Annotated in this window: 42 protein-coding genes and 4 tRNA genes (1 of these 46 running past the window's edge); 31 read left to right on the forward strand and 15 right to left on the reverse strand. The window is 45.3% G+C overall.

The window, feature by feature from the left end:
• From argC to argH, 4 genes are all read left to right on the forward strand, one after another.
• On the forward strand, positions 1 to 272 hold the 3' portion of the coding sequence (argC, locus tag GVO60_RS17190) for an N-acetyl-gamma-glutamyl-phosphate reductase (protein ID WP_159656213.1). The gene continues 733 nt to the left of window position 1, outside the view; only the last 272 of its 1,005 coding nucleotides appear in the window; its start codon lies off the left edge, out of view; it ends in the stop codon at positions 270 to 272.
• A gap of 36 nt (positions 273 to 308) precedes the next feature.
• Entirely contained in the window at positions 309 to 1,103 is a 795-nt protein-coding gene (argB, locus tag GVO60_RS17195; RefSeq protein ID WP_159656215.1) for an acetylglutamate kinase, read from the forward strand.
• A gap of 105 nt (positions 1,104 to 1,208) precedes the next feature.
• Positions 1,209 to 2,423: an argininosuccinate synthase gene (locus GVO60_RS17200; RefSeq protein WP_159656217.1), complete on the forward strand. Its 1,215-nt coding sequence runs from the start codon at positions 1,209 to 1,211 to the stop codon at positions 2,421 to 2,423.
• A 246-nt stretch (positions 2,424 to 2,669) separates the two neighbouring features.
• Positions 2,670 to 4,544, forward strand: a complete 1,875-nt coding sequence (argH, locus tag GVO60_RS17205; RefSeq protein ID WP_159656219.1) for an argininosuccinate lyase — start codon at positions 2,670 to 2,672, stop codon at positions 4,542 to 4,544.
• 197 nt (positions 4,545 to 4,741) lie between these two features.
• Here the strand turns inward: argH and GVO60_RS17210 are convergent, their stop codons facing one another.
• Positions 4,742 to 4,999 (reverse strand): DUF3624 domain-containing protein, encoded by a 258-nt coding sequence (locus tag GVO60_RS17210; RefSeq protein WP_159656221.1) that lies wholly within the window; start codon positions 4,997 to 4,999, stop codon positions 4,742 to 4,744.
• Between the two features lie 65 nt (positions 5,000 to 5,064).
• Here GVO60_RS17210 and GVO60_RS17215 point away from each other — a divergent pair, with 65 nt between their 5' ends.
• Positions 5,065 to 5,427: a RidA family protein gene (locus GVO60_RS17215; protein WP_159656223.1), complete on the forward strand. Its 363-nt coding sequence runs from the start codon at positions 5,065 to 5,067 to the stop codon at positions 5,425 to 5,427.
• A 104-nt stretch (positions 5,428 to 5,531) separates the two neighbouring features.
• Here the strand turns inward: GVO60_RS17215 and GVO60_RS17220 are convergent, their stop codons facing one another.
• Positions 5,532 to 7,004: a dihydrolipoyl dehydrogenase gene (locus GVO60_RS17220; RefSeq protein WP_159656225.1), complete on the reverse strand. Its 1,473-nt coding sequence runs from the start codon at positions 7,002 to 7,004 to the stop codon at positions 5,532 to 5,534.
• Between the two features lie 188 nt (positions 7,005 to 7,192).
• Positions 7,193 to 7,921: a redoxin family protein gene (locus GVO60_RS17225; protein WP_159656227.1), complete on the reverse strand. Its 729-nt coding sequence runs from the start codon at positions 7,919 to 7,921 to the stop codon at positions 7,193 to 7,195.
• Positions 7,922 to 8,091: 170 nt separating this feature from the next.
• Between GVO60_RS17225 and oxyR the strand changes: the two genes are divergently transcribed.
• Positions 8,092 to 8,976 (forward strand): DNA-binding transcriptional regulator OxyR, encoded by an 885-nt coding sequence (gene oxyR, locus GVO60_RS17230; protein WP_159656229.1) that lies wholly within the window; start codon positions 8,092 to 8,094, stop codon positions 8,974 to 8,976.
• Positions 8,977 to 9,046: 70 nt separating this feature from the next.
• Here the strand turns inward: oxyR and GVO60_RS17235 are convergent, their stop codons facing one another.
• Entirely contained in the window at positions 9,047 to 11,578 is a 2,532-nt protein-coding gene (locus GVO60_RS17235; protein WP_159656231.1) for a penicillin-binding protein 1A, read from the reverse strand.
• A gap of 136 nt (positions 11,579 to 11,714) precedes the next feature.
• Between GVO60_RS17235 and pilM the strand changes: the two genes are divergently transcribed.
• From pilM to trpS, 12 genes are all read left to right on the forward strand, one after another.
• Positions 11,715 to 12,710 carry a type IV pilus assembly protein PilM gene (gene pilM, locus GVO60_RS17240; RefSeq protein WP_159656233.1) on the forward strand — a complete coding sequence of 332 codons (996 nt, stop codon included), beginning with the start codon at positions 11,715 to 11,717 and terminating at the stop codon, positions 12,708 to 12,710.
• The gene (locus GVO60_RS17245; RefSeq protein WP_159656235.1) at positions 12,700 to 13,287 is read left to right on the forward strand and encodes a PilN domain-containing protein; all 588 of its coding nucleotides are present in this window, start codon (positions 12,700 to 12,702) and stop codon (positions 13,285 to 13,287) included. The genes pilM and GVO60_RS17245 overlap by 11 nt, the downstream gene beginning before the upstream one ends.
• Complete coding sequence (locus GVO60_RS17250) at positions 13,280 to 13,870, forward strand: type IV pilus inner membrane component PilO (protein WP_159656237.1); 591 nt, start codon at positions 13,280 to 13,282, stop codon at positions 13,868 to 13,870. Before GVO60_RS17245 ends, GVO60_RS17250 begins: the two co-directional genes overlap by 8 nt.
• Entirely contained in the window at positions 13,860 to 14,372 is a 513-nt protein-coding gene (locus tag GVO60_RS17255) for a pilus assembly protein PilP (protein WP_159656239.1), read from the forward strand. The genes GVO60_RS17250 and GVO60_RS17255 overlap by 11 nt, the downstream gene beginning before the upstream one ends.
• A gap of 13 nt (positions 14,373 to 14,385) precedes the next feature.
• The gene (locus GVO60_RS17260; RefSeq protein WP_159656241.1) at positions 14,386 to 16,098 is read left to right on the forward strand and encodes a type IV pilus secretin PilQ; all 1,713 of its coding nucleotides are present in this window, start codon (positions 14,386 to 14,388) and stop codon (positions 16,096 to 16,098) included.
• Between the two features lie 176 nt (positions 16,099 to 16,274).
• Complete coding sequence (gene aroK / locus GVO60_RS17265; RefSeq protein WP_159656243.1) at positions 16,275 to 16,793, forward strand: shikimate kinase AroK; 519 nt, start codon at positions 16,275 to 16,277, stop codon at positions 16,791 to 16,793.
• Positions 16,794 to 16,818: 25 nt separating this feature from the next.
• Positions 16,819 to 17,907: a 3-dehydroquinate synthase gene (aroB, locus tag GVO60_RS17270; RefSeq protein ID WP_159656245.1), complete on the forward strand. Its 1,089-nt coding sequence runs from the start codon at positions 16,819 to 16,821 to the stop codon at positions 17,905 to 17,907.
• A 97-nt stretch (positions 17,908 to 18,004) separates the two neighbouring features.
• Positions 18,005 to 19,495 (forward strand): SPOR domain-containing protein, encoded by a 1,491-nt coding sequence (locus tag GVO60_RS17275; protein WP_159656309.1) that lies wholly within the window; start codon positions 18,005 to 18,007, stop codon positions 19,493 to 19,495.
• A 68-nt stretch (positions 19,496 to 19,563) separates the two neighbouring features.
• Positions 19,564 to 20,391, forward strand: coding sequence for a Dam family site-specific DNA-(adenine-N6)-methyltransferase (locus GVO60_RS17280; RefSeq protein ID WP_159656247.1), 828 nt, complete (start codon positions 19,564 to 19,566; stop codon positions 20,389 to 20,391).
• A gap of 105 nt (positions 20,392 to 20,496) precedes the next feature.
• Positions 20,497 to 21,168 carry a ribulose-phosphate 3-epimerase gene (rpe, locus tag GVO60_RS17285; protein WP_159656249.1) on the forward strand — a complete coding sequence of 224 codons (672 nt, stop codon included), beginning with the start codon at positions 20,497 to 20,499 and terminating at the stop codon, positions 21,166 to 21,168.
• A 4-nt stretch (positions 21,169 to 21,172) separates the two neighbouring features.
• Positions 21,173 to 21,853, forward strand: coding sequence for a phosphoglycolate phosphatase (locus GVO60_RS17290; protein WP_159656251.1), 681 nt, complete (start codon positions 21,173 to 21,175; stop codon positions 21,851 to 21,853).
• Positions 21,854 to 21,982: 129 nt separating this feature from the next.
• Complete coding sequence (gene trpS, locus GVO60_RS17295; RefSeq protein WP_159656253.1) at positions 21,983 to 23,020, forward strand: tryptophan--tRNA ligase; 1,038 nt, start codon at positions 21,983 to 21,985, stop codon at positions 23,018 to 23,020.
• A 59-nt stretch (positions 23,021 to 23,079) separates the two neighbouring features.
• Here the strand turns inward: trpS and trmL are convergent, their stop codons facing one another.
• From trmL to GVO60_RS17315, 4 genes are all read right to left on the reverse strand, one after another.
• Positions 23,080 to 23,556: a tRNA (uridine(34)/cytosine(34)/5-carboxymethylaminomethyluridine(34)-2'-O)-methyltransferase TrmL gene (gene trmL, locus GVO60_RS17300; RefSeq protein ID WP_159656255.1), complete on the reverse strand. Its 477-nt coding sequence runs from the start codon at positions 23,554 to 23,556 to the stop codon at positions 23,080 to 23,082.
• A gap of 105 nt (positions 23,557 to 23,661) precedes the next feature.
• Positions 23,662 to 24,279 (reverse strand): superoxide dismutase, encoded by a 618-nt coding sequence (locus GVO60_RS17305; RefSeq protein WP_159656257.1) that lies wholly within the window; start codon positions 24,277 to 24,279, stop codon positions 23,662 to 23,664.
• A gap of 73 nt (positions 24,280 to 24,352) precedes the next feature.
• Entirely contained in the window at positions 24,353 to 25,738 is a 1,386-nt protein-coding gene (gene cpxA, locus GVO60_RS17310; protein ID WP_159656259.1) for an envelope stress sensor histidine kinase CpxA, read from the reverse strand.
• Complete coding sequence (locus GVO60_RS17315; RefSeq protein WP_159656261.1) at positions 25,738 to 26,433, reverse strand: response regulator; 696 nt, start codon at positions 26,431 to 26,433, stop codon at positions 25,738 to 25,740. Before GVO60_RS17315 ends, cpxA begins: the two co-directional genes overlap by 1 nt.
• A 182-nt stretch (positions 26,434 to 26,615) precedes the next feature.
• Between GVO60_RS17315 and GVO60_RS17320 the strand changes: the two genes are divergently transcribed.
• From GVO60_RS17320 to pfkA, 3 genes are all read left to right on the forward strand, one after another.
• The gene (locus GVO60_RS17320; RefSeq protein WP_159656263.1) at positions 26,616 to 27,116 is read left to right on the forward strand and encodes a CpxP family protein; all 501 of its coding nucleotides are present in this window, start codon (positions 26,616 to 26,618) and stop codon (positions 27,114 to 27,116) included.
• A gap of 108 nt (positions 27,117 to 27,224) precedes the next feature.
• Positions 27,225 to 28,133, forward strand: coding sequence for a CDF family cation-efflux transporter FieF (gene fieF, locus GVO60_RS17325; protein WP_159656265.1), 909 nt, complete (start codon positions 27,225 to 27,227; stop codon positions 28,131 to 28,133).
• 271 nt (positions 28,134 to 28,404) lie between these two features.
• Positions 28,405 to 29,367, forward strand: a complete 963-nt coding sequence (pfkA, locus tag GVO60_RS17330) for a 6-phosphofructokinase (protein WP_159656267.1) — start codon at positions 28,405 to 28,407, stop codon at positions 29,365 to 29,367.
• 78 nt (positions 29,368 to 29,445) lie between these two features.
• Here pfkA and GVO60_RS17335 read toward each other — a convergent pair whose 3' ends face one another.
• From GVO60_RS17335 to epmB, 4 genes are all read right to left on the reverse strand, one after another.
• The gene (locus GVO60_RS17335; protein ID WP_159656269.1) at positions 29,446 to 30,768 is read right to left on the reverse strand and encodes an anaerobic C4-dicarboxylate transporter; all 1,323 of its coding nucleotides are present in this window, start codon (positions 30,766 to 30,768) and stop codon (positions 29,446 to 29,448) included.
• 176 nt (positions 30,769 to 30,944) lie between these two features.
• Positions 30,945 to 31,451 carry an MgtC/SapB family protein gene (locus GVO60_RS17340; protein WP_371862487.1) on the reverse strand — a complete coding sequence of 169 codons (507 nt, stop codon included), beginning with the start codon at positions 31,449 to 31,451 and terminating at the stop codon, positions 30,945 to 30,947.
• A gap of 81 nt (positions 31,452 to 31,532) precedes the next feature.
• Complete coding sequence (locus GVO60_RS17345; protein ID WP_159656271.1) at positions 31,533 to 32,021, reverse strand: prepilin-type N-terminal cleavage/methylation domain-containing protein; 489 nt, start codon at positions 32,019 to 32,021, stop codon at positions 31,533 to 31,535.
• 2 nt (positions 32,022 to 32,023) lie between these two features.
• Positions 32,024 to 33,046 (reverse strand): EF-P beta-lysylation protein EpmB, encoded by a 1,023-nt coding sequence (gene epmB / locus GVO60_RS17350; protein WP_159656273.1) that lies wholly within the window; start codon positions 33,044 to 33,046, stop codon positions 32,024 to 32,026.
• Between the two features lie 32 nt (positions 33,047 to 33,078).
• On the opposite strand from epmB, the gene efp reads away from it, so the two are divergent.
• From efp to rraA, 3 genes are all read left to right on the forward strand, one after another.
• The gene (efp, locus tag GVO60_RS17355) at positions 33,079 to 33,645 is read left to right on the forward strand and encodes an elongation factor P (protein ID WP_004415903.1); all 567 of its coding nucleotides are present in this window, start codon (positions 33,079 to 33,081) and stop codon (positions 33,643 to 33,645) included.
• Positions 33,646 to 33,760: 115 nt separating this feature from the next.
• Entirely contained in the window at positions 33,761 to 34,678 is a 918-nt protein-coding gene (locus GVO60_RS17360) for a 1,4-dihydroxy-2-naphthoate polyprenyltransferase (protein ID WP_159656275.1), read from the forward strand.
• A 76-nt stretch (positions 34,679 to 34,754) separates the two neighbouring features.
• Positions 34,755 to 35,279, forward strand: coding sequence for a ribonuclease E activity regulator RraA (rraA, locus tag GVO60_RS17365; protein ID WP_159656277.1), 525 nt, complete (start codon positions 34,755 to 34,757; stop codon positions 35,277 to 35,279).
• A 56-nt stretch (positions 35,280 to 35,335) separates the two neighbouring features.
• Here the strand turns inward: rraA and GVO60_RS17370 are convergent, their stop codons facing one another.
• Together GVO60_RS17370 and tpiA are read right to left on the reverse strand one after the other, a co-directional pair.
• On the reverse strand, positions 35,336 to 36,685 hold the full coding sequence (locus GVO60_RS17370; RefSeq protein ID WP_159656279.1) for an MATE family efflux transporter: 1,350 nt from the start codon (positions 36,683 to 36,685) through the stop codon (positions 35,336 to 35,338).
• A 113-nt stretch (positions 36,686 to 36,798) separates the two neighbouring features.
• Positions 36,799 to 37,569, reverse strand: coding sequence for a triose-phosphate isomerase (gene tpiA / locus GVO60_RS17375; RefSeq protein ID WP_159656281.1), 771 nt, complete (start codon positions 37,567 to 37,569; stop codon positions 36,799 to 36,801).
• 272 nt (positions 37,570 to 37,841) lie between these two features.
• Here tpiA and GVO60_RS17380 point away from each other — a divergent pair, with 272 nt between their 5' ends.
• Positions 37,842 to 38,189 (forward strand): 5-carboxymethyl-2-hydroxymuconate Delta-isomerase, encoded by a 348-nt coding sequence (locus GVO60_RS17380; protein WP_159656283.1) that lies wholly within the window; start codon positions 37,842 to 37,844, stop codon positions 38,187 to 38,189.
• A gap of 34 nt (positions 38,190 to 38,223) precedes the next feature.
• Complete coding sequence (locus GVO60_RS17385) at positions 38,224 to 38,649, forward strand: DUF805 domain-containing protein (RefSeq protein ID WP_159656285.1); 426 nt, start codon at positions 38,224 to 38,226, stop codon at positions 38,647 to 38,649.
• A gap of 114 nt (positions 38,650 to 38,763) precedes the next feature.
• Here GVO60_RS17385 and coaA read toward each other — a convergent pair whose 3' ends face one another.
• Entirely contained in the window at positions 38,764 to 39,687 is a 924-nt protein-coding gene (coaA, locus tag GVO60_RS17390) for a type I pantothenate kinase (RefSeq protein ID WP_159656287.1), read from the reverse strand.
• A 207-nt stretch (positions 39,688 to 39,894) separates the two neighbouring features.
• On the opposite strand from coaA, the gene GVO60_RS17395 reads away from it, so the two are divergent.
• The 5 genes from GVO60_RS17395 to GVO60_RS17415 form a co-directional block, all read left to right on the forward strand.
• Positions 39,895 to 39,970 (forward strand) — tRNA-Thr (locus tag GVO60_RS17395).
• Between the two features lie 34 nt (positions 39,971 to 40,004).
• Positions 40,005 to 40,089: transfer RNA gene (locus tag GVO60_RS17400), tRNA-Tyr, on the forward strand.
• 35 nt (positions 40,090 to 40,124) lie between these two features.
• Positions 40,125 to 40,199: transfer RNA gene (locus GVO60_RS17405), tRNA-Gly, on the forward strand.
• A gap of 12 nt (positions 40,200 to 40,211) precedes the next feature.
• Positions 40,212 to 40,287 (forward strand) — tRNA-Thr (locus GVO60_RS17410).
• Between the two features lie 136 nt (positions 40,288 to 40,423).
• A partial coding sequence (locus tag GVO60_RS17415) for a GTP-binding protein (protein ID WP_159656289.1) occupies positions 40,424 to 40,884 on the forward strand: 461 nt, incomplete at its 3' end.

The raw sequence follows: 40,884 nt of genomic DNA on the forward strand, positions 1-40,884 counted from the left end.
TGAAGCTAGCCTCAGGTGTAACAGAACAACAAGTCTCAGCGGCTTTTGAATCGGTTTATCAAGATAAGCCTGCTGTGCGCCTATTAGAGTCGGTCTTGCCATCGATTCAAAATGTAGAGAATACACCTTTCTGCGATATTGGCTGGAAGGTTCAAGGTGAGCACATCATCGTAGTGTCTGCGATTGATAACTTACTTAAAGGAGCATCAAGTCAAGCGATGCAATGTTTAAACATCCACTACGGATTTCCAGAGTTAACTGCCCTTGTTTAAACAAGCGTGTTTAAGTGAAGAGGTAAGGGAAAAGTAATGACAGATAACAAACAAACTCCATTAGTGATCAAATTAGGCGGTGCCGCACTGTCTTGTACTGAGACTCTTAGCCAGGTCTTTAGCGCAATTGCTAACTACCAAAAGCAAGCTCAGCGACGAATTGTGATCGTCCACGGAGGAGGTTATCTGGTGGACGATCTAATGGCTCAACTTCAACTGAAAACAGTGAAGAAGGATGGCCTACGTGTGACCCCTTACGAGCAGATCCCTGTGATTGCGGGGGCGTTAGCTGGAACGGCGAACAAAATGTTGCAAGGTCAAGCAATCAAAGATGGTTTGAATGCTGTCGGTCTTAGCTTAGCGGATGGCGGCTTATGCCAAGTTGAAGAACTAGACCCAGAGTTAGGCGCGGTGGGCAAAGCAACGCCAGGTAACTCTGAAGTTCTGCAAGCTATCTTAGCGGCTGACGCGCTGCCAATCATTAGCTCAATCGGTTTAACCGCGCAAGGGCAATTGATGAACGTCAATGCAGACCAAGCAGCAGTAGCGGTAGCGGGTGCTTTAGATGCGGAATTGGTGCTGTTATCAGACGTGAGTGGCGTGTTAGACGGCAAAGGACATCTGATTAAAAGCCTTAATGAGCAAGAAGCGAAAAGCCTGATCCAAGGCCACGTCATCACTGACGGAATGATTGTCAAGGTAAATGCGGCACTTGAAGCAGCCAATGACCTAGGTCGACCAATTGAAGTGGCGACATGGCGTTACCCAGACAAGCTGGTGGAGTTGTTCGCAGGTAAAAGCATTGGAACCCAGTTCCTACCAAAGCAGTAATAAAGAATTGATTGTGATGCACTGAGCATCACGATAGACGGAATAACTAGGATGTAACCCGTAGCACTGACCGCCAAGCGCAGCGCCGGGATTTGGAGAAAGAAAATGAGCAAAGTTCAAGTAAATAAAGTAGTTGTCGCATACTCTGGCGGTCTAGATACATCAGTAATCATTCCATGGTTAAAAGAAAACTATGATTGTGAAGTAGTGGCATTCGTTGCTGATGTTGGCCAAGGTGAAGAAGAACTAGAAGGTATTGAGGCAAAAGCGAAAGCGTCTGGTGCATCTGAATGTTACATCGCTGACCTTAAAGAAGAGATGGTGGCAGATTACATCTACCCAACGCTGAAAACAGGTGCTTACTACGAAGGCAAATACCTGCTAGGTACGTCAATGGCACGTCCTATCATTGCCAAAGCACAGGTTGAAGTAGCGCGTAAAGTGGGGGCTGATGCTCTTTGTCATGGTTGTACAGGTAAAGGTAATGACCAAGTACGTTTCGAAGGTGCTTTTGCGGCTCTAGCACCAGACCTACATGTGATTGCGCCATGGCGTGAGTGGGATCTAGTGAGTCGTGAAGAGTGTCTAGATTACCTTGCTGAGCGTAACATTCCATGTACCGCTTCACTAACTAAGATCTACTCGCGTGATGCAAACGCATGGCACATTTCAACGGAAGGTGGCGTGCTAGAAGATACTTGGAATGCACCTAATGAAGATTGCTGGGCTTGGACGGTTGATCCAGAACAAGCTCCAAATGAAGCGGAAACCGTCACTCTGCAAGTAGAGAAAGGTGAAGTGGTTGGTGTTGATGGTGAAGCAATGACACCATACAACGCGCTAGTGTACCTGAACGAGAAAGGCGCTAAGCACGGTATTGGCCGTATCGATATCGTAGAAAACCGTTTGGTTGGTATGAAGTCTCGTGGTTGTTACGAAACTCCGGGTGGTACCATCATGATGGAAGCACTACGTGCAGTAGAGCAACTAGTATTGGATAAAACAGCCTTTGAGTTCCGTGAAGAGCTTGGCGTAAAAGCATCTCACCTAGTTTATGATGGTCGTTGGTTTACGCCACTATGTAAATCTATCTTGGCGGCTTCAGAGGAGCTGGCTCAAGATGTGAATGGTGAAGTTGTGGTTAAGCTTTATAAGGGCCAAGCTACTGTGACGCAAAAACGCTCAGAAAACAGTTTGTACTGTGAACAGTTTGCGACCTTCGGTGAAGATGAAGTGTATGATCAAAGCCATGCAGAAGGCTTTATCCGTCTTTACTCACTATCAAGCCGTATCCGTGCATTAAACAGTCAGAAAAAGTAATCACTTTATTCTATGAATTCAAAAGCCCACTTGCTTGCAGGTGGGCTTTCTTGTTATTGGAGCAAAGAATCTTGATTGATAAAATCCCGCTGAATAAATATGTAAAAATAGTGAATTAATACTTTATTTTTGTTCTGTTTTGCCGTAAGTTTGAACCATCATAAAATACTGAATTCAATTCAGAGTCAATCAAAGCAATATAGCTACTAGCATGTTTAGTGAGCACAGGTAATCAGGAGATACGCAATGGCATTATGGGGCGGAAGATTTACCCAAGCGGCAGATACGAGATTCAAAGATTTTAACGACTCATTGCGCTTCGATTACCGATTGGCTGAACAAGATATTGTTGGCTCGATTGCTTGGTCAAAGGCTCTGTTGTCTGTTGATGTCCTCAATGAAGAAGAGCAGCAGAAACTTGAGTTGGCACTTAATGAACTCAAGCTCGAAGTAATGGAAGATCCACATCAGATCCTTCGTTCTGATGCCGAAGATATCCACTCATGGGTTGAACAGCAGTTGATCAGTAAGGTCGGCGACTTAGGCAAAAAGCTCCATACTGGCCGTTCTCGTAACGACCAAGTCGCAACCGACTTAAAGCTTTGGTGTCGTCAGCAAGGCCAACAACTATTGATGGCGTTAGATCGTCTGCAATCTCAAATGGTCTCTGTGGCTAAAGTTCACCAAAATACGGTGCTGCCGGGCTACACGCACTTACAACGTGCTCAGCCTGTGACTTTTGCTCACTGGTGTTTAGCTTATGTTGAGATGTTTGAGCGTGATTATTCTCGCCTTAGTGATGCGATTGAGCGTTTGGATACATGCCCATTGGGTTCGGGCGCATTAGCCGGTACCGCTTATCCAATCGATCGTGAAAATTTGGCGCACAATTTAGGTTTTCGTCGTGCGACGCGTAACTCACTTGATTCCGTATCGGATCGTGACCATGTGATGGAGCTGATGTCAGTCGCTTCAATCTCAATGTTGCACCTATCACGTCTTGCTGAAGATATGATCTTTTATAACTCTGGTGAGTCTAATTTTATTGAGTTAGCGGATACGGTTACTTCTGGCTCTTCATTGATGCCACAGAAAAAGAACCCAGATGCTCTAGAGCTTATCCGTGGTAAGACGGGTCGTGTATATGGTTCACTTGCCGGTATGATGATGACGGTAAAAGCGTTGCCGCTTGCGTACAACAAAGATATGCAAGAAGACAAAGAAGGCCTGTTCGACGCGCTAGATACTTGGAACGATTGCATGGAAATGGCTGCGCTTTGCTTTGATGGTATCAAAGTGAATGAAGAGCGTACGCTAGAAGCCGCGAAACAAGGTTACGCAAATGCGACAGAGCTTGCGGATTACTTAGTTGCTAAAGGCATTCCATTCCGTGAAGCGCACCATATCGTGGGTGTTGCGGTTGTCGGGGCGATTGCCAAAGGTTGTGCATTAGAAGAGCTATCTATTGAAGAACTGAAAGAGTTCTCTGAAGTGATTGAAGCGGATGTTTATGACATCTTGACTATTGAATCTTGTCTTGAGAAACGTAGCGCGCTGGGTGGTGTATCACCGAAGCAAGTGGCGCATGCCGTAGAGCAAGCCGAATCGCGTTTGACCATTCGTGATACCTCAGCGGTCAATGTGCGTCCGGCTCGTTTGACTGACATTGAAGCTCTAGAAGGAATGGTGACTTACTGGGCGAATATGGGCGAAAACTTACCTCGTTCGCGTAATGAACTTGTGCGTGATATTGGCTCTTTCGCGGTGGCGGAACATCATGGAGAAGTGACGGGCTGCGCCTCGCTGTACGTGTATGACTCAGGGTTGGCAGAAGTGCGTTCGTTAGGGGTTGAAGCTGGTTGGCAAGGACAGGGACAAGGTAGTGCGATAGTACAGTACTTAGTTGAAAAAGCGCGTCAGATGGCGATCAAAAAAGTGTTTGTACTAACCCGTACTCCAGAGTTCTTTATGAAGCAAAGTTTCTTACCGACTTCTAAATCACTCTTGCCTGAGAAAGTGTTAAAAGATTGCGAACAGTGTCCTCGACAGCACGCTTGTGATGAAGTCGCTCTAGAAGTAAATCTGGTTGAGAAATCAATTGCACGAGCGAATGTTGCATAAGTGATTGACTTGCAAGGTGTTCAAAAAAAGATCAAAAAAGATCGTTATAATTTGGGAACCTTTTAGAAAAAGCCCGGTCTATTAAAGTACCACTGCTTTTTCTTAGAAGAATCTAGGAGAGCCCCAGAACCGACATTGGTTCTGGGGCTTTTTTTCTTTCTGGCACAGCGTTATGTATTGGCTCGTCTAGTATCGAATTACTCTTCTTTACCATTACGTTTACGCCACGGCAAAACGACAAACTTCATCCATAGGTGGAGAAACAGCAAGCCGTTGAAGGCAAACCCAGCCATGATCAGTGCGATGGACTCAATACTCTGTGGGTTATCACGAAAGGCAAACCACCAAATGATCCAACACACCACCGAGAGCACGGTCAATTGATCCATACATCGTTGGCAGCGTCCTATTTTTTTCCAAAACCAATTCGATTTTTCACAGCTATTACATGTCATGTGGTGGCTTATTTTGTAACATACCCAGTACTAGAATATCTTAACCGACCCGGAAAGTGAGAAAAATGATAGAACGACAGCAAACAAAACAACGTATGAGCCGTATTGTTAAGCACAACGGAGTGATCTACTTATGTGGTCAGGTGTGTGCCGATGCAACTAAAGACATTACTGAGCAGACACAAACCATGCTAGATAAAGTGGAAGAACTTTTATTGGAAGCGGGCAGTGATAAAGAGCATATGTTGTCAGCGACTATCTATCTTAAAGATATGAAAGATTTCCAAGCGATGAATGCAGTGTGGGATGCTTGGGTGCCTGAAGGTCACGCGCCAGCAAGAGCATGTGTTACTGGTGACATGGCTCGTGAAGCGTTATTGGTTGAGATCTCGGTGATTGCCGCAGAGAAGAACAGCAGCTGTTGCTAAGTGTTCAAGTAACACCGGAGGTTCCAGATATCTCGCTCCAAAAGAAAAAGGAAAGCCCAGGGCTTTCCTTTTTAGTATTTAAACTTTGCTTTAGTGAACGGAAATTAACAACCTGGGCCGCAATCTAGGCAATGTTTCACCATTTCTGGGCCAAGGTGCAGCTTCGCATTTAGATCGCGTAGCGCAGTACGAACGCCTTCTTCAATGACAGGGTGGTAGAAAGGCATATCCAGCATTTCAGACACGGTCATTTTGTTCTGATGTGCCCAAGCCAATAAGTGGGCTAAATGCTCCGCGTTTGGCCCCATCATTTCTGCGCCTAAGAAGCGACCCGTACCTTGCTCACCGTAGACATGCAAAATACCTTTGTTACGCAGCATCACGCGAGAGCGTCCTTGGTTTTCAAATGAAACTTCTCCTGTTGCAAAACAGCCGCAGTTACCCAAACGTGTCGTTAACTGTTTGTAAGTTTCACCAACCATCGCGATTTGTGGATCAGAGAAAACGGCAGAAATAACCGAGCGACGAAGGCCTGCGCGAATATCTGGGAATCGACCTGCATTGTCACCTGCGATACGCGCTTGATCCGCTGCTTCATGCAGTAGTGGGATCTGGTTGCTTGCATCACCCGCGATAAAAATATTCTCAACCGACGTTTGCAGCGTGTAGTACTCGGCTGTTGGAACGCCGCGTTCATCCAACTCAAGCGTTGTATTCTCAAGACCCAGTTTATCGACATTAGGGCGACGGCCTGTTGCAGACAGCACATAATCCACAATAAACGTTTCTAATTCGCCATCATGGTTGATGAACTGAATCTCGACCTGATCGCTCTCACCTTCTTTCTGTGAAGGGATGCGTTTCATGCTCTCTACCTTGACGTCAGCATCTAGGTAGAACTCTTCTTTGAATGCTTTATCTGCGTAAGCCATGACTTCTGGGTCAGTCAGTGGACCGACTTGACCACCAAGACCAAACAGTTTCACTTTTACACCTAGGCGATGCAGCGCCTGACCAAGTTCTAAACCAATTACACCTGGGCCAAAAACGGCAACAGATTCTGGCAGGTCATCCCAGTCAAACACATCATCGTTGATGACTAGGCGATCGCCTAATTCATTCCAAACACCAGGATAAGCTGGGCGAGAACCTGTTGCGATAACAATGCGTTTAGCGCGGATTTGTGTGTGGTCATCGACTATCAAGGTGTTGTTATCGATGAATTTTGCGTAACCAGATACTTTGTCTTGAGCCGGTATTTCATCAACGCCTTCCAACACGAAGCCTACGAAACGGTCACGCTCGCGTTTAACTCGGTCCATTACTTCACGGCCATTAATGACAATCTCACCTTGAGGGTGAATACCGAAACCAGGTGCTTTTTCAATTTGATGTACGCTTTCTGCTGCAGCTATGAGTAGCTTTGACGGCATACAACCAACACGGGCACATGTTGTGCCATATGGACCACCTTCAATCATCACAACGTTGTCTGTGTGAGCTTTTGCTGCGCGATAAGCGCCTAGACCTGCAGTACCACCACCGATAATGGCAACATCGACATTTAACTGTTTCATAATGGGTTCTCGCTTATTTTCGCCAAGTAAGCAGAGGGTGCAAAGCTTGGATAAGTGAATTTAGTATCAATCTAGATAAGTGGTGAGACTGTTTAGAGATCACTACTTATCTAGACTCTAGTCAGAAGTGTTTAAAGTGCCCCCCGGGTCACGAAGACACCGGGAGACTGAGGGTTGGGTTTAGATATTTAGCCTAGGTAAGCTTCTAGCTCTTCGCTACCACCGATGTGCTTACCACCGATGAAGACTTGAGGAACCGTTGCTCGACCAGTTACCGCTCGTAGGCTGACGGTTGTCGCATCTTTACCTAAAATCACTTCTTCATATTGAAGACCGTGGTCAATCAGATTTTGTTTCGCCTTCATACAGAAAGGGCAACCTGGTTTAGTAAATACCGTGATTGATTCTTGTGTTTTGTAGTTAGGTGCTACGTGAGCAAGCATAGTGTCAGCGTCTGATACTTTGAACGGGTCGCCTGGTTCATTTGGTTCGATGAACATTTTTTCTACTACGCCGTCTTTCACTAGCATGCTGTAGCGCCATGAACGCTTACCAAAACCGATGTCATTTTTGTCGACTAGCATACCCATGCCATCAGTGAATTCACCGTTACCATCTGGAATGAACGTGATGTTTTCTGCTTCTTGGTCTGCTTTCCATGCGTTCATTACAAATGTGTCGTTAACCGATACACATAGAATTTCATCTACACCGTGCTCTTTAAAGACAGGGAATAGCTCGTTGTAACGAGGTAGGTGGCTTGACGAACACGTTGGTGTAAACGCACCAGGTAAGCTGAATACAAGAACGGTTTTGCCTTTAAAAATCTCATCTGTAGTGATATTCACCCACGCATCACCTTGGCGAGTTGGGAAAGTAACCTGTGGAACGCTTTGACCTTCTTTCGATACGAACATATTAGTTTCCTATTTGATTTTGCTAAATTTTGTGTTGAGTCTTATCAGTACTCTGACTGTGCTCTGTTTCGATGAAGCTATTATTAAAGAAATCCTTTGATAGCTCTAATCGTTTGATGCTATGGTTTTGATAGATTATTTCTATCTACATGGTGGGGAGATAACCAGCAATGAATATTCGAGACTTTGAGTACTTAGTCGCTTTGGCTGAACACAATCATTTCCGTAAAGCGGCGGAAGCGTGCTTTGTGAGTCAGCCGACACTCAGTGGTCAAATCCGTAAACTTGAAGATGAGCTTGGTACAGCGCTTTTAGAGCGTAGTAGCCGCCGAGTCCTTTTTACAGATGCCGGCTTACAATTGGTCGACCAAGCAAAACGTATTTTGACGGAAGTGAAGACGTTTAAAGATATGGCAAGTGGTCAAGCAGGGGAGATGGTTGGTCCGATGCATATTGGATTTATCCCCACAGTGGGTCCTTACCTACTGCCGAAAATTGTACCTATGCTTAAAGAGCAGTTTCCTGAGCTAGAGTTGTACCTGCATGAAGCGCAGACTCACCAACTGGTAAGACAGTTAGAAGATGGCAAGCTGGATTGCTTGGTGCTGGCTTCTGTGGCTGAAACTGCGCCTTTCAAAGAGATTGAAGTGTACAACGAAGCGTTGAGTGTTGCGGTGCCGTGCGATCACGAATGGGCAGCTCTGGATGAAATAGATATGCTGGAGCTAAATGGTCGTACCGTGCTGGCATTAGGGGATGGCCATTGTTTACGTGATCAAGCGTTAGGTTTCTGTTTTGCTGCGGGCGCGAAAGATGATGAACGCTTTAAGGCGACGAGTTTAGAGACATTACGCAATATGGTCGCCGCTGGAGCAGGGATTACCTTGTTACCAGAACTATCGCTGCCAAAAGAAAAACAGAAAGATGGCGTTTGTTATCTACGCGCCTGTAACCCTGTACCTTCACGCAGTATTGTATTGGCGTATCGTCCTGGGTCTCCTTTGCGTTCTCGCTTTGAGCATCTTGCCGCTGCCATTCAACAACGTTTGCAGTAAAGCCATTAAATTGAAGTAGATAAAGAAAGGGGCCGATGTTTTCACATCGGCCCCTTTTTGATTTTATCCGTTAGAATAAATCTTCACTACCATCTTCCGAGGTGTAGATGCTATCAATGCTTTCGTTGCTCACGTATTCCGTTGGCTCTGTGCCTTCCTCAAAGTATTCAAACATAGAGGTTGAATCAAACTTATTGGTTAGTAGGCCAGTATCGCGGTCAATACGAACTCGAACGATACCTGGTGGAATCACTTTGGCCTGCGGCATGGTATCTTTAAGTGCGTCATGCATGAAGTCTACCCACGCTGGCTGAGCCGTTTTAGCTCCGGCTTCTGCCCCTGAGGTTTGACCGTTACCTAAGTTGCTGTTTGGTGTTGTGCGGCCTAGCTTACGGTTGTGGTCATCAAAACCTACCCAAGCAACCGCGACCATACCAGGTGCGTAACCGTTATACCATGCGTCTTTGGAGTCGTTGGTTGTACCGGTTTTACCACCGATGTCACGACGCTCAAGCTTCTGCGCGCGCCAACCTGTGCCGTTCCAACCTGTTCCATCTCGCCAGTTACCACCACCCCAAATGTTGCTGTACATCATTTCACGAACTAGGAAAGCAGTCTGCTCAGAGATTACTTGAGGCGCATATTGAGGCTGATCGCTTGTTTCCGCCACTTCCACATCTTGCTCTTGGAACTCATTTTCTTCTGCGTTCACGACTGGCGTATCACAGCCTTTGCGACAGATGGTCTTTGGCGTTGCTTCAAACTCAACGTCACCAAATGGGCCCTCTACTTTGCTGATGTAGAAAGGTTCAACATAGTAACCGCCGTTAGCAAACACAGAGTAGCCTTGAGCCATTTTTATCGGCGTTAAGCTACCTGCACCCAGCGCGATGGTTTCTGAGCGTGGTAGTTGATCAATATTGAAACCAAAGCGAGTGAGGTACTCACGCGTCTCATCTAAGCCGACTTCACGTAGTACTCGAACAGCCATCACGTTTTTCGACTGAGCTAAGCCGATACGTAGGCGAGTTGGGCCGACATATGTAGGTGGCGAGTTCTTAGGACGCCATGCAGTGCCTTGGCTCTTGTCCCATTGATTGACTGGTGCGTCGTTGATAAGCGTTGCAAGTGTCAATCCTTTATCAATAGCGGCGGAGTAGATAAAAGGTTTGATACTTGAACCAACTTGACGAACGGATTGAGTGGCACGGTTAAACTTGTTGTGCACGAAGTTGAAGCCACCTACTAATGCTAATACCGCGCCGTTTTCAGGGTTCATAGCGGTGAATGCTGTATTGGCATTAGGCACTTGGCTTAGGTGCCATGCAAAGGTTGATTCCTCTTTTTCAATTGGAGTCTCAATTTGGCGTACCCAAACTTGCTCACCAACCGCAAGTACATCAGAGGCTTTTTTCGGTACTGCGCCTTGGCGATCGTCATTGCGGAACTTACGAGCCCACTTAATGCCATCCCAATTTAGTGTTTGTGTACCATTGCTTTTCACAACCACGGTTGCTTGCTTGCCTTCAACTTGGGTAACAACCGCAGGAATCAACTCGCCGTAAGTGGGTACTTTGCGTAGTGTTTTTTCAATCTGTTCTTGGTCAAAGGCCGGTTGGTCTTTTTTCCAAAGCACTTTCTCTGCGCCTCGGTAACCGTGACGTTCATCGTAAGCAATCAGATTGTTAATTGCAGATTTGTTCGCCGCTTCTTGCAGTTTTGAATCTACCGTTGTGTAGATGTTCATACCTGATGTGTAAGCGGCTTCTTGGCCATAGCGAGAGACCATCCATGCGCGAGCAAGCTCTGCCACATATGGCGCGTTTAATTCGATTTCTGCACCATGGTAGCGAGAGACAATTTCTTCATCGCGAGCTTGTTGATACTCTTCTTCAGTGATGTATTTCTCATCCAGCATACGCTTAAGAACCACATTACGACGGTGAGTGGCGCGCTCTAAAGAGTAGATTGGGTTCATAGTGGACGGTGCTTTTGGCATACCGGCCAGAGTTGCTTGTTCACTTAAGGTCAGATCTTGTAGGTCTTTACCAAAGTAAACGCGGGCAGCAGCGCCGAAACCATATGAACGGTAACCCAAGAAGATCTTGTTGACGTACAACTCCATGATCTCTTGTTTAGTCAGCAACTGCTCAATGTGAATCGCAATGAAGATCTCTTTGATTTTACGCATGATCTTCTTCTCATTAGAAAGGAAGAAGTTACGTGCTAGCTGCTGAGTAATAGTACTCGCGCCCTGTTTTGCCGAACCCGACATCGCTACTACGATAGCGGCGCGGGTAATACCAATCGGGTCAATACCAGGGTGATCGTAAAAGCGGCTATCTTCGGTTGCGATCAGCGCTTCAATCAAATGTTGCGGGATCTCATCGTAGCTAACAGGTATACGACGTTTTTCACCAAACTGAGAGATCAGTTTGCCGTCTTGGCTAAACACCTGCATTGGTGTTTGCAGCTCTACGTCTTTTAAAGTCGCTACATCTGGTAGCTCAGGTTTGACATATAAATAGAAGCCGAAAATTGTACCGACTCCAAGAATCATGCAAACCAGTGTGAAAATGAACAATCGCTTTATGAACTTCACCGGATAATTCCTGATTAATTAGGTTCACCATATGCAAACCCTTGTACTTTAAGCTAAAACCTTAGCTCGTTTGGTTAATGTGCGAACAAAATTGTTATTTACGCATACAGAGCAAAGCAACAGCATGGAGCAAAGCATGGGTAAATCTCTCGTTATTGGCGTTGATATCGGCCACCACAGTATTAAAGCGGTCGCCCTCAAGCCCTCAAAAGGCACATTGACGCTGGTTAGTTATCAAGAGTTGACTATCGAATCCGACATTTTCACTGATAACCACATGTTAAATTATCAGAAAATTGTAAAGAAACTCAAAGAACTAAGAAAGGGCTTACCGCTATTTAGTCGCAAAGTTGCGTTAGCGATACCAGACAACGCCGTAATAAGTAAGGTATTACAAATAGATAGCGAGTTAGATCAGCAAGAAAGAGAATTCGCTATCTTTCAGGCTTTCGCTCATCAATCTCCGTTTCCTATTGAAGAACTCAATCTTGATTTCGTTGAATTGGCTCAACCTAGCTCGAATCATACGATGGCAAGCTATCAAGTCTATGCCACTAAACGAGAAGTGGTGGATAGCCGAATTCAAGCTGTCACTAAGGCCGGCTATCAACCTATTTTGATGGATATGCAGGCACACAGCTTAGTGCAGATCTGGCAAATGGCATCAAGAGCCTACAATCGGTTTGATTGGTTGTTGGTGGATGTTGGGCTCAGCCAGTCATCAATTTGTATCGATCTGCAAGATAAGTCTCCTTTTTGTAAAGAGATTGCGCTTGGCACTCAGTTGATCGATACCGATGCGCAGTTCGAACATCTGATTCACGGTAGCGTTGAGCGCTATATTTTTGCTTTGGTTGAAAAGCTGCAGCGCAATCTGCAACTACTCGCTTCCGTTCATGGGGTCACTGCTGAAGGGATATGGCTATCGGGTGGCGGTGCTGCCACCCCTATGTTGGCTGAAGAGATCGCAAGACGGTTGAATCTCAAATGTGAACTGCTGAATCCTCTCACTCTTTTTGAAACTTCTAGTACCAAGAGTCGTGCTGACTTTTCAACTGGACACGCTTATACCACAGCTGCGGGGTTAGCTTTACGCGGTCTGGATTGGTTGGAGAATCATCATGCTGCATAGAATTAACCTACTGCCATGGCGTGAAGAGCTTCAAGCGCGGCATAAGCGTCGTTTTGTTTCTATTCTGGCTTTGGGAGCGGTGCTTGCGGTGGGAGCGCAGTGGATTGCGGCCAGTTACCTTCAACATCAAACCGATACTCAGCAAGCTAGAGCTCGTTATTTAGAAAGCTACATTGGCCAATTAGATAAGCGTATCAATGAGTTGAAACAAGTAGAGCAAGAACATCAGGCACTGCTGACTCGTCTTTCGGTGGTAGAGAACTTACAAACTGAGCGCAACAAAACCACTGACTTCATGAATGTGCTGCCAACTTTGGTTCCTGAAGGGGTCTATGTCGATAAAATAAAAATGAATGGACTGCATATTCAAATGTCAGGGATAAGTGATACCACATCTCGACTCGCCACCATGTTAGATAACCTTGAAAGCTCAGCCGATATTCGCCAAGTGGAGATGCACTCCATAGTTCATGATAAGCCTCGTTTTGGTAAGAAATTTCAAACTTTTAACGTGTCATTTTCTTTTGTTTCGACACGGCCTGAAGTGAGCAAGCAAGGAGGCAACCATCATGGCTAGCTATTCCGATTTGGATCTTGAAGATATTGCTGAATGGCCATTGATTCCTCAATTGGTGGTGACGGTTTTATTTATTGTGGTTATTCAAGCTGCGGGGTATTGGTTTTACCTCAAGCCGAAAGTGGAAAATCTCGAAAGACTCAAACAGCAAGAATCCGTGCTGAAGTCGACGGTCAGAATTAAAGCTAACAAGGTGGCAACCTTACCTAAATTACAGGCTCAGCTCGACGAACTATCCGAGCGATATGATTACTTGTCTCGCCAACTTCCCGTTCAAAAAGAGCTGGCGAGTATGTTGGCGTCGGTGAATGAAGAAGGGCTCAAAAACAGTTTGACATTTACCCGAATTGATTGGGGGCAAAAGCAGAATCAAGAGTTTCTCTATCGTTTGCCGCTCAACATAGAGCTGACAGGGGATTATCACAACATTGGTGATTTTAGCCAGGCCATTGCAGAGCTCCCTCGTATCATCAACTTCGATGATGTGGACTGGCAGCGAGTCAGTCAAGAGAGCAGTACTCTGCATTTTCGCGTCAGAGCTTATACCTACCAATTCAAACCAGAGGTGAAAGATGAAAACTAACCGATTGTTGGCTTTGGTTTCGTTTGTGCTAATGGGGTGTCAGGCCAACCAAGAGTCGTTGGATGAATTTGTTGCTCAAGTTGAGCGTAAAGCACGCCAGGATGTGGTTGACCTTGCGCCTGTGATTGACTTTCGTATCGCTAAGTATCAAGGGCATGAGCAGAGGGCGCCCTTTGTGTTACCTCAAGCCGCACTGGCTTTGAATCAACCATTGGCGAGCAAAGAGTGCTGGCAGCCAACCCCGCGAGCGCAGGGAGGGCAGTTAGAGAAGTACCCACTCAGTAAATTACGTTTGAAAGGGATGATGAGTCGCAGTGGCAAGGTATCTGGCTTGGTGCAAACTCCAAATGGCAAAGTAGTAAAAGTCAACGTTGGTCACTATATCGGCCAGCACAATGGCAAAGTGACAGAGGTCACCGCGAATTATTTAAAAATTAATGAAACCCTTCCTGATGGGCTGGGTTGTTGGAACAAACGCAACGTTAAGTTAGCGCTAAAGTAGGTGTCATAAAGAAATGAAAGGATTATCACACACGTTTTTCTCTATGTTTGCTGCTGCGCTCGTTGCGTTGAGTGGGCTCTATTCAGTAAACAGCACTGCACAAGAGGTAGATCAGCCAAACCAGTTAGAGAATGTTGATTTTCGAGTTGATGCGGCTCATAACGGCAAAATCGTCATTGAGTTCACGCAAGCGCAGATCATGGTGGACATTCAAAAGAGTGAAAAGGGGCTGAATATTGAGTTGCTAGATACGGATGTATCAGACGATAAGCTCTATTTGCTTGATGTTAAAGATTTCGCAACCAACATCTCAACCATTGAAGTGTTTCGTAAAGGTGAAAATGTGCAACTTCTGGCGACAGTTGAAGGCGAGTATCACTATGATTATCAACTGATGGGGAATTATCTCGAAGTGGTGATTGAAAAACCTTACCAAGAAGTCAGTGAGCCAGAAAGCACAATACTAGAGAAACAAGGCAAGAAGCTCTCGATCAACTTTCAAGATATTCCGGTGCGAAATGTTCTGCAGTTGATCGCCGATTACAACGATTTCAACCTCGTGGTTTCAGATTCGGTACAAGGTAACCTGACGCTAAGACTGGACGATGTGCCGTGGCAGCAAGTGCTCGATATTATTCTGCAAGTAAAGGGCTTGGATAAACGCATTGAAGGTAATGTCGTTCTGATTGCACCTAAAGCTGAACTTGATATGCGAGAGCAGCAAATATTGGAGAAATCCCGCTTGGAAGAGGAGTTGGGCGATCTGACTTCTGAGATCATTAAAGTCAAGTTTGCCAAAGCCTCAGAGATTGCCGATATGATTGGTGGTGATAGTTCGGTCAGTATGCTCTCTGAGCGGGGCTCTTTGACCATCGATGAACGCACCAATTCGCTACTTATCCGCGATTTGAAGAGTAATATTGATGTGATTCGAGAGATAATCGACACCTTAGACATTCCGGTAAAACAGGTTCAGATAGAGGCGCGAATTGTCAGTGTCAATGAAGGTAACTTAGATGAACTGGGTGTGCGCTGGGGTTTCACATCGACCAATGGTAACAATACGGTTGGGGGTTCAATCGAGAGTAACTTATTCCAAGCAGGCATGTTGGAAGGAGATACGTTGCCAGTGGATGACTTTTTGAACGTGAACTTGGCGGCGACTTCCACTAGCGCCTCTTCAATAGCGTTCCAAGTGGCTAAGCTAGGCTCCGATATGTTGCTCGATTTAGAGTTGTCTGCATTGCAACGCGAGTCCAAAGCGGAAGTGATTTCTAGCCCACGTTTGATTACTACCAATAAAAAGCCCGCTTACATTGAGCAAGGTACAGAAATCCCGTATCTAGAATCCTCTTCCAGTGGCGCAACCAGTGTGACGTTCAAGAAAGCGGTATTGAGTTTAAAAGTCACTCCACAAATTACGCCTGACAATCGCCTCGTTTTAGATTTGAGTGTCACTCAGGATAGACCGGGTGATGTAGTGAAAACGGGCACAGGAGAGGCGGTTGCCATCAACACTCAGCGCATTGGTACTCAAGTATTAGTGGATAATGGTGAAACAGTGGTGCTCGGAGGAATATTTCAACACAGCGTGACAGACACGGTTGATAAGGTGCCATTACTCGGAGATTTACCACTTTTAGGCGCGTTATTCCGACGTAGTTACCAACAAATGGGGAAAAGTGAACTGCTTATTTTCGTTACCCCGAAAGTTGTAATTGAGTAAGAAATGATAACTTTAAAAAAATAAATTTGCATTAGTGTCACCTTATCTAGATAATTTCGGGTCTTATCACGAATTATCTGTGAGGAATAGGTGCCACAAGCATTTCCATCGTTGGATTTTGTCCGACTCTTCTTGTGGCGATGTCATTGAATTAACGTTGTAAATTACTGCTAAACATGGCTGAGAAACGCAATATTTTCCTTGTTGGCCCTATGGGCGCCGGCAAAAGCACAATCGGTAGACACCTAGCTCAACAACTTCATATGGAGTTTGTTGATTCTGATACCGTTATTGAAGAACGCACTGGTGCAGATATCGCTTGGGTATTTGATGTAGAAGGCGAAGCAGGCTTCCGCGATCGCGAAGAAAAAGTGATTAACGACCTAACCGAAGAGCAAGGTATCGTACTTGCTACAGGTGGTGGTTCTATCATGAGCAAAGAAAATCGCAATCGCCTTTCTGCACGCGGTATCGTTGTGTATCTAGAAACTACGATTGAAAAGCAACTTGCTCGCACTAACCGCGACAAGAAGCGTCCACTATTACAAACTGATAATCCACGTAACGTGCTTGAGTCTTTATCTGAAGAACGTAACCCACTTTACGAAGAAATTGCGGATTACACAGTACGAACAGACGATCAAAGTGCAAAAGTGGTAGCCAACCAGATCGTAAAAATGCTAGAAGAACGTTAAGACTTTTAGCAATTGGAGAATACCCATGGAACGGATTACGGTCAGCTTAGATGAGCGTAGCTATCCAATCTCAATTGGTGCCGGATTATTTAATGATCCGGCCCACCTTTCTTTCTTAGCGTCAAAACAAAAAGTAGTTGTGATTTCTAACGTCACAGTTGCACCTCTTTACGCTGATAAAATCCTCTCTCTTCTAGAACAATTAGGCTGTGACGCCTCAGTTTTAGAACTGCCTGATGGCGAACAATACAAATCGCTAGACTCGTTCAACACCATTATGACTTACCTATTGGAAGGTAATTACGCTCGTGATGTGGTTGTGATTGCTCTTGGTGGTGGTGTGATTGGTGATTTAGTCGGCTTTTCTGCTGCGTGTTACCAGCGTGGTGTCGATTTTATTCAGATTCCAACTACGCTACTTTCTCAAGTTGATTCATCAGTTGGTGGTAAAACGGCCGTTAACCATAAGCTTGGAAAAAACATGATAGGTGCTTTCTATCAACCTAAAGCTGTGGTGATTGATACGGATTGCCTAAAGACGTTGCCGAAACGTGAGTTTGCCGCGGGCATCTCTGAAGTGATTAAATACGGCATCATCTACGATCAAGCTTTCTTTGTTTGGTTAGAAGAAAATCTAGATAAGCTGTATCAACTTGATGAGCAGGCACTAACTTACGCTATTGCACGTTGTTGTGAAATTAAGGCTGAAGTGGTTGCTCAGGACGAAAAAGAATCGGGCATTCGCGCCTTGCTGAATCTAGGCCATACCTTTGGCCATGCGATTGAAGCTGAGATGGGCTATGGTAACTGGCTTCACGGCGAAGCGGTGTCTTCAGGTACCGTGATGGCGGCAAAAACGGCTCAGTTGCAAGGCTTGATCAGTGAAGAGCAAGTTGAGCGAATAGTCTCTATACTGAAAAGAGCACAGCTACCTGTTCATACTCCGGAACAAATGACTTTCGCTGATTTTATGCGTCATATGATGCGTGATAAGAAAGTATTGGCCGGTGAGTTAAGACTGGTTCTGCCTACCAGTATTGGCACCGCTGAAGTGGTAAAGGGTGTACCTGAATCCGTTATTGAGCAAGCCATTGATTTTGGTCGCGATATTTAATCTTACCTTCATGTGATACCAACCTAGAAATTGGGTTTAAAATTCGTGTTATAAACCTCTAAGTTGGTATCTTTGAGTATTGTCATTAGGATGGTAAATAAGCATGACGCATGATTCGCATGTGTTGGAGTTGGATTCTCAAGTTGAATTGCTTGAGCGTTTACAGCTATTAACCAACTTTGGTTCTAATCTTGTTACCCTTGCAGGCGAAAGCGGAGCGGGCAAGACTTGGCTTGCGCAGCGCTATCTAGAAGTGTGGGCGCAGGAAAAGAACCAAGCTCTGTTGCTCTGTTATCCTAATCAGGATGACGCGCAGAGACGCATGACGATACTCTCTCAGTTGGTTTCTGAACCTTTGTTTAATCCAGCAGATTCAATGGCAGACTCTTTTGTCCATTTAATGGAAGGGGAAGCGTGCGATGTCGTCATCGCAATTGATGATGCACATCTACTCTCAGAGTCGTTTATCTCTGAACTGTGGATGCTGGTTCTGGAGTCACAGCAAAACCCACAATGGACCGTGAACGTTTTGCTTTTTGCGCAAGCCAATACATTGGATACGTTGCTGACACGATTGAGTTATGGTCAGGAGCACAAGCCGATTGATTTAGAAATTGATCCATTCTCTGAACAAGAGGCGGATCGATTCTTTGAACAATTGGTGGTTCGATATGTTGAAGATGACATGGAAAAGCGAGTGCGTAATGCGTACCGTACAGTTGCTCGCCGTCCCGGTGAGATTATGGCATTAGGGGATCAAAAAGTGGAAAAAAGGATCATAATCCGTTCGATTATTGGCTCGCCGATGAATATCGCATTAGTTGTTATATTACTATTAGTGCTGATTGGGGCTGGGTATTGGTGGATGATGTCGCAACCGTCACCTGACGATAAAGCGCAGCAAATCACTCAATCTATTGAACAAACGGTGATCCCAACTTTGCCTGAGACCGTTTCAGGTTCAGAGGCCTCCGATGAAGCCAAAATCATTTCCCCTGATCCTGTGGTGGATCGATTGTTTGCTGAAGCCGAAGATGACTCATCATCGCTTCCACCAACCGTAACGGATGAGATCTCTAGCGTTGGCAATATCGATGAGGATCATCAACGAGTGGTGATTACTTCTGAAGTGGTTGATGCGCTGTTAGAAGACAAAGCAGACGAAGTCGATACCAGTAATATTGAACAAGTCGTTGCTGATTCGATCCCTGCGGATGAACAGCCAGAGAGTGCTGAACCAGAACCATCAGCAGAGACACAAGTATCACCTAAGCCAGTGGTCAACTTCTCATTTACTAAAGATGAGCTCAATGCCTTTTCTCCTCGTAGCTACACCTTACAGCTAGCAGCGGTGACATCGTTGGAAGATGTTCAGAAGTTCCTTGATCGTTACCAATTAGGCGATAAGGTTTATATCTACCCAACCCAGCGCAACGGTGTCGAGTGGTTCATTATCAGCTACGATAATTACCCAACCATTCAAGTTGCACGTGATGCTGTTGCGACGCTTCCTGATGATGTTCAACAGCTTGAGCCTTGGGCTAAATCAATGAGTCAGGTTCAACGAGAAATTGAGCGCGGAAAATAGTCTGAGATTCGTTGCAAAATATGTTACATTCCGCACCCTTAATTTGTGGTTGATAAATAGAGCAGTAGATGAAGAAGCAGCGTGCCTTCCTTAAATGGGCGGGTGGAAAATACGGACTTGTCGAAGATATCCAGCGTCACTTGCCAGAGGCACGTAAGCTGGTAGAACCGTTCGTTGGTGCTGGTTCGGTTTTTCTCAATACAGATTACGATCAGTATTTGTTGGCTGACATCAACCCAGACCTCATCAATCTCTATAATTTGCTCAAAGAGAATCCGCAAGAGTACATTTCTGAAGCGAAGCGCTGGTTCTGCCCTGAGAACAATCGCAAAGAAGCGTATTTGGATGTGCGTGCTCAGTTTAACGCGACTGATGACGTGATGTACCGTTCTCTCGCTTTCCTCTACATGAACCGCTTTGGCTTTAATGGGCTCTGCCGTTACAACAAGAAAGGCGGCTTTAATGTGCCTTTCGGTTCTTACAAAAAGCCTTACTTCCCAGAAGCAGAGCTTGAGTTTTTTGCTGAGAAAGCCAAGAAAGCGACGTTTGTTTGTGAAGGTTACAACGAGACGTTCAAGCGTGCTCGCAAAGGCAGTGTCGTCTATTGTGATCCGCCTTATGCACCACTTTCAACCACGGCAAACTTTACCTCTTATGCGGGTAATGGTTTCAGCTTAGATGATCAAGCGGCGCTTGCTGATGTGGCTGAACGTGCCGCAGTTGAACGTGGTATTCCGGTTCTGATCTCTAACCACGACACCACATTAACGCGCCGTTTATATCATGGTGCAGAACTCAACGTGGTGAAGGTAAAACGTACCATCAGTCGTAATGGTGCTGGCCGCAATAAAGTGGATGAGTTGCTGGCGCTGTTTAGACCTGCTGACAGCGAATAATCACATTTCCTCACGCTTCCCTATCTTCTGACCTTTAGCTTAGGTAGAATTGCGCGCAAAGTTTTTTCAGTGTGCAATGATGCCAATTAAACCTAGAGGTCAGGTATGAAAGATTTCCTTATCGCTCCATCGATTCTGTCTGCAGATATGGCTCGCTTAGGCGAAGATGTAGAAAAAGTACTCGCAGCAGGCGCAGATGTGGTTCACTTTGACGTAATGGACAACCACTACGTACCAAACCTGACTTTCGGCGCACCAATCTGTCAGGCATTGCGTGACTACGGCATCACGGCACCAATTGATGTTCACCTAATGGTGAAGCCTGTTGATCGCATCATTCCTGATTTTGCTAAAGCGGGTGCATCGATGATCACTTTTCACGTGGAAGCTTCAGAGCACGTTGACCGCACGCTACAACTGATCAAAGAGCACGGCTGTAAAGCGGGTGTGGTATTAAACCCAGCAACGCCGCTATCCCATCTTGAGTACATCATGGACAAAGTCGATATGATTCTTTTGATGTCAGTAAACCCGGGCTTTGGTGGCCAATCATTCATTCCTAACACGCTTGATAAACTGCGCGCAGTACGCAAGATGATTGATGCATCTGGCCGTGATATTCGCCTAGAAATCGACGGTGGTGTGAAGGTTGATAACATTAAAGAGATCGCAGAAGCCGGTGCAGATATGTTCGTGGCTGGTTCAGCTATCTTTAACCAGCCTGACTACAAAGAAGTTATTGACCAAATGCGCACAGAGCTAGCAAAGGTTAACTGATTCAATGAGCGACATTAAATTAATTGCATTTGATTTAGACGGTACGCTGCTCGATAGCGTACCTGACTTAGCGGTTGCTGCTGATCAAGCGGTACAAGCGTTGGGTTATCCAGCAGTGACAGAAGAACAAGTTCGCGACTACGTAGGCAATGGTGCTGATATTTTGATTGGTCGCTCTCTTAGCCGTAGTTTAACGGTCTCTCCTGACCTAGACCCTGAACTGCATGCCAAGGCACGTGTTCTATTTGATGATTACTATGAAAAAAGTGGCCACAAGCTAAGCCACTTGTACCCTGCCGTCAAAGAGACTTTGGCTGAGTTGCACAAAGCCGGCTTTACCATGGCGCTGGTGACCAACAAACCTTCTAAGTTTGTGCCAGATGTATTGGCGAAACATGGTATTGATAAGTACTTTGTCGATGTTATTGGTGGTGATACTTTCCCCGAGAAGAAGCCAAATCCAATGGCGTTGAATTGGTTAATGGAAAAACACAATTGTCAGCCTCAAGAGATGATGATGGTGGGCGACTCAAGTAACGATATCAAAGCAGCAAAAAATGCAGGTTGTCATTCGTTCGGTCTGACTTACGGTTATAACCATGGCGAACCGATTTCCGCGTCTAACCCAGATTATGTCGCGGACACCATCGCAGATTTGGTTGAAGTGGTCGCTGTTTCAGCCTAACGGCAACAAAAGATCTTCCAAAATACTCGTTAATGAGTACACTGAGTAAACCGTGTCACTAGGTAATGATGCCTGAATCGACACGGTTTTTTCATTTATTTAGATTAAGAAGTCAAAGGAACTATTCCCATGAGCAAACCCATCGTATTGAGTGGTGTTCAACCATCAGGTGAACTAAGTATCGGTAACTACTTGGGTGCTCTACGTCAATGGCAACAGATGCAAGATGATTACGATTGCCAATACTGTGTAGTTGACCTTCACGCAATTACGGTTCGTCAGGATCCGAAAGCACTGCATGAAGCGACACTTGACGCATTAGCAATTTGTCTTGCCGTTGGTGTTGATCCAGAAAAGAGCACGCTATTTGTTCAGTCACATGTACCAGAGCATGCTCAACTTGGTTGGCTTCTTAACTGTTACACCCAAATGGGTGAACTGGGCCGTATGACTCAGTTTAAAGACAAATCTGCCCGTTACTCTAAAGACAGCTCTAGCCAATTTGGCGATGTGAACGTGGGTCTGTTTGACTACCCAGTGTTGATGGCGGCAGATATCTTACTGTATGGCGCGCACCAAGTACCTGTGGGTAGCGATCAGAAGCAGCACCTTGAACTTGCGCGTGACATTGCGAACCGCTTTAACAACATCTATTCACCAGAGCAGCCAATCTTCCAAGTACCAGAACCGTACATTCCAACTGTGAATGCTCGTGTAATGAGCCTGCAAGATGCGACGAAGAAAATGTCGAAGTCAGACGATAACCGTAAAAACGTTATCACGCTGCTTGAAGAGCCGAAGTCAATCATTAAGAAGATTAACAAAGCTCAGACAGATGCTGAGACACCACCACGTATCGCACATGACTGGGAAAACAAAGCTGGTATTTCTAACCTAATGGGTCTTTACTCTGCAGCAACAGGTATGAGCTTTGAAGAGATCGAAGCGAAGTACCAGGGCGTTGAAATGTACGGTCCATTCAAGAAAGATGTTGGTCAAGCATTGGTTGAAATGTTAGAGCCTATTCAAGCTGAGTACCACCGTATTCGAGCAGACCGCGCATACATGGACCAAGTGATGAAGCAAGGTGCTGAGAAAGCATCAGCTCGCGCAGCAGAAACGCTGAAAAAAGCATACGAAGCGGTTGGTTTTGTGGCTCGCCCATAAAGAAACAAGCTTTTGCTCGATTATGAAAAAACGGACTCATTTGAGTCCGTTTTTTGTTTTTACTGAGCGCCTTCAAAGCCCATTTGTCGCCACGCCTCAAAGGCAATGATCGCGACAGCATTAGATAAGTTCAAGCTGCGAGCATCGGGCATCATCGGAATACGGATACGTTGTTCCATTGGCATACTCTCAATAAGATCTGCTGGTAGGCCACGAGTTTCTGGGCCAAATAGCAGCACATCGCCTTGCTGGAAGTCAGCATCAACGTGATGACCAGTGGTTTTCGTTGTACAAGCAAAAATGCGGTAGCCTTTACGATTCTCTTCTAGATACTTGATGAAGGCTTGGTAATCTTTGTGGCGAGTGACACGCGCCAGATCGTGGTAATCCAAACCTGCACGTCGCACTTTCTTCTCTTCCAAATCAAAGCCGAGTGGTTCAATCAAATGCAAGTTAGCCCCGCAGTTGGCACACAGGCGGATAATGTTGCCCGTGTTGGGTGCGATTTCTGGCTCATAGAGGGCGATATCAAACATATTGGACTTCTTAATAGCTGAGATAATTGAGGCTAGAAAGTATAAGGCGGCTTACAGTAGCCGCCAAGCCTGATGTTGTTAGTTTTTATGCTCGTTCAATTTGCGTTAAGCACCTTGCGTAAGGGCATGATGATAATTCTTGCTGACAGCATCCCAGTTCACCACGTTCCACCATGCATCAATGTATTCTGGACGGCGGTTCTGGTAGCTGATGTAGTAAGCATGCTCCCAAACATCCAAGGCAAGAATGGGTTCGCCCTGAATTGATGCGACATCCATTAGTGGGTTATCTTGATTGCTGGTGGAGGTGATGTGGAGTTGACCTTCTTTAACGACAAGCCAAGCAAAGCCAGATCCAAAGGTATTAATTGCTGCATCAGTAAATAGCTGTTGGAATTGAGCGAAGCTGCCGAAAGTCTCGATAATCGCATTCATTAGCTCGCCATTTGGGCAACCACCACCGTTTGGGGTCATGCAATTCCAGTACAAGACGTGGTTGTAAAAGCCGCCGCCATTATTGCGAACGGCCGGAGCATGTTGAGAGATATTGGCAAAAATTTCAGACAGAGGTGTATTCTCTAACTCCGTTCCGTTGATCGCAGCAATGAACTTATCAAAATAGGTCTTGTGATGTTTGCTGTAGTGCACTTCCATTGTTTTTGCATCAATGTAAGGCTCAAGCGAATCGTATGCGTAAGGCAGGTCAGGAAAAGTGTGAGACATAGTAAATCCTCCATAATTGAAGGATTTACTTTAAATGATAATGAGATCTATTATCAACTGTGATTTTGTAAGGTTATTCGTCCGCATGAAGTGGTAAGTGGATCTCTATTCTCAATCCACCTAATGAACTTTGCTTCGCTTCAATCGTGCCACTATGTTGGCGAATGGCATTTTCGGTAATCGCCAGACCTAGGCCTGTACCACCACTATGCCTATCACGTGCAGTAGAGACGCGATAGAATGGTCGGAAGATAGACTCTAGCTCTTCTTCAGGGACGCCTTGACCATTGTCATCAACAGCGATTAATACTTGGTTTTCTGCACTCGATATCTCAACGTTTATTTCGTCTTTTCCGTAATAAATGGCATTTCGTACAATGTTATCTAACGCGCTCATTAGTAGTTTTGGGTTGCCTGTGATTGTGCGCTCTGGCAGTGAAGAGTAAGTGAGCGCTTTACCCATTTGCTCCGCTTCAAACTGCGCGTCAGAGAGGATCGCTTCCCATAAACTGGTCAATGGTTGAGGTTCGCGAGTTAAATGGCTATCGACTTGCATTCGTGATAATTCAAGTAACTCTCCAATCATCTGTTCTAAGCGTTGAGCTTCAGTATCAATACGTGTGAGTTCAGGGCTCTCACCTTGTTTACGTGTGGCTAAAGCATTGGCCATACGTAGACGGGTTAATGGTGAGCGTAACTCGTGGGAGATGTCAGATAGTAAACGCTGCTGGCCTGAGATCATCTGATTGACGGCTTCAACCATCTGGTTAAAGCTGGTGCCGGCTTGTCTGAATTCACTGGTGCCTTTTTCAAGTGTTGGGTCGACGACGAACTCTCCTCTCGCCACTCGTTTGGCTGCACGTTCAAGTTTACGAGCTGGCTGGCTCAATGCCCATGCGAGCCAAAGAAGCAATGGTGTACTCACTAACATCACGGCAAACAGAAGCTGGAAAGGTTTATCGAACATGCGAAGTAAAAAGGGTGGTGGTTCATTCCACTTCACGCCGATATAGAGCAATAGATCCTGTTTAGCTAAAGTTACAGGTAATGGACCCGCAACCATGTAATGACCATAGAGTTTCTGTTGTGGTTGCCCAGGCACTTCAACGCTAGTGATGAAGTTTTGTAGCGCTCGATATCGGTAGTTTTTGCGATCTTGCGTGGTTAAAATGTTGCCTTCTGTATCGGTCACAAAGAAGCGTGGCCTTGGATCTTTGGGCGAACGCTTACCGCCTTCTAGCTTGAATAATACTTTGGCAAGGCTCTCTTCGCGTCCGTATTTCTTTTCAATACTATGAGTAATATCGACTAAACGCTTGTAGTGATCCGCGGGAATATCACGGGCTTTTCGAGGATCGAGATGGGGAAGAGACAGTACCGCCATCAACACGAGAAACATCGTGAACCAGAAAATGGCAAAGATGCGGCCATATAAACTCGTGATCTTAGGTAGGCGCATTAATCCTCCTCAACCAGTAAGTAGCCACGCCCTCGTAGCGTCTTAATACGAGACTTGCCATCTTCACGTTCAGGCAGCTTTTTGCGTAAGTTGGAAACATGCATATCAATAGCGCGATCAAACGCAGCCAAACGCTTACCAAGCACATCAAGACTAAGCGTTTCTTTGGTAATGGTCTCGCCAGGGTTTTGTACAAAGTGACTTAGTAAAGCAAATTCGGTTGTGGTCAACTCTAGTTGCTGGCCTTGGCAAAACGCTTCCTGCTTACCAGGGAAAACTTGAATATCTTGGTACTCGATACAGTCAGAGCTTTTTGCTGATTTATTTGAGGTGATTGACTGGGTTCGACGTAAAATCGCGCGAATACGTGCGAGTAATTCTCGGTCACTGAAAGGCTTAGGAAGGTAATCATCCGCGCCAAGTTCAAGACCAATCACTCGATCTATTTCTTCACCTTTGGCGGTTAACATAAGTACGGGTGTTTCCCAGTTTTCTCGCAAGCGTTTGAGTGTTTCCATGCCATTGAGCTTAGGCATCATGACGTCAAGCAGAATGAGATCGATCTCTGAGCTGAGCTTTGCGAGCCCTTCTTCTCCATTATTCGCTTCCGATACGTCAAACCCCTCAAAAGAGAGTACTTCTTTCAATAAACTGGTTAACTCAGTATCGTCGTCAATTAATAAGATATGTGGCATAGCAAATTCTCATGTCGTGTTATTAAGGCTAGTTTACTGCTAAATGCATTATTGATTTAGCATCATTGGTACTCTTTACGATTCTTTACGCTCGATGTACGTTGCTTTACACAACAAGTCGTATTCTACACTCAAGCGCTGCAAAACAGCTCAATCCAATAGATAAAGTGAAAGGTACGATTATGAAAATGGCAAAGAAATTAGTATTAGCGGCAGTAGTTCTTCCTCTGACTCTAGGTACGGCAAGTGCGTTTGCTTTCGGTGGAAAAGATCATAAGAAAGGTGGCCACGGAGAGTGTGGTGGTTTTGACCGCGGTATTATGCGTCAACTAGACCTTACCGATGCACAAAAAGATCAGCTTAAAGAGATGCGTGAATCTGGTAAACAGCAGATGAAAGCAAATTTTAAAGAGAACTTTGAAACTCGCCAAGCAGAGATGCAAGCACACCACGCGAAAGTTCAAGCATTAGTGCTTGCGGATAACTTTGATGAAGCCGCAGCGAGTGACTTAGCGAAATCGATGGTGGAACAGCAAACAGAGCGAAAAGTGAAAATGCTTGAGAAGCAGCATCAAATGCTGAGTGTGCTAACACCGGAGCAAAAAGCGAAATTTACTGAATTGCAACAAGAGCGTGCGGGGAAGTGCGCAGACAAAATGCAAAAGCGTTTTGCAGATAAGTAATTCACAGCTATAGAGAAAGGCGACCTGATGGTCGCTTTTTTTATGCCATTTTTATTCAACATTCGACAGGTTATACTAAAAGCAATGTTGGTTTATTGAACACTCTGTATGAAACAAGAATATGCACGTTTAGTCACTATGGCTGCTTGGACGGCGACTATAGTGGCGACGCTTCTGTTGGTGGTAAAAGTTGGTGCTTGGTGGGTAACGGGCTCTGTGAGTCTACTCGCCTCTTTAATTGACTCGTTATTAGATATTGCGGCATCACTGGTGAATTTAGTGGTTGTCCGTTATTCCCTTCAACCCGCAGACCGAGAACATACCTTTGGCCACGGTAAGGCCGAGTCTTTAGCTGCATTGGCTCAAGCGATGTTTATCTCTGGTTCAGCGGTGTTCCTCATCTTAAATGGTATCGAGCGATTCTTCCGACCTCACGAGCTTCAATCACCAGAGTATGGCGTTTATGTGAGTTTTTTTGCCATTGTGGTTACTTTTGCTTTGGTGCGATTCCAAAAGCATGTGGTCAATAAGACGGGTAGCCAAGCCATTGCTGCTGACTCATTGCATTATCAATCTGACCTTTATATGAATGCGGCGATCATGTTAGCGCTTGGCTTGAGTTGGTTTGGGATCACGCAAGCTGACTCGGTATTCGCGATTGGTATTGGTGTGTTTATTCTCTACAGCGCTTTTAAAATGGTTCAAGAGGCGATTCAGACCTTGCTCGATAGAAAGCTACCAGATAGCGAACTAACAGAGATTCGTGAACAGTGTCTGTCAGTAGAAGGGGTATTAGGGGTGCATCAACTGCGCACTCGAATGTCAGGCCCAACGCGCTTTATTCAACTTCACTTAGAATTGGAAGATCATTTGCCATTAATTGAAGCGCATCGAATATCTGATGAGGTTGAAGAAAAAATGCTTGAGCTCTTCCCTGATTCAGATGTACTGATTCACCAAGATCCTTATTCCGTGGTGCTGGGTGAAGAGAAAGTGCAAAAGTCTCAAGGGTGGTAATGGATTACAGCGCGACAAACCGCAACTTATTGACTATCTTTTCAGCGGGTTCACTTTTAAACGTGATCCTGATGTGTATCAATTAAGTTAATAAACAAAACTGTAATACTCTTACATAAGTAGAAAAGTTACATAGTTTCGTGCAAATAAAAGTAGTATTCCTAGTTAGGAAAGGTAACATATTGCACAGTTAAAGGAATTCAGTCAGTGGCTTTCATGTAAGCGGCTGACGTAAAAATTGAAATAAGATTCCCAAAAATCGAGGGTGAGCATGATTAAGAAGATCGGTGTCTTGACTAGTGGCGGTGACGCACCAGGTATGAACGCAGCAGTTCGTGGCGTGGTTCGCACAGCACTATCTGAAGGTTTAGAAGTTTTCGGTGTATTTGACGGCTACTTAGGCCTATACGAAGACCGTATTGAAAAACTGGATCGTTCAAGCGTTTCTGATGTGATCAACAAAGGCGGTACTTTCCTAGGTTCAGCGCGTTTCCCTGAATTTAAAGAAGTAGAAGTTCGTCAAAAAGCGATCGAAAACCTACAGAAGCACGGCATTGAAGCTCTAGTTGTTATCGGCGGTGACGGCTCTTACATGGGCGCGAAGAAGCTAACTGAAATGGGTTACCCATGTATCGGTCTTCCAGGCACGATCGATAACGACATCGCAGGTACTGATTACACAATCGGTTACCTAACAGCGTTGAACACAGTTATCGATGCGATTGACCGTCTACGTGATACTTCATCTTCTCACCAGCGTATTTCTATCGTTGAAATCATGGGCCGTCACTGTGGTGACCTAACTCTGATGTCTGCGATTGCGGGTGGCTGTGAGTACATCATTACCCCTGAAACTGGTCTAGATAAGCAAAAGCTGATCGGTAATATCCAAGATGGTATTGAGAAAGGCAAAAAGCACGCAATCATCGCGTTGACTGAGCTAATGATGGATGCGAACGAGCTTGCTAAAGAGATCGAAGCGGCGACTGGTCGTGAGACTCGTGCAACGGTTCTTGGTCACATTCAACGTGGTGGTCGCCCAACAGCGTTTGACCGCGTTCTAGCTTCTCGCATGGGTAACTATGCTGTTCACCTACTAATGGAAGGCCACGGTGGTCGTTGTGTTGGTATTCAAAAAGAGCAGCTTGTTCACCACGATATCATTGATGCTATCGAGAACATGAAGCGTCCAGTGCGTGAAGACCTATACAAGGTTGCAGAAGAGCTGTTCTAAGCCTTTGCTTTGAAACAAATCGAATTAAAGAAGCCAGCAGAGTAATCTGCTGGCTTTTTGTTCTTTATACTGATGTTATTAGTTGATGGCTGTTGAGATCACGTAACCAACCGTCGTTGCAGTGATGACGCCAATGAACCCAGGCAATAGGAAGCTGTGATTGAGAACATACTTGCCGATTTGGGTTGTACCAGAGCGGTCAAAGGTGATCGCTGCAAGGTCGCTTGGGTAGAACGGGAAGAAGAAATAAGCGTAACAAGCGGGTAGTACACCAATCAGTACTGGCGCTGGGATACCCATAGCAAAGCCGAGCGGTAACATGATGGTGAGCACGGCAGCTTGGCTTTTCAAGAATACCGATACCACAAACATTGCAATCGCAAAGGTCCATGGATGCGCCGCTACAATATCGCTGACTAAGCTGATCAAATAGGGTTTATGGAAGCCGATAATAGTGTCACTCATCCAGGCGATACCAAAGATGATCACCACTGCTGTCATACCTGCAATGAACACATTACTGTGAACGATTTTTTTCGGATCGACTTTGGTGGTCAGCAAGATTAGTGCACCAACAGAAAGCATCAAGAACTGAATCGCTACCGACATTTTCACGCCTTCTGGTAGAAGAGAGAGATCTTTACCAAACATCGCAACAAAGATGACAGTGACAATACCCGCCATGAAGATTGTGAGACCTTTTTTTGCTTGGCTACCTATCTCAGCATCGTCACCGTTTTCTTGTTGACTATCTTCAAGCTGTTGTTTGAATTCAGGATCTTGGCAGCGGGTGATAAACTCTTGGTCATCAGCCAAATCTTTGCCTCGTCTTAGGCTCCATGTACAGCCAACCAGCACACCAATTAAGGTTGCAGGAATCGTTACAAGCAGCACATTGGCTAAGCTGATATCTAGACTATTGTCTGCTGCCGTTGCCATCACAACTGCCGCCGCCGCTGCAATCGGGCTCGCAGTAATCCCCATTTGAGATGCCACAGTCGCCATTGCCATTGGGCGCTCAGGGCGAATACCTTTCTTGTAGGCAACGTCATAGATAACAGGAAGAAGTGGATAGACGGAGTGGCCAGTACCAACCAGAACGGTTAATGAGTACGTACAAAGCGGGCCAAGAAAAACGATCTGATTTGGGTGCTTACGCAGCAGCTTTTCCGCAAATTTGACTAACAGCTGCAAACCACCTGTGGCTTCCAGTGTTGCTGAAGCGGCCACTACTGCCAAAATGATCAGCATCACACTGACTGGAGGAGAGCCAGGAGCCACACCGAATACGAAGGCAAGCACCGAGACACCTAGGCCACCGAGTAAACCAAAAGCAATGCCTCCATGGCGGATACCGATGAATATCACCGTAAGAAGCAGGAGCATATGTACATAAAACATAATCAAAACCTACATTAGGAACAAAAAAGTTATGATCATGCTACCCAAAAGTGGTAGTCGGAAATGTGAGGAAATATGCTTATCTGGTGGCAGTTGTTTGTTATTGGTCGGTTCTTTGTTTTGAGTCAAGTTGCGGCGTTAAATCAATAGCATAACTATGAAAAGCGCCGTACAGATCATGGTTTTGGACGAGCAATTTTTCGGCTTTGGAATTTCTGATGCACGCCGCGGCGGAGTGACTTGATGCGGTTTTCGGCTTTGTCGACCCCCAGTAGTACCGTGAGTACCAACACGGTAATGACGACCGATTGCTGCATGTAGCCCAAGCCAATCATCATCCCAAGAGCGGCTAATACCCAAATGACTGCTGCAGAGGTCACGCCATGAATTTTACCATCAAGCGTCATCATAACCCCGGCACCTAAGAAACCAACACCAGTGATGATCTGGCCGAGCACGCGAGCTTGATCAAGTGTATTTGGAGAAAGTGATACGGCCATAGACATGAAGAAGTAAGTACCTGAAATCACGAGAATTGAGGTACGAATCCCTACAGGCTTTCCACGTGTTTGACGTTCGACACCAACAAGAATGCCGTTTACGGCGCAGCAAAGTAGCGCAAGCCAACTGAATGGCCCAAGATCGAGCAGCTGTTCGATAGATGATTGAATATCTGGTTGCATTTTGACCTCCAAAACGTCGGAGTATGCAGATAATAGACCTGTCTATCGAACAAAAGATTTTTATCTAGAGGATTAAATTTTTCAGCAGCCAGTTTGAACTAATTCAAAGCTTGGTGGTGCTGATGAAGTAGCTTCCGTATAGCGTAAAAAACAGTTGTTGTTAGGATCGATCATTGATCGGGTCATGAAGCGAATCCAGTTGTTGGCTGAATTATTGTGAAAGTACCATTCAGCTGGAACGTCGGGATCAAAAATGGCGTCAGAAAAGGTACTGACGATAAGGCGGCTCCATGTATTGGCTGAATCGGCGGCAGGATAACCCCAAGCGAGTAGGACAGTTTCACCTTCAATGGTGATGGCTGCTTGACTGATAGTATCTAAACCGCGTTGGATTGCGATTGGGTGAATCATATCCGCTGCGCTCTGCATGCCGCCTTGGAGCCCCTGAAGTGCTGAGACTCGAGCATCGGCTTGAAAACTCGTAAATCGTGGCATTGCGGTCACGGCTAATATAGCCAACACAACAATCACCACGACCAATTCTATTAAGGTAAAGCCTTTGATTTTCATAATTACTCTAAATGAAGATCTAATGGAGTTTTACTGGCTCGGCCACCGATTTCTCGGGTTAGCTTTGGCACTAAATATCCTGATACTCGTTCAATCACGCCGCTCATGATTGCTTTCGCTTGTTGGTCCGAAACAAAGAAGTGGGCTGCGCCTTGAACCTTGTCTAAAACGTGGATGTAGTAAGGCAAGACTCCCGCATCAAATAACGCTTCACTTAAGTTCACTTGAGCTTCGACCGTGTCGTTGACCCCTTTCAGCATCACACCTTGGTTGAGCAGCGTAACATCAACTTTTTTGAGTGTATTCAAAGCGGCTCGCAATTCGCCATTAATCTCTTGAGCATGATTAATATGAGTGACCAAAATCACTTGTAAACGGGTATTGGCAAGTATGTTAGTCAGTTCTTGGGTTACGCGAGCTGGGATTACTACGGGCAGGCGAGTGTGGATTCGTAGTCGCTTAATATGTTGAATATCGGCAATGTGATCGATCAACCATTGCAACTCATCATCCTTGGCCATGAGAGGGTCGCCGCCGGAAAGGATGATTTCGTTTAGCTCAGGATGAGCTTGTACATACTCCAAGCTCTGCTGCCAGACCGCTTTACTGCCTTTGTTGTCTTGATACGGGAAGTGTCGACGAAAACAATAGCGACAGTTAATTGCACAACCACCTTTCACAATCATGAGAGCACGGTTGTGATACTTGTGAAGTAAGCCCGGGATATCATTGCTCTGCTCTTCTAGAGGATCCGTTGAGTAACCAGCATGTACTTCAAACTCTTCTGACAAGGGTAAGACTTGACGTAAAAGCGGATCAAAAGGATTGCCTTTTTCCATTCTATCGACAAAACTTTGCGGCACACGCTGTGCAAAAAGCTTTCTGGCTTCGAACCCCTGCACCCAAGGTGTAGGATCAATTTCAAGCTGATCGAGCAGTTTTGCAGGATCAGAGATCCCATTCGCTAGCTGTTTGAGCCAGTTTTGCTCAACAGATTCGGCTTTTCGGGTTATGATATGCGGCATTGAATTTAGCTCTAAGAATGTAAGAGGAAAAAATGGCTACTGTTAGCACCAATGAATTTAAAGGCGGTCTAAAACTAATGCTTGATAACGAGCCTTGCGTTATCTTGGAAAACGAATACGTTAAGCCAGGTAAAGGCCAAGCGTTCAACCGTGTAAAAATTCGTAAGCTTCTTTCTGGTAAAGTTCTAGAGAAAACCTTTAAGTCTGGTGAAACTTGTGAAGTTGCAGACGTAATGGATACTGACCTAGATTATCTATATAACGACGGCGAATTCTACCACTTTATGAACAATGAGACGTTCGAGCAAATCGCAGCTGACGTAAAAGCAGTTGGCGAAAACGCTAAGTGGCTAGTTGAAAACAACACTTGTATGCTAACTCTTTGGAACGGCAACCCAATCGTTGTGACTCCACCAAACTTCGTTGAGCTAGAAGTAACAGATACTGACCCTGGCCTAAAAGGTGACACTCAGGGTACAGGCGGCAAACCAGCGACACTTTCAACTGGCGCTGTTGTACGTGTTCCTCTATTCATCTCAATTGGCGAAGTGATCAAAGTTGATACTCGTACTGGTGAATACGTAGGTCGTGTAAAGTAAGCTAAACTTGCGTCAAGATTTAGAAAAAGGTCACTTCGGTGGCCTTTTTTATTTTTCAGCTATGTGTTTGATGTGCCACAATCTCTCTTTAGCTCTCTATGACTAAACTATAAACATGAAACAGTCTCTTAGAATCTGGCTTGATGCCGCGCGCCCAAAAACTTTGCCTTTAGCATTGGTTTCTATCTTAACTGGTAGTGTATTGGCGTACTCAACTCAACAATTTTCATTTGCAGTCGCACTATTGGCATTCCTGACCGCAACTTTGCTGCAGATATTATCCAACTTGGCGAACGATTATGGTGATGCCGTCAAAGGCACGGACAACGAACAGCGTTTAGGGCCCATGCGTGCCATTCAGTCAGGGGAAGTGACGCAAGCGGATATGAAGCACGCCATTATTATCAATGTGCTGCTGACGATCGCTTCTGGCTTAGCATTAGTTCTTTATGCTCTTGATAGTCTGCACAGTATTTTAGCCTTTATCGGTTTAGGCGTACTCGCCATTATCGCAGCGATAGCTTATACCGTAGGTAATAAACCTTATGGTTATGTAGGGCTTGGCGATATTTCTGTGTTTATTTTCTTCGGATTGTTGGGTGTTGCAGGTACTTATTTCCTACACACTGGCGTAGTTGCACCTTCATTGGTGTTGCCTGCAATTGGTTGTGGTTTGCTGGCCGTTGCTGTGCTCAACATCAATAACATGCGTGATATAGAAAACGATGAAGTGTGCGGTAAGCGTACAGTCGCGGTGAGACTCGGGCAGAAAAAGGCCAAGCAATACCATACGATTTTATTGGTAGGCGCACTGCTTGCCTTTATTGTTTACCTACTTTTGCAACCAGGCCCGGTATGGATAAGTCTTCCATTCCTATTAAGCATGTTGGTTGTTTACAAGCATGGTAAAGCGGTATGGATGGCAGAGCAGCCCGCGCAGATTGCTCCTATGATGCCAGTGATTGTGAAGTGTTCTTTGGTAACTAACTTGCTTTTTGCTGTGGTTGTTATAGCTCAAACTCTCGTCAGTTAAGTGATGCTTGTCATTGCAATGACTTAATGTCCCTATATACTCGATGGAGATGACGAACGGTATGGGAAGGAACACAATGGAATACAATACCTCTGCCTTATGCGATATCTACTTAGAACAAGTGGATGTGGTTGAGCCGATGTTTAGTAACTTTGGCGGCAGTGCCTCTTTCGCCGGACAAATCACGACGGTGAAGTGTTTTGAGGATAATGGGCTGATCCGAGACATACTAGAGCAAGATGGTTTAGGCCGAGTGCTGCTGGTTGATGGTGGTGGTTCCTTACGTCGCGCATTGATTGATGCTGAGCTTGCGGCATTAGCAGAAGAAAATGAATGGGAAGGTATTGTCGTCTACGGCTGCGTCCGTGAAGTGGATGAACTAGAAGACATGAGCATTGGTATTCAAGCCCTTGCATCTATCCCTGTGGGGGCGACATCGCAAAATATTGGTGAGGTGGATGTCCCTGTCAATTTTGGTGGCGTAACCTTCCTACCTGAAGATTATCTGTACGCGGATAATACCGGTGTGATTCTTTCTCAAGAACCGTTGGATATCGACCTTGATATCGACGAAGATGAAGAAGTCATTGAGCAAGATTAATCGAATATAAAACACCGGCGAAATGCCGGTGTTTTTCTATCTAACTTATTGCTTAATTAACCATTGGCATGTTCAGCTAGGTAAGTCTCTCTTAACTTCAACGCATAGAGATAACCTAAGATTCCACCCATGATATTGCCGAGCGCAATGCCTATAAATAATCCTTCGATATCATAAAGCTGACTACCGACCCAAGCGCTAGGTAGGGTAAAGGCGAACAATCTCATACTGCTCCACTGAAATGCTTTTAGAGGTTGATGTAGGGCATTGAGGCCAGATATCAACATCATGACGATTCCTTGGAAGCCATAGCTAAATGGCACCACCAATAAATAATGCCAGAGTAAGTCTTTTACGCTTTGTTCTTGAGAAAATAGTGAGGCAAGGGGAATACTTAAAGGCACCATCATTAAGAACACGCCGAGCTGAAATAACACAGAGAAGCGCATGCTGAGAAACATCCCTGCAAAGCTGCGTTGTGGGTTGTTTGCGCCCATGTTTTGCGCGATGAATGGAGTCAGTGCAGATGTGAGTGACATCAGAACTAAGATTAAAATTGATTCAACACGTTGTGCGGCGCCATAAGCCGCGACAGCTGCGGTTCCATGGCTAGAGAGCATCATCATTAGAATGGCACCTGATATTGGCGTCATTGCATTGGAAATGGCTGCAGGGGTGCCAATTTTTAGAATTAAACGCCAGTCATTAACGAGCTTGAGCGGGTGAGGTAAGCCGAGCAGTTTTTCACGTCGAACCAAGACATACAAAGAGCCAATAAGTGCACCTAACCAGCTAAAGGCACTGGCAATGGCTGCACCCTGAATACCAAGTTCTGGGAAAGGGCCGTAACCAAAGATCAGCAATGGATCGAGAACGCCATTAATAAAACCTGCCAGCATCATGATTTTGGCGGGTGTTTTAGTATCTCCAGTTGCTCGGATGGCACTATTTCCTGCCATCGGGATCACGAGCAAAGGAATCGTGAGGTACCAAATTTGCATGTATTGCTCGATCATAGGGATGAGCGATGGTTTAGCTCCAAGCTGTAAAAACAGCGGCTCAATAGTGAAAAAACCGACACTGCAAGCTAAGGCAACTAAAACTACAGCGAGGATTAAACCGTGAGTGGAAAAGCGCGCCGCATCTTGCGAATGACCTTGCCCGAGTAAGCGACCAATATTGGTCGACAAGCCCATACCAATGCCCATAGTGATACAGTTGACAGCAAAGGTGACGGGAAAGGTATAGCTAATCGCTGCAAGTGCTTCGGTACCGAGCAGGGAGATGAAGAAAGTATCCACCAAGTTAAACATCAAAATAGCGATCATGCCGAAGGTCATCGGAATGGTCATTTGACGTAATACGGTTGGGATGGGGCCCGTGAGTAGGCCGTGCTTATCCTGCATGGTGAACAACTGCTCGAATGGACGAAAAGCGTAGCATACTTGATCGAACTGTGAGACACAAAAAAGGCCAGCCGAAGCTGACCTTTCTACTCATTTTTCAATCGAATGAAAAATTAAGCTTTTGCTTTAGCTGCTGCCTTAGCAATAGCAGCAAAACCAGCTGCGTTTAGAGCAGCGCCGCCAACTAGAGCACCATCGATGTCTGGTTGTGCGAAGTAAGCTTCAGCGTTTTCTGGCTTAACAGAACCACCGTATTGGATGATTACTTGCTCAGCAACTGCTGCGTCTTTCTCTGCGATCATAGCGCGGATAGAAGCGTGGATGCGCTGTGCATCTTCAGCTGTCGCTGCTTTACCAGTACCGATAGCCCAGATTGGTTCGTAAGCGATGATTGCGCCGTTTAGAGCTTCAACACCGTAAGCATCGATAACTGCGTTGATTTGACGTGCACATACTGCTTCAGTTTCGCCCGCTTCGTTTTGAGCTTCAGATTCACCGATACAGAAAACAGGTGTTAGACCATTCTCTTGTAGGAATTTGAATTTCTTAGCAACGAACTCGTCTGATTCGTTGTGGTATTCACGACGCTCAGAGTGGCCGATGATGATGTGAGAAGCACCGAAGTCTTTCAGCATTTCAGGAGACATATCACCAGTGAATGCACCGCTGTTGTTTAGGTCAGTGTTCTGTGCACCTAGGATGATCTTGTTACCGCCTTCTGCGATTAGACGCTCAGCTAGGTCGATGTAAAGTGCTGGTGGAGCTACTGCTACGTCAACACCTTCAACGCCTTCAAGTTCAGCGTTAAGACCAGTTAGCAGCTCAGTTACCATTGCTTTGCTACCGTTAAGTTTCCAGTTACCCATCACTACAGGACGACGCATAGGAATATCTCCGTATTTAATCAATTAATGTAAAAAATCTTCGTAAGAATATAACAGATAAAATTGGCAAGATCATGATTACCGTCATGTCTTAACCGGATCTCGTCCAATGGTTGGAGCTGTCATCCCACATATTTGACACATTGAGCCGAAACTAGAGTGATCTAATGGGCAGAATAGGGCGATATCACTCGGAAACAGCACGATAAATTGTTACTAGTGAACAGAATATGATTTGTAATGATGAAACTCTCTTACATTTGAGGACTACTATGCCAAACCTAGTAATGGAATACTCCAATTCAGTTGATGAGCGTGTTAATGTTCAGGGGTTACTGGAAGACTTGCATGAAGTGGCGCTGCAAAGTGGCTTGTTTGATGTCGGTTCAGTGAAGTCTCGCGCATTACGCTGCCATAATTGGTTGATTGGTGACGAAGGAGATAGCGTAGATTTCGTGCATATTAGCTTTGAGTTGTTGGATGGGCGCACGCCTGAACAAAAACGTGAGCTATCCCGTCAATTAATGACGGTACTGCAAGAACAAGCGAGTCATGTTCGAAGCTTGACTGTTAATGTGCGCGATATGGATAAAGAGAGCTTTCAGAAAGTGACCAACTAATTTTTGATTTTTGTTTTATTTTTTAGGTAACCAGATGTCGATTAAAGAACTGCTGTTTTCATTCCAAGGACGTATTGGGCGTAAAGTGTTCTGGATTTGGAATGTCATTTATTACTTGGCGATTGTAGGTTTTGGCATTGGAATGAATGCCCTGTTCCCTGCATTTGCTCATCTTATCTTGCCTGTTTTTCTGATTATTGTATTGATCCCTGATTTAGCGATCACGGCTAAGCGTTGGCATGATCGAAATAAATCTAGCTGGTGGTTGTTGATGAATATCCCGTTGGTGATTGGCCGAATGACAGTACCGGTTGGCGATCCGTCATTGGCTGGGCAAAGTACGACACTGCAAATGGTAAGCTCGTTAGCGGCATTGATTTGTGGCGCTTGGATCTTGATTGAATGTGGTTTCATCAAAGGAACGGCAGGCGACAATCAATATGGACCAGAGCCAAAGTAGGGAGTCTTTTTTGATTTCTTACTCGGTCGTTTCTACTTCTCGTGAATGACCGCTTAACACTAAAATAAAAAGGGTTGGCACCAGTGCCAACCCTTAATTATTTTTAGCTTTCCGTTACTTTCTCAGCAAAATCTCTTCAATGCGATGATCTTGACCTTTCTTTAGCATCAACTGTGCACGCCCTTTAGTAGGCAAGATATTCTCCAACAAGTTAATGCCGTTGATAGTCTGCCAAATATCGTGTGCTTTATCGATAGCATCGGCTTCGCTGAGCTTTGTATAGTGACTAAAGTAAGAGCCAGGTTTAGTAAAAGCTCCTTGACGAAACTTTAAGAAGCGTTCGACATACCAACTTTCAATCACATCTGAATCTGCATCGACATAAATAGAGAAATCCAAAAAGTCAGAGACAAAAACACGATGTGGGTCGTGAGGGTAGTCCATACCGCTTTGCAATACGTTTAAGCCTTCAATGATCAAAACGTCGGGTCTATCAACCACTTTGACTTCATCGGTAATATCATAAGTAATGTGTGAGTAAAGAGGGACTTCAAGATTCGGTTTTGCGGCTTTAACATCGGACACAAACTCAACCAAACGCTTGATGTCGTAAGATTCAGGAAAGCCTTTGCGGTGCATAATACCGCGTTCGTTTAGAGCCTTCTTTGGGTATAAGAATCCGTCTGTGGTGACTAGCTCGACTTTCGGGTGTTTGTCCCAGCGAGAAAGTAAGGCTTTAAGTAATCGTGCCGTGGTGCTTTTGCCTACGGCGACACTGCCTGCGATACCAATGATAAACGGTGGCGCGGACTCTTGATTACTCAGGAAGTTGTTCAATACCGTGTTGCGGCTCTGGCGAGCAGAGATGTATAGGTTAAGTAGGCGAGCAAGAGGAAGATAGATCTCTACCGCTTCTTCCATTGTGAGACTTTCGTTCACCCCTTGCAGCTCAATCAGGTCCTCTTCGGATAACGTCATAGGTACAGAATTACGCAATTCTGCCCACTGCTGACGATTAAAAGAGAGATAAGGTGTCATAGTCTTCCTAACCAGGTTTCACGATAAGAGTTGCGAAAATACAACAACACAACCAGATTGAAAACGACAAGCGCAACAATAAGTCGCATTTTACGGATGGTTTGTGCGTTTTTTCAGCAAATAAGCGGAAAATAAGTAAAAACTCGTTTTTTTTTAAATTAGCTATTGCAAGCTAGAAAATCATTCAATAGAATGCGCACCACTTATGCCGACTTAGCTCAGTAGGTAGAGCAACTGACTTGTAATCAGTAGGTCACCAGTTCGATTCCGGTAGTCGGCACCATTTCTCCTTTATGAGAGATTTGGAGTAAAAATTTGGAGGGGTTCCCGAGTGGCCAAAGGGATCAGACTGTAAATCTGCTGGCACTGCCTTCGATGGTTCGAATCCGTCCCCCTCCACCATATTCTAAAGGAAATAGCTCACAGAGTTACGTGTTGCGGGCATCGTATAATGGCTATTACCTCAGCCTTCCAAGCTGATGATGCGGGTTCGATTCCCGCTGCCCGCTCCACTCAATAGTGTTGCTGATATAGCTCAGGCGGTAGAGCGCATCCTTGGTAAGGATGAGGTCCCCAGTTCGACTCTGGGTATCAGCACCAGCTCTCAAGCTCACTTTCCTTTTGATACTTTCTTTTAACTAAACTACGTTTAGTGATTGAAGGTAACTTTATCACCAATACTTTTTGGTTGCGTGGTCATCAAAGCCACCTAAATCCGTACCTAGAGGGACAACTCATGTCTAAAGAAAAATTTGAACGTACGAAACCGCACGTAAACGTTGGTACTATCGGCCACGTTGACCACGGTAAAACAACTCTGACAGCTGCTATCTGTACTACACTTGCAAAAGTGTACGGCGGTGTTGCGAAAGACTTCGCATCTATCGATAACGCTCCAGAAGAGCGTGAGCGCGGTATCACAATCGCTACTTCTCACGTAGAGTACGATACTCCAGCACGTCACTACGCACACGTAGACTGTCCAGGACACGCGGATTATGTTAAAAACATGATCACAGGTGCTGCACAGATGGACGGTGGTATCCTAGTTGTTGCTGCAACAGATGGTCCAATGCCACAAACTCGTGAGCACATCCTACTAGGCCGTCAGGTTGGTATTCCTTACATCATCGTATTCATGAACAAATGTGACATGGTTGATGATGAAGAGCTTCTAGAGCTAGTAGAAATGGAAGT

The sequence above is a fragment of the Vibrio atypicus genome, from assembly GCF_009811315.1.
Taxonomy (GTDB): domain Bacteria; phylum Pseudomonadota; class Gammaproteobacteria; order Enterobacterales; family Vibrionaceae; genus Vibrio; species Vibrio atypicus.

Bases quoted from the DNA above. Each gene is read 5' to 3' on its own strand.
- GVO60_RS17315 (WP_159656261.1), bottom strand. From the start codon at position 26,433: ATGCCACATATCTTATTAATTGACGACGATACTGAGTTAACCAGTTTA.
- GVO60_RS17220 (WP_159656225.1), bottom strand. From the start codon at position 7,004: ATGAAACAGTTAAATGTCGATGTTGCCATTATCGGTGGTGGTACTGCA.
- cpxA (WP_159656259.1), bottom strand. From the start codon at position 25,738: ATGCGCCTACCTAAGATCACGAGTTTATATGGCCGCATCTTTGCCATT.
- GVO60_RS17340 (WP_371862487.1), bottom strand. From the start codon at position 31,451: ATGCAACCAGATATTCAATCATCTATCGAACAGCTGCTCGATCTTGGG.
- GVO60_RS17335 (WP_159656269.1), bottom strand. From the start codon at position 30,768: ATGTTTTATGTACATATGCTCCTGCTTCTTACGGTGATATTCATCGGT.
- GVO60_RS17210 (WP_159656221.1), bottom strand. From the start codon at position 4,999: ATGACATGTAATAGCTGTGAAAAATCGAATTGGTTTTGGAAAAAAATA.
- pfkA (WP_159656267.1), top strand. From the start codon at position 28,405: ATGATTAAGAAGATCGGTGTCTTGACTAGTGGCGGTGACGCACCAGGT.
- GVO60_RS17225 (WP_159656227.1), bottom strand. From the start codon at position 7,921: ATGTTCGTATCGAAAGAAGGTCAAAGCGTTCCACAGGTTACTTTCCCA.
- efp (WP_004415903.1), top strand. From the start codon at position 33,079: ATGGCTACTGTTAGCACCAATGAATTTAAAGGCGGTCTAAAACTAATG.
- GVO60_RS17245 (WP_159656235.1), top strand. From the start codon at position 12,700: ATGCTGCATAGAATTAACCTACTGCCATGGCGTGAAGAGCTTCAAGCG.
- GVO60_RS17290 (WP_159656251.1), top strand. From the start codon at position 21,173: ATGAGCGACATTAAATTAATTGCATTTGATTTAGACGGTACGCTGCTC.
- argB (WP_159656215.1), top strand. From the start codon at position 309: ATGACAGATAACAAACAAACTCCATTAGTGATCAAATTAGGCGGTGCC.
- trpS (WP_159656253.1), top strand. From the start codon at position 21,983: ATGAGCAAACCCATCGTATTGAGTGGTGTTCAACCATCAGGTGAACTA.
- GVO60_RS17280 (WP_159656247.1), top strand. From the start codon at position 19,564: ATGAAGAAGCAGCGTGCCTTCCTTAAATGGGCGGGTGGAAAATACGGA.
- GVO60_RS17305 (WP_159656257.1), bottom strand. From the start codon at position 24,279: ATGTCTCACACTTTTCCTGACCTGCCTTACGCATACGATTCGCTTGAG.
- GVO60_RS17360 (WP_159656275.1), top strand. From the start codon at position 33,761: ATGAAACAGTCTCTTAGAATCTGGCTTGATGCCGCGCGCCCAAAAACT.
- GVO60_RS17260 (WP_159656241.1), top strand. From the start codon at position 14,386: ATGAAAGGATTATCACACACGTTTTTCTCTATGTTTGCTGCTGCGCTC.
- GVO60_RS17370 (WP_159656279.1), bottom strand. From the start codon at position 36,685: ATGCAGGATAAGCACGGCCTACTCACGGGCCCCATCCCAACCGTATTA.
- GVO60_RS17345 (WP_159656271.1), bottom strand. From the start codon at position 32,021: ATGAAAATCAAAGGCTTTACCTTAATAGAATTGGTCGTGGTGATTGTT.
- GVO60_RS17385 (WP_159656285.1), top strand. From the start codon at position 38,224: ATGTCGATTAAAGAACTGCTGTTTTCATTCCAAGGACGTATTGGGCGT.
- GVO60_RS17380 (WP_159656283.1), top strand. From the start codon at position 37,842: ATGCCAAACCTAGTAATGGAATACTCCAATTCAGTTGATGAGCGTGTT.
- GVO60_RS17320 (WP_159656263.1), top strand. From the start codon at position 26,616: ATGAAAATGGCAAAGAAATTAGTATTAGCGGCAGTAGTTCTTCCTCTG.
- rraA (WP_159656277.1), top strand. From the start codon at position 34,755: ATGGAATACAATACCTCTGCCTTATGCGATATCTACTTAGAACAAGTG.
- GVO60_RS17200 (WP_159656217.1), top strand. From the start codon at position 1,209: ATGAGCAAAGTTCAAGTAAATAAAGTAGTTGTCGCATACTCTGGCGGT.
- aroK (WP_159656243.1), top strand. From the start codon at position 16,275: ATGGCTGAGAAACGCAATATTTTCCTTGTTGGCCCTATGGGCGCCGGC.
- oxyR (WP_159656229.1), top strand. From the start codon at position 8,092: ATGAATATTCGAGACTTTGAGTACTTAGTCGCTTTGGCTGAACACAAT.
- GVO60_RS17215 (WP_159656223.1), top strand. From the start codon at position 5,065: ATGATAGAACGACAGCAAACAAAACAACGTATGAGCCGTATTGTTAAG.
- GVO60_RS17255 (WP_159656239.1), top strand. From the start codon at position 13,860: ATGAAAACTAACCGATTGTTGGCTTTGGTTTCGTTTGTGCTAATGGGG.
- argH (WP_159656219.1), top strand. From the start codon at position 2,670: ATGGCATTATGGGGCGGAAGATTTACCCAAGCGGCAGATACGAGATTC.
- GVO60_RS17250 (WP_159656237.1), top strand. From the start codon at position 13,280: ATGGCTAGCTATTCCGATTTGGATCTTGAAGATATTGCTGAATGGCCA.
- pilM (WP_159656233.1), top strand. From the start codon at position 11,715: ATGGGTAAATCTCTCGTTATTGGCGTTGATATCGGCCACCACAGTATT.
- fieF (WP_159656265.1), top strand. From the start codon at position 27,225: ATGAAACAAGAATATGCACGTTTAGTCACTATGGCTGCTTGGACGGCG.
- rpe (WP_159656249.1), top strand. From the start codon at position 20,497: ATGAAAGATTTCCTTATCGCTCCATCGATTCTGTCTGCAGATATGGCT.
- aroB (WP_159656245.1), top strand. From the start codon at position 16,819: ATGGAACGGATTACGGTCAGCTTAGATGAGCGTAGCTATCCAATCTCA.
- tpiA (WP_159656281.1), bottom strand. From the start codon at position 37,569: ATGCGTCGTCCTGTAGTGATGGGTAACTGGAAACTTAACGGTAGCAAA.
- coaA (WP_159656287.1), bottom strand. From the start codon at position 39,687: ATGACACCTTATCTCTCTTTTAATCGTCAGCAGTGGGCAGAATTGCGT.
- trmL (WP_159656255.1), bottom strand. From the start codon at position 23,556: ATGTTTGATATCGCCCTCTATGAGCCAGAAATCGCACCCAACACGGGC.
- epmB (WP_159656273.1), bottom strand. From the start codon at position 33,046: ATGCCGCATATCATAACCCGAAAAGCCGAATCTGTTGAGCAAAACTGG.